This window comes from Nocardia sp. NPDC004568 (genome assembly GCF_040609955.1).
Classification (GTDB): Bacteria; Actinomycetota; Actinomycetes; order Mycobacteriales; family Mycobacteriaceae; genus Nocardia.
The window spans coordinates 1-54,168 of the sequence record NZ_JBEXLL010000030.1 but is presented as its reverse complement, the minus strand read 5'-3'; the positions used below and the strand labels follow the sequence as shown (position 1 = coordinate 54,168).

Annotated in this window: 60 protein-coding genes and 1 other RNA gene; 26 read left to right on the top strand and 35 right to left on the bottom strand. The window is 68.9% G+C overall.

The features are described 5' to 3' along the window. Window position 1: 1 nt before the first annotated feature. The 4 genes from ABZV91_RS16055 to sigJ all read right to left on the bottom strand — a co-directional run bounded on the left by ABZV91_RS16055 (window position 2) and on the right by sigJ (window position 2,564). Window positions 2-619, bottom strand: coding sequence for a TetR/AcrR family transcriptional regulator (locus tag ABZV91_RS16055; RefSeq protein ID WP_355241529.1), 618 nt, complete (start codon window positions 617-619; stop codon window positions 2-4). Window positions 620-683: 64 nt separating this feature from the next. Next, complete coding sequence (locus ABZV91_RS16050; protein ID WP_039823523.1) at window positions 684-869, bottom strand: hypothetical protein; 186 nt, start codon at window positions 867-869, stop codon at window positions 684-686. Between the two features lie 174 nt (window positions 870-1,043). Beyond that, window positions 1,044-1,559 carry a gamma carbonic anhydrase family protein gene (locus ABZV91_RS16045; RefSeq protein WP_355241525.1) on the bottom strand — a complete coding sequence of 172 codons (516 nt, stop codon included), beginning with the start codon at window positions 1,557-1,559 and terminating at the stop codon, window positions 1,044-1,046. A 72-nt stretch (window positions 1,560-1,631) separates the two neighbouring features. Continuing rightward, a complete protein-coding gene (sigJ, locus tag ABZV91_RS16040; protein ID WP_355241523.1) occupies window positions 1,632-2,564 on the bottom strand; it encodes an RNA polymerase sigma factor SigJ in 933 nt (310 codons plus the stop codon). Window positions 2,565-2,794: 230 nt separating this feature from the next. Between sigJ and ABZV91_RS16035 the strand changes: the two genes are divergently transcribed. Continuing rightward, on the top strand, window positions 2,795-3,760 hold the full coding sequence (locus ABZV91_RS16035) for a cobalamin biosynthesis protein (RefSeq protein ID WP_355241520.1): 966 nt from the start codon (window positions 2,795-2,797) through the stop codon (window positions 3,758-3,760). A 314-nt stretch (window positions 3,761-4,074) separates the two neighbouring features. Here ABZV91_RS16035 and ABZV91_RS16030 read toward each other — a convergent pair whose 3' ends face one another. Together ABZV91_RS16030 and ABZV91_RS16025 are read right to left on the bottom strand one after the other, a co-directional pair. Further along, window positions 4,075-4,941, bottom strand: coding sequence for an SURF1 family protein (locus ABZV91_RS16030; RefSeq protein ID WP_355241517.1), 867 nt, complete (start codon window positions 4,939-4,941; stop codon window positions 4,075-4,077). Next, window positions 4,941-5,447: a low molecular weight protein-tyrosine-phosphatase gene (locus ABZV91_RS16025; protein WP_355241568.1), complete on the bottom strand. Its 507-nt coding sequence runs from the start codon at window positions 5,445-5,447 to the stop codon at window positions 4,941-4,943. Before ABZV91_RS16025 ends, ABZV91_RS16030 begins: the two co-directional genes overlap by 1 nt. Before the next feature lie 43 nt (window positions 5,448-5,490). Between ABZV91_RS16025 and cobC the strand changes: the two genes are divergently transcribed. From cobC to ABZV91_RS16005, 4 genes are all read left to right on the top strand, one after another. After that, window positions 5,491-6,534: an Rv2231c family pyridoxal phosphate-dependent protein CobC gene (gene cobC, locus ABZV91_RS16020; RefSeq protein ID WP_355241515.1), complete on the top strand. Its 1,044-nt coding sequence runs from the start codon at window positions 5,491-5,493 to the stop codon at window positions 6,532-6,534. Window positions 6,535-6,625: 91 nt separating this feature from the next. Further along, window positions 6,626-7,747: a Nif3-like dinuclear metal center hexameric protein gene (locus ABZV91_RS16015; protein ID WP_355241511.1), complete on the top strand. Its 1,122-nt coding sequence runs from the start codon at window positions 6,626-6,628 to the stop codon at window positions 7,745-7,747. A gap of 115 nt (window positions 7,748-7,862) precedes the next feature. Beyond that, complete coding sequence (locus ABZV91_RS16010; protein ID WP_355241508.1) at window positions 7,863-8,600, top strand: C4-type zinc ribbon domain-containing protein; 738 nt, start codon at window positions 7,863-7,865, stop codon at window positions 8,598-8,600. Window positions 8,601-8,647: 47 nt separating this feature from the next. Further along, entirely contained in the window at window positions 8,648-9,799 is a 1,152-nt protein-coding gene (locus ABZV91_RS16005; RefSeq protein WP_355241505.1) for a bifunctional RNase H/acid phosphatase, read from the top strand. On the opposite strand, the gene ABZV91_RS16000 is transcribed toward ABZV91_RS16005, so the two are convergent. Continuing rightward, window positions 9,790-10,659: a helix-turn-helix transcriptional regulator gene (locus tag ABZV91_RS16000; protein ID WP_355241502.1), complete on the bottom strand. Its 870-nt coding sequence runs from the start codon at window positions 10,657-10,659 to the stop codon at window positions 9,790-9,792. The two genes, ABZV91_RS16005 and ABZV91_RS16000, sit on opposite strands and share 10 nt — an antisense overlap. A gap of 122 nt (window positions 10,660-10,781) precedes the next feature. On the opposite strand from ABZV91_RS16000, the gene ABZV91_RS15995 reads away from it, so the two are divergent. Next, window positions 10,782-11,192 (top strand): hypothetical protein, encoded by a 411-nt coding sequence (locus ABZV91_RS15995; protein ID WP_355241499.1) that lies wholly within the window; start codon window positions 10,782-10,784, stop codon window positions 11,190-11,192. 7 nt (window positions 11,193-11,199) lie between these two features. On the opposite strand, the gene ABZV91_RS15990 is transcribed toward ABZV91_RS15995, so the two are convergent. The 5 genes from ABZV91_RS15990 to ABZV91_RS15970 are packed head-to-tail and all read right to left on the bottom strand — an operon-like array spanning window position 11,200 to window position 14,820. Continuing rightward, window positions 11,200-12,249, bottom strand: a complete 1,050-nt coding sequence (locus tag ABZV91_RS15990; RefSeq protein WP_355241496.1) for an ABC transporter ATP-binding protein — start codon at window positions 12,247-12,249, stop codon at window positions 11,200-11,202. Then, entirely contained in the window at window positions 12,246-13,049 is an 804-nt protein-coding gene (gene modB, locus ABZV91_RS15985) for a molybdate ABC transporter permease subunit (RefSeq protein WP_355241565.1), read from the bottom strand. The genes ABZV91_RS15990 and modB overlap by 4 nt, the downstream gene beginning before the upstream one ends. Before the next feature lie 32 nt (window positions 13,050-13,081). Then, on the bottom strand, window positions 13,082-13,879 hold the full coding sequence (gene modA, locus ABZV91_RS15980) for a molybdate ABC transporter substrate-binding protein (RefSeq protein WP_355241493.1): 798 nt from the start codon (window positions 13,877-13,879) through the stop codon (window positions 13,082-13,084). A gap of 3 nt (window positions 13,880-13,882) precedes the next feature. Then, window positions 13,883-14,281, bottom strand: a complete 399-nt coding sequence (locus ABZV91_RS15975) for a helix-turn-helix transcriptional regulator (RefSeq protein WP_355241490.1) — start codon at window positions 14,279-14,281, stop codon at window positions 13,883-13,885. 56 nt (window positions 14,282-14,337) lie between these two features. Beyond that, window positions 14,338-14,820, bottom strand: coding sequence for a GNAT family N-acetyltransferase (locus tag ABZV91_RS15970; RefSeq protein WP_355241487.1), 483 nt, complete (start codon window positions 14,818-14,820; stop codon window positions 14,338-14,340). A gap of 80 nt (window positions 14,821-14,900) precedes the next feature. Between ABZV91_RS15970 and ABZV91_RS15965 the strand changes: the two genes are divergently transcribed. From ABZV91_RS15965 to ABZV91_RS15940, 6 genes are all read left to right on the top strand, one after another. After that, window positions 14,901-15,512, top strand: a complete 612-nt coding sequence (locus ABZV91_RS15965; RefSeq protein WP_355241484.1) for a M20/M25/M40 family metallo-hydrolase — start codon at window positions 14,901-14,903, stop codon at window positions 15,510-15,512. Between the two features lie 357 nt (window positions 15,513-15,869). Continuing rightward, complete coding sequence (locus ABZV91_RS15960) at window positions 15,870-16,295, top strand: hypothetical protein (protein ID WP_355241482.1); 426 nt, start codon at window positions 15,870-15,872, stop codon at window positions 16,293-16,295. Window positions 16,296-16,560: 265 nt separating this feature from the next. Next, window positions 16,561-17,829, top strand: coding sequence for a TIR domain-containing protein (locus ABZV91_RS15955; RefSeq protein WP_355241480.1), 1,269 nt, complete (start codon window positions 16,561-16,563; stop codon window positions 17,827-17,829). Further along, complete coding sequence (locus tag ABZV91_RS15950; RefSeq protein WP_355241477.1) at window positions 17,805-18,731, top strand: PfkB family carbohydrate kinase; 927 nt, start codon at window positions 17,805-17,807, stop codon at window positions 18,729-18,731. The genes ABZV91_RS15955 and ABZV91_RS15950 overlap by 25 nt, the downstream gene beginning before the upstream one ends. 3 nt (window positions 18,732-18,734) lie before the next feature. Beyond that, window positions 18,735-19,217, top strand: coding sequence for a hypothetical protein (locus ABZV91_RS15945; protein ID WP_355241474.1), 483 nt, complete (start codon window positions 18,735-18,737; stop codon window positions 19,215-19,217). Window positions 19,218-19,315: 98 nt separating this feature from the next. Next, a complete protein-coding gene (locus ABZV91_RS15940; protein WP_355241471.1) occupies window positions 19,316-20,194 on the top strand; it encodes a DUF4231 domain-containing protein in 879 nt (292 codons plus the stop codon). A 152-nt stretch (window positions 20,195-20,346) separates the two neighbouring features. On the opposite strand, the gene ABZV91_RS15935 is transcribed toward ABZV91_RS15940, so the two are convergent. Then, window positions 20,347-21,099, bottom strand: a complete 753-nt coding sequence (locus ABZV91_RS15935; RefSeq protein ID WP_355241468.1) for an SDR family oxidoreductase — start codon at window positions 21,097-21,099, stop codon at window positions 20,347-20,349. Window positions 21,100-21,397: 298 nt separating this feature from the next. On the opposite strand from ABZV91_RS15935, the gene ABZV91_RS15930 reads away from it, so the two are divergent. Further along, window positions 21,398-21,847 (top strand): DUF4870 domain-containing protein, encoded by a 450-nt coding sequence (locus ABZV91_RS15930; RefSeq protein ID WP_355241465.1) that lies wholly within the window; start codon window positions 21,398-21,400, stop codon window positions 21,845-21,847. A gap of 87 nt (window positions 21,848-21,934) precedes the next feature. On the opposite strand, the gene ABZV91_RS15925 is transcribed toward ABZV91_RS15930, so the two are convergent. Next, window positions 21,935-22,822, bottom strand: coding sequence for an alpha/beta fold hydrolase (locus ABZV91_RS15925; protein ID WP_355241462.1), 888 nt, complete (start codon window positions 22,820-22,822; stop codon window positions 21,935-21,937). Window positions 22,823-22,934: 112 nt separating this feature from the next. On the opposite strand from ABZV91_RS15925, the gene rnpB reads away from it, so the two are divergent. The 3 genes from rnpB (at window position 22,935) to ABZV91_RS15910 (ending at window position 24,962) form a co-directional block, all read left to right on the top strand. Continuing rightward, an RNA gene (gene rnpB / locus ABZV91_RS15920) (RNase P RNA component class A) lies at window positions 22,935-23,349 on the top strand. A gap of 187 nt (window positions 23,350-23,536) precedes the next feature. After that, the gene (locus ABZV91_RS15915; protein ID WP_355241459.1) at window positions 23,537-24,073 is read left to right on the top strand and encodes a hypothetical protein; all 537 of its coding nucleotides are present in this window, start codon (window positions 23,537-23,539) and stop codon (window positions 24,071-24,073) included. 58 nt (window positions 24,074-24,131) lie between these two features. Beyond that, a complete protein-coding gene (locus tag ABZV91_RS15910) occupies window positions 24,132-24,962 on the top strand; it encodes an NAD(P)H-binding protein (protein WP_355241456.1) in 831 nt (276 codons plus the stop codon). A 114-nt stretch (window positions 24,963-25,076) separates the two neighbouring features. Here the strand turns inward: ABZV91_RS15910 and ABZV91_RS15905 are convergent, their stop codons facing one another. Continuing rightward, window positions 25,077-25,466 (bottom strand): hypothetical protein, encoded by a 390-nt coding sequence (locus tag ABZV91_RS15905; protein ID WP_355241454.1) that lies wholly within the window; start codon window positions 25,464-25,466, stop codon window positions 25,077-25,079. A gap of 422 nt (window positions 25,467-25,888) precedes the next feature. Here ABZV91_RS15905 and ABZV91_RS15900 point away from each other — a divergent pair, with 422 nt between their 5' ends. After that, a complete protein-coding gene (locus ABZV91_RS15900; protein ID WP_245564098.1) occupies window positions 25,889-26,185 on the top strand; it encodes a hypothetical protein in 297 nt (98 codons plus the stop codon). Window positions 26,186-26,317: 132 nt separating this feature from the next. Here ABZV91_RS15900 and ABZV91_RS15895 read toward each other — a convergent pair whose 3' ends face one another. From ABZV91_RS15895 to panB, 4 genes are all read right to left on the bottom strand, one after another. Continuing rightward, window positions 26,318-27,199, bottom strand: a complete 882-nt coding sequence (locus ABZV91_RS15895; RefSeq protein WP_355241450.1) for a CHAD domain-containing protein — start codon at window positions 27,197-27,199, stop codon at window positions 26,318-26,320. Further along, window positions 27,189-28,163: a prolyl aminopeptidase gene (gene pip / locus ABZV91_RS15890; protein ID WP_355241447.1), complete on the bottom strand. Its 975-nt coding sequence runs from the start codon at window positions 28,161-28,163 to the stop codon at window positions 27,189-27,191. Before pip ends, ABZV91_RS15895 begins: the two co-directional genes overlap by 11 nt. After that, window positions 28,163-28,612, bottom strand: a complete 450-nt coding sequence (locus ABZV91_RS15885) for a hypothetical protein (protein ID WP_355241444.1) — start codon at window positions 28,610-28,612, stop codon at window positions 28,163-28,165. The genes pip and ABZV91_RS15885 overlap by 1 nt, the downstream gene beginning before the upstream one ends. Before the next feature lie 87 nt (window positions 28,613-28,699). Beyond that, on the bottom strand, window positions 28,700-29,572 hold the full coding sequence (panB, locus tag ABZV91_RS15880) for a 3-methyl-2-oxobutanoate hydroxymethyltransferase (protein ID WP_355241562.1): 873 nt from the start codon (window positions 29,570-29,572) through the stop codon (window positions 28,700-28,702). 213 nt (window positions 29,573-29,785) lie between these two features. On the opposite strand from panB, the gene ABZV91_RS15875 reads away from it, so the two are divergent. From ABZV91_RS15875 to ABZV91_RS15860, 4 genes are all read left to right on the top strand, one after another. Beyond that, complete coding sequence (locus ABZV91_RS15875) at window positions 29,786-31,270, top strand: alpha/beta hydrolase (protein ID WP_355241559.1); 1,485 nt, start codon at window positions 29,786-29,788, stop codon at window positions 31,268-31,270. A gap of 64 nt (window positions 31,271-31,334) precedes the next feature. Then, complete coding sequence (gene glnA, locus ABZV91_RS15870) at window positions 31,335-32,672, top strand: type I glutamate--ammonia ligase (protein ID WP_355241441.1); 1,338 nt, start codon at window positions 31,335-31,337, stop codon at window positions 32,670-32,672. 248 nt (window positions 32,673-32,920) lie between these two features. Further along, window positions 32,921-35,932, top strand: a complete 3,012-nt coding sequence (locus ABZV91_RS15865; RefSeq protein WP_355241438.1) for a bifunctional [glutamine synthetase] adenylyltransferase/[glutamine synthetase]-adenylyl-L-tyrosine phosphorylase — start codon at window positions 32,921-32,923, stop codon at window positions 35,930-35,932. Between the two features lie 250 nt (window positions 35,933-36,182). Continuing rightward, the gene (locus ABZV91_RS15860) at window positions 36,183-36,386 is read left to right on the top strand and encodes a cold-shock protein (RefSeq protein WP_039825274.1); all 204 of its coding nucleotides are present in this window, start codon (window positions 36,183-36,185) and stop codon (window positions 36,384-36,386) included. Here ABZV91_RS15860 and ABZV91_RS15855 read toward each other — a convergent pair. Continuing rightward, window positions 36,383-36,838, bottom strand: a complete 456-nt coding sequence (locus tag ABZV91_RS15855; protein WP_355241434.1) for a hypothetical protein — start codon at window positions 36,836-36,838, stop codon at window positions 36,383-36,385. The two genes, ABZV91_RS15860 and ABZV91_RS15855, sit on opposite strands and share 4 nt — an antisense overlap. A 217-nt stretch (window positions 36,839-37,055) precedes the next feature. On the opposite strand from ABZV91_RS15855, the gene ABZV91_RS15850 reads away from it, so the two are divergent. Then, window positions 37,056-38,495 (top strand): metallopeptidase, encoded by a 1,440-nt coding sequence (locus tag ABZV91_RS15850; protein WP_355241431.1) that lies wholly within the window; start codon window positions 37,056-37,058, stop codon window positions 38,493-38,495. Window positions 38,496-38,646: 151 nt separating this feature from the next. On the opposite strand, the gene ABZV91_RS15845 is transcribed toward ABZV91_RS15850, so the two are convergent. Next, on the bottom strand, window positions 38,647-39,504 hold the full coding sequence (locus tag ABZV91_RS15845; RefSeq protein ID WP_355241428.1) for a lysophospholipase: 858 nt from the start codon (window positions 39,502-39,504) through the stop codon (window positions 38,647-38,649). 159 nt (window positions 39,505-39,663) lie between these two features. Beyond that, complete coding sequence (locus ABZV91_RS15840; protein WP_355241425.1) at window positions 39,664-41,067, bottom strand: M20/M25/M40 family metallo-hydrolase; 1,404 nt, start codon at window positions 41,065-41,067, stop codon at window positions 39,664-39,666. Window positions 41,068-41,191: 124 nt separating this feature from the next. Here ABZV91_RS15840 and ABZV91_RS15835 point away from each other — a divergent pair, with 124 nt between their 5' ends. Continuing rightward, entirely contained in the window at window positions 41,192-41,929 is a 738-nt protein-coding gene (locus ABZV91_RS15835) for a DUF4191 domain-containing protein (protein WP_063036825.1), read from the top strand. Window positions 41,930-41,938: 9 nt separating this feature from the next. Here ABZV91_RS15835 and ABZV91_RS15830 read toward each other — a convergent pair whose 3' ends face one another. Together ABZV91_RS15830 and ABZV91_RS15825 are read right to left on the bottom strand one after the other, a co-directional pair. Then, complete coding sequence (locus ABZV91_RS15830; protein ID WP_355241421.1) at window positions 41,939-42,307, bottom strand: YrdB family protein; 369 nt, start codon at window positions 42,305-42,307, stop codon at window positions 41,939-41,941. Window positions 42,308-42,344: 37 nt separating this feature from the next. Next, entirely contained in the window at window positions 42,345-42,797 is a 453-nt protein-coding gene (locus ABZV91_RS15825) for an RDD family protein (RefSeq protein ID WP_355241418.1), read from the bottom strand. A gap of 475 nt (window positions 42,798-43,272) precedes the next feature. On the opposite strand from ABZV91_RS15825, the gene glnA (ABZV91_RS15820) reads away from it, so the two are divergent. Then, window positions 43,273-44,709, top strand: a complete 1,437-nt coding sequence (gene glnA / locus ABZV91_RS15820) for a type I glutamate--ammonia ligase (RefSeq protein ID WP_355241415.1) — start codon at window positions 43,273-43,275, stop codon at window positions 44,707-44,709. A 33-nt stretch (window positions 44,710-44,742) separates the two neighbouring features. On the opposite strand, the gene ABZV91_RS15815 is transcribed toward glnA (ABZV91_RS15820), so the two are convergent. From ABZV91_RS15815 to ABZV91_RS15765, 11 genes are read right to left on the bottom strand one after another with little or no spacing between them, the layout of a single operon-like run. Further along, the gene (locus ABZV91_RS15815) at window positions 44,743-45,939 is read right to left on the bottom strand and encodes a site-specific integrase (protein ID WP_355241412.1); all 1,197 of its coding nucleotides are present in this window, start codon (window positions 45,937-45,939) and stop codon (window positions 44,743-44,745) included. Beyond that, entirely contained in the window at window positions 45,939-46,145 is a 207-nt protein-coding gene (locus tag ABZV91_RS15810) for a DNA-binding protein (RefSeq protein ID WP_355241410.1), read from the bottom strand. Before ABZV91_RS15810 ends, ABZV91_RS15815 begins: the two co-directional genes overlap by 1 nt. Before the next feature lie 12 nt (window positions 46,146-46,157). Further along, window positions 46,158-47,861, bottom strand: coding sequence for a replication initiator (locus ABZV91_RS15805; RefSeq protein ID WP_355241407.1), 1,704 nt, complete (start codon window positions 47,859-47,861; stop codon window positions 46,158-46,160). Then, window positions 47,861-48,535: a hypothetical protein gene (locus ABZV91_RS15800; protein ID WP_355241404.1), complete on the bottom strand. Its 675-nt coding sequence runs from the start codon at window positions 48,533-48,535 to the stop codon at window positions 47,861-47,863. The genes ABZV91_RS15805 and ABZV91_RS15800 overlap by 1 nt, the downstream gene beginning before the upstream one ends. After that, on the bottom strand, window positions 48,532-48,687 hold the full coding sequence (locus tag ABZV91_RS15795) for a hypothetical protein (protein ID WP_355241401.1): 156 nt from the start codon (window positions 48,685-48,687) through the stop codon (window positions 48,532-48,534). The genes ABZV91_RS15800 and ABZV91_RS15795 overlap by 4 nt, the downstream gene beginning before the upstream one ends. Next, window positions 48,684-49,355, bottom strand: coding sequence for a DNA methylase (locus ABZV91_RS15790; RefSeq protein ID WP_355241398.1), 672 nt, complete (start codon window positions 49,353-49,355; stop codon window positions 48,684-48,686). The genes ABZV91_RS15795 and ABZV91_RS15790 overlap by 4 nt, the downstream gene beginning before the upstream one ends. Continuing rightward, window positions 49,352-49,543 carry a hypothetical protein gene (locus ABZV91_RS15785; protein WP_355241395.1) on the bottom strand — a complete coding sequence of 64 codons (192 nt, stop codon included), beginning with the start codon at window positions 49,541-49,543 and terminating at the stop codon, window positions 49,352-49,354. The genes ABZV91_RS15790 and ABZV91_RS15785 overlap by 4 nt, the downstream gene beginning before the upstream one ends. Window positions 49,544-49,587: 44 nt before the next feature. Further along, on the bottom strand, window positions 49,588-50,883 hold the full coding sequence (locus ABZV91_RS15780; RefSeq protein WP_355241392.1) for an FtsK/SpoIIIE domain-containing protein: 1,296 nt from the start codon (window positions 50,881-50,883) through the stop codon (window positions 49,588-49,590). After that, window positions 50,883-51,542, bottom strand: a complete 660-nt coding sequence (locus tag ABZV91_RS15775) for a DUF2637 domain-containing protein (RefSeq protein ID WP_355241389.1) — start codon at window positions 51,540-51,542, stop codon at window positions 50,883-50,885. Before ABZV91_RS15775 ends, ABZV91_RS15780 begins: the two co-directional genes overlap by 1 nt. Then, window positions 51,542-51,787 carry a hypothetical protein gene (locus tag ABZV91_RS15770; RefSeq protein WP_355241386.1) on the bottom strand — a complete coding sequence of 82 codons (246 nt, stop codon included), beginning with the start codon at window positions 51,785-51,787 and terminating at the stop codon, window positions 51,542-51,544. The genes ABZV91_RS15775 and ABZV91_RS15770 overlap by 1 nt, the downstream gene beginning before the upstream one ends. A gap of 2 nt (window positions 51,788-51,789) precedes the next feature. Next, a complete protein-coding gene (locus tag ABZV91_RS15765; RefSeq protein WP_355241383.1) occupies window positions 51,790-52,248 on the bottom strand; it encodes a hypothetical protein in 459 nt (152 codons plus the stop codon). A 175-nt stretch (window positions 52,249-52,423) separates the two neighbouring features. On the opposite strand from ABZV91_RS15765, the gene ABZV91_RS15760 reads away from it, so the two are divergent. Together ABZV91_RS15760 and ABZV91_RS15755 are read left to right on the top strand one after the other, a co-directional pair. Continuing rightward, the gene (locus tag ABZV91_RS15760) at window positions 52,424-53,260 is read left to right on the top strand and encodes a sigma factor-like helix-turn-helix DNA-binding protein (protein ID WP_355241380.1); all 837 of its coding nucleotides are present in this window, start codon (window positions 52,424-52,426) and stop codon (window positions 53,258-53,260) included. Further along, window positions 53,257-54,081, top strand: a complete 825-nt coding sequence (locus tag ABZV91_RS15755) for a hypothetical protein (protein ID WP_355241377.1) — start codon at window positions 53,257-53,259, stop codon at window positions 54,079-54,081. The genes ABZV91_RS15760 and ABZV91_RS15755 overlap by 4 nt, the downstream gene beginning before the upstream one ends. Window positions 54,082-54,168: the final 87 nt, after the last annotated feature.

The window sequence follows — 54,168 nt, the reverse complement described above, 5'->3', positions numbered from 1 at the left end:
GTCAGCTCGGGCTGTGCCAGGCGACCATGGGCAGCAGGGTTCGGCGGGCGAATTCGCGGCCAGCGGCCTCGTCCTGGATGGGGATCAGGCCGTCGGGGGTCAGGGCCAGCGACAGCGCCAGGCGAGCCATGATCTCGGCGACCAGGTCCGGATCGAAATCGTTGCCGCTGTCGTGCAGTTCCCGCAGTTTCGCGGCCAGGTAGGTGCGGCCGACGGCCAGGATCGGGCCCGCTTCGGTGGTGAGCCTGGGCAGCACGAGATCGGGTTCGGTGCGCAGCAGCCGGATCAGCAGCGGATTGCCGGCGATGGCGGAGATGAAGGCGACGAAGATCTCCACGAGCTGATCCTCGGAGCCGGCCACCGTGCGCACCTGGTTGTCGATCTTGGTGACGAAACGCTGCGCCTCTCGGACGGTGACGGCTTCGACCAGGTCGTTCTTGGATTCGAAGCGGCGGTAGAGGGTCGCGGGGCTGATACCGGCGCGGCGGGCGATCTCGCCCATGCTGGTGCGTTTGATCCCGAAATCCAGAAACGCCGAGAGTGCGCTGTCGAGTACTTTCCCGCTGTCGGCGGGTGGCTCGGCCAGGATGCGTTGCAGAATCGGCGGTACGGGCGACATGGTCCTCACACTTTATCCGACACCGGATGCGCCGGTGACCTGCGCGTTGGTTTCGTGCCGGGTATCACTCCCGCGGCAGATCGAGTTCGGCCATCTCGTGCTCGATCGCGTTGGCCGCGAAATCGACTCCCCGGGAGCGCAGTTCGTGGACTCTGCGCCGCAGCGCCTCGATACCTCCCGGTTGCGCGGCGATATCGGCCACGCTCACCCGCCCGGTCGACCGGCGCGTTTCGGACTGCTCGCACGCCACCCGTCATACCTCCTGCCGGGCACGTCGCCGTGCCCACCTGTACGGGTCGCCCGAAACGCCGACGCCTTGCAGGACAGCGGATTTCGGGTCAACCCGTCTCCCCGGATACGTTTTTCCATGGTATCAGCCACCTACTGGACGCTTGTCCAATAACGTGTCCGGATGGTGGCGGCCTCAGATCTCCTTCGCCGACCGGTGCTCGGACATATGGTGCAGATAGACCATGGCATTGAGTTCCACTCCGCGCTGCTGCTCCGCGGTGAGCTCGCGGCGGACCTTGCCCGGCACACCGGCCACCAGCGAACCCGGCGGAATCTGCGCGCCCTCGGGGATCAGCGCGTTGGCCGCGATGAGGCTGCCCCGGCCGATCACCGCGCCGTTCAACACGGTCGCCCCCATTCCGATCAAGCAGTCGTCCTCGATGGTGCATCCGTGCAGGATCGCGTTGTGCCCTACCGAGACCCCGGCGCCCACGGTGGCCGGGAAACCCGGGTCGGCGTGCAGTACACAGCCGTCCTGGATATTGCTGCGCTCCCCGACGGTGATCAGCTCGGTGTCACCGCGCAGGACGGCATTGTACCAGATACTGACCTGGGCACCGAGCTGCACCCGGCCGATCACGTTCGCAGTCGGGGCGATCCACGCGGTCTCGTCTATCTCGGGCCGGTGGCCACTGACTTCGATCCTCATATACGCAACCTAACCCGCCCGTTCCGGCGACCGGCGAGGCGGTGGAGACCGGGCGGCTCCGGCGGGGCGGCCTCAACGCTCGCCGGAGTCACGCAGGATCCATTCGGGCCGGGCGTCGGCGGGCAGGTCACGCAGCTTGTCCGGATTGCGGACGACGTGGATGGCGGTGATCCGGCCGTCGTCGACGGTGAAGGAGAACACCCCGTGGTGCTGACCGTCGAACACCAGCAGCCCGGGCAGGCCGTTGACCTCGATGGTCCGGCCCCAGCCGCCCGTCGCGGCGGGGATGCTGTACCAGCCGAGCAGCATCTTGGCGATGATCTCCGCGCCCGTGACCGGTTTGCGGATGGCGGGCACCTTGCCGCCACCGTCGGCGGTGAGGGTCACCCGGTCGTCCAGGACGCCGAGCAGCGCGCTCATATCGCCGGACCGCCAGGCCACCGCGAAGGCCGAGACGACCTTCTCCTGTTCGTCCGGGGACGCCGGGAAGCGCGGGGTGCCGTCCTCGACCCGTTTGCGGGCGCGCGAGGCGAGCCGGCGGACCGCGGCGGGGGTGCGGCCCACCACCTCGGCGACCTCCGGGCCCGACATTCCGAACACGTCCTGCAGGACGAACGCGGTGCGTTCGGCCGGTGACAGCGATTCCAGGACGACCAGCAGCGCCATGGTGACCCGTTCGTCCTGGGAGATCCGGTCCGCGGGATCCTCCCAGTCCGTCACCGCGGGTTCGGGCAGCCATTCACCCACGTACTGTTCGCGCCGCACGCGCGCCGAACCGAGCTGATCGAGGGCGAGGCGGCCGGTGACGGTGGTCAGCCACGCCTGCAGATTGTCGATCGGCGCGGCGCCCGATTCCTGCTGCCGCTGTAGCCGCACCCACGCCTCCTGCACCACATCGTCGGCGTCGGCGAGACTGCCGAGGGTGCTGTAGGCGAGCCGGCGCAGGTACGGGCGCAGTTCTTCGAAACGCCGGGCCAGCTCGGCGGAATCTTCTCGGTCGGTCACTGCTGTTCCTCGTTCGGTCGATGCCCGGCGGGCGGGCAATGGTCTCGCCGAGTCGACGACGGGGGCGCCCCAGGTGTGACATCGGTGCGCTCCGGACGCCGGTGACGGTGTGGTGACGACCGTATCCGGCCGCGGCGGTCGCACCCGGGCGGCGCGGACACCGGCCGTGGGAAACCCGGCCCGGCCGTCCCCGGCAGGGACAGCCGGGCGGTGCTGGATACGCTCACCCGGTGCACAAGGGTGTTTCGACCGCGGCGGGCCTGCTGATCGGGTTCGCCATCGATCGGGCGGTCGGGGACCCGCGGCGTGGGCATCCGGTGGCGGGGTTCGGCATGGTGGCCGCGTCGGTGGAGACGGTGACCTACGCCGACCATCGCCGGGCGGGGGTGGTACACGAACTGCTGCTGGTGGGATCGGTGGTCGGTCTGGGCGCGGCACTGCGCCGGGGCGGGGTGATACCGGTGGCCGCGGCGACCTGGACGGTGCTCGGGGGCCGCAGTCTGGCGCGGACCGGGGAGCTGATGGCCGACCGGCTCGGCACCGGGGATCTCGCCGCCGCTCGTGAACTGCTGCCCGCCCTGTGCGGCCGTGACCCGGCGGCCCTGGACGCGGACGGTCTGGCCCGGGCGGCCCTGGAATCCATTGCCGAGAACACGTCCGACGCGGCGGTCGCGCCACTGCTGTGGGGCGCGCTGGCCGGTGTGCCCGGGCTGCTGGGGTATCGGGCGGTGAACACCCTCGACGCCATGATCGGTTACCGCAACCCGCGCTACCGGCGCTTCGGGTGGGCGGCCGCCCGCGTGGACGATCTGGCGAATCTCCTGCCCGCCCGGGCGACCGGGCTGCTCACCGCGTTGGTGTCGCCACTGGTCGGTGGCAGGCCCGGCGCGGTATTGCGGACCTGGCACCGGGATGCCGGAAAGCACCCGAGCCCGAATGCCGGGGTGGTGGAGGCGGCGGCGGCCGGAGCGCTCGGGGTGCGCCTCGGCGGGCGCACCGAGTACCGGCACGGGGTCGAGCAGCGACCCGAGTTGGGTGCGGGACCGGCACCTACGGTCGGTGATCTGCGGCGGGCGGTGCGACTGTCCGAACTGGTGCAGTACGCCGCGGTGGTCTCGGCGGCGGCGCTCGCGGTGTCGGGCGCGGCGCTGCGGGAGCGGATGCGCGCCCGTCGCGCCCGCGCTCGGACCGGGTAGCTCGCGAGTTCCGACAGCCAGGACGAGGTACCACGAGCGGGTGGAGGGCGTTGTCGCGGCCCCGGCTGTTACGGCTCCACGGCCGCGCGTCTGCGTCACACACCTGCGACCGGTGGAGCGGATCAGTAGGAGCGGCTCAGGTTCTGCTCGCGTAGTGCGGCAGTCGGCCGGGGCCCGAGTCGGCCTCTTCTCGCACCGATATGCGGCGCTCGGGATATCCGGCCCGGGGCGGCGCCCAGGACAGCGCCGACCCGGTACGGCCTCGGCGAGTCGTCGTGCGTCCGGCTGCGACCGCGGCGCGCAGGCGGCGACGGTCAGGGGCGAGTGCGGCCGTATCGGTCGGCCAGGCGGGCCTCGGCGGTGACGGGTTCGGGGTCGGCCGGACGCGGCTCGTCGTCGGGATCGGGCGCGGTCTTCGCGGGGCGTTGCTTACGACGTTCGCGGATCTCGGCCCAGGCGAAATAGCCCAGCCCCAGCGGCGCCATGATGCCGAACGCCAGCCATTGCAGCCCGTACGAGAGGTACGGCCCGGCGTCGAGCTGGGGAAGCGGTACCGGGGTGAACGCGCCCGGCTGGTCCTGCGACAGCTGTAGGTAGGCGCCACGCTCACCGACCGGGAGCGGGGTGAGGGGTAGCCCCAGGACAGTGGTCTCCTGCGGGACGTCGATGGAATAGACGTGCGGCACGCCGTCCTGGACCGTGGGTGCGCGCTGCGGGTCGACGTTCTCGGAGACCCGGACACGGCCTTCGATCCGCTGCACGCCGGCGGGTGCGGGGTCGATCGGCGGCGGCTGCGAGCCGTCGACCGCGGCCACCAGGCCGCGGTCCACGAGCAGGGTCCGGCCGTCGGTGAGCGTGAACGCGGACAGCACACCGAAACCGGGTGCGCCGTCGAGATGCCGCAATCGGACCAGCACGGTCGAGTCGGGTACGTAGGCGCCCTCGGCGAACACCTTCCGCCATTCCGTGGCCGCGCCCGCCGCCGCGCCGTCGAGAACCTCGGTGACGGCCACCGGATCGGCGTGCACCGAATCGGCGATCAGCTGGTTGCGTTCGGAGGTGGATTCGTTCTTGCCGAGCTGCCACGGGGCCAGCACGGTGAAACACAGGTACGCGAACGCGACCACCACCGCGGCCAGGATCAGCCAGCCGGGGCGCAGCAGGAAGGTCAGGCGGCGCATCAGGCCGCACCGCCGGTGACGGGCGCTCTGGCGGCGAGTGCGGCGTGGACCCAGGCGAGCAGGCCCGGGATCGCGGCCTCGATCTGCTCGCGGACGAGTTCGAACCCGGCGGTGCCGCCGTAGTACGGATCGGGGACGTCGGCGCCGTCGGCATGCGGGTCGAAACTGCGCAGCAGGCGGCGGCGTTCGAAGGGGATACCGCGGACGGCCAGGGCGCGGTCGTGCTCGGTGGTCATCGCGACCACGAGGTCGGCGTCGGCGTGGTCGGCGCCGAAACCGGCGGCCCGGTGCCCGGTGGGGTAGCCGTGGCGGCGCAGGGTCTCGGTGGTGCGCGGGTCGGCGTCGGATCCGGTGTGCCAGTCGTGGGTGCCCGCACTGCTGACCCGGACCCGGTCGTCGAGCCCGGCCCGGGACAGATGCGCCAGCGCGATCTTCTCCGCCATCGGCGATCGGCAGATGTTGCCGGTACAGACGAACGATATGTGCAGCTCACCCACGACAGCCATTCTGGCGGGTCGGTCCACCCGCGCGCCACGTAGGGTGCGTCTCATGCTCACCGAACATGTCGATTTCGCCGGGCTGCGTCATCACGGTGATGTGGAAGCCCAGCCGGGTCTGCTCGATTTCGCGGTGAACGTCCAGGGCACCGCGCCCCCACGCTGGCTACGCGACCGGCTGGTCGCCGCCCTGGACTCGCTGGGCCGGTACCCGGCCGCCGCCGATGAGCGGCATGCCCGGGAAGTCGTGGCGGCCCGGCACGGGCTCGCGGCCGACCAGGTCCTGCCCCTGGCCGGCGGGGCCGAGGGGTTCGCGCTGCTGCCGCGCTTGTCGCCCCGGCTGGCGGCGGTGGTGCATCCGTCGTTCACCGAGCCGGAGCTGGCACTGCGCGAGGCCGGGGTCCCGGTGCACCGGGTGCTGCTGGAACCGCCCTACGCCCTGGACCCCGCCCTGGTCCCGGAAGAGGCCGACCTGGTGGTGCTCGGCAACCCCACCAACCCGACCTCCGTCCTGCATCCGGCCGAGGTCGTGCGCGCGCTGCTGCGGCCCGGGCGCGTCGTGGTGGTGGACGAGGCCTTCATGGACGCGGTGCCCGGGGAGACGGAGTCGCTGGCCGGCGAGGCGGGGGAGGGGCTGCTGGTCTTGCGCAGCCTCACCAAGACCTGGGCGCTGGCCGGGTTGCGGTGCGGCTACCTGCTCGGCGGGCCCGAGGTGCTCCGGCAACTGGTCCGGGGCCGGGCGCATTGGCCGGTGGGCACGCTGCAACTCGCCGCGATCGCCGCCACCGCGGCGCCGCGTGCTCTCGCGGAGAGCGCGGCGCGGGCGCTGGAAATCGGTGGTGACCGCGCGGCGATGATCGAGCGGCTGCTCGGCGCCGGGGTCGTGGTGCGGACACCGGCGGACGCACCGTTCCTGCTGCTCGAGGTGGAGCACGGGGAGATCCTGCGCGAATACCTGCGCCGGCACGGGATCGCGGTGCGGCGCGGCGATACCTTCCCGGGCCTGGGGCCCGAGCATGTGCGGGTGGCGGTGCGGCCGCCGGCCGATGTCGATCGCCTGGTGACCGCGCTGGGTAACGCCGGGCGACTGGTCTAGCGCCCGGCGGCGGGCCCACCGCGCCGAATCCGCGTGCGCGCGACATGATTGTCGCCGACCCACCCGAGAACTCCCGAGAGAAAGGTGTGCCGTGGCCACCCTTGCCCAACTCGTCGCGACGCTGGAGACGGCCTACCCGCCGCGGCTGGCCGAACCGTGGGATTCGGTGGGTCTGGTCTGCGGTGATCCCGCGGAGGGGGTGGAGCGGGTGCTGTTCGCCGTCGATGTCACCGCCGCGGTGGTGGACGAGGCGGTGCGGTGGGGCGCCCAGGCCGTGGTGGCCCACCATCCGCTGCTGCTGCGCGGTGTGGACAGTGTCTCGGCCGACCGGCCCAAGGGCGCGCTGGTACATCGGCTGATCCGCGCGGGTTGCGCCCTGTTCACCGCGCATACGAACGCCGATTCGGCCGACCCCGGCGTCTCCGACGCCCTCGCCGCGGCCCTCGGCCTGACGGTCACGGGTCCGCTGGACCCGAAACCGTTGGCAGCGGTGGACAAATGGACGGTCCAGGTGCCGCCGGAGCACGCCGACGCGGTGCTGGCGGCACTGTTCGCCGCGGGCGCGGGGGGTTCCGGTGACTATCGGGAGGCCGCCTGGCGGGCCACCGGGGCCGGTCAGTTCCGGCCGCTGGACGGTGCGAACCCGGCGATCGGGGCGGTCGGCGAACTGGCCCGGGTGACCGAGGACCGGCTCGAGGTGGTCGCCCCCGCCGGAACCCGAGCCGCCGTGCTGGCGGCATTACGGGCGGCGCATCCCTACGAGGAACCCGCCTTCCACGTGACCGAACGCGCCGCGCTCACCGGGCACCAGGGCCTGGGCCGGATCGGCACGCTCGCCGAACCGCTGACCCTGCGCGAGTTCACCGCCCGCGCGGCCGCCGCCCTCCCGGCCACGACCTGGGGGGTGCGGGCCGCCGGCGATCCCGACCGGATACTGCGCACCGTGGCCGTCTGCGGGGGTGCGGGTGACTCGCTGCTCGAGACCGCCGCCCGCTGCGGCGTCGACGCGTACCTCACCGCCGACCTGCGTCACCACCCCGCCGACGAGTATCTGCGCCGTCCGGGTCCCGCGTTGATCGACGCGGCCCACTGGGCGACCGAGTTCCCCTGGTGCGCCCAGGCCGCCGCGGTGGTCCGGAACGGACTGCCGGACCTGGAGACGCGGGTTTCCACGGTGCGCACCGATCCGTGGACGGTCGGTTGCGGCGGCTGACGGCGGCACCCGGGCACCCGGCAGCGGGTTCGGACCCGTCGGCGACACCGCCGCCGCCGCGCGGAGTACGGTGGACCTTCTTATCCGTCCACAGCGTGCAGGGAGTTCGTTCGCGTTGAATGTCGAACCATCGATTCAGGCCCGACTGCTGCGTCTCGCCGAGGTCGACACCGAACTGACCCGGATCGGGCACCGGCGCAGCGTCCTCCCCGAACAGCAGGAGGTCGACCGATTCGAGGCCGAACGCAACGCGCACAAGGACGCGGCGGTGGCCGTGGAGATCGTGCTCGACGATCTCGACCGCGATATCCGCAAACTCGAGGGTGAGATCGAGGCGGTCCGCACACGCGAGGACCGCGACCGCGGCGTCCTGGAAGCGGGGTCGGTCGGGGCGAAACAGCTGTCCGAACTGCAGCACGAGCTGACCAGCCTGGAACGCCGCCGATCGGTCCTCGAGGACGATCTGCTCGAGGTGATGGAACGCCGTGAGGCTTCCGCCGCCGACCATGAGCACGCCGGTGCCCGGCTGGACCGCACCGAGACCGAACTCGCCGCCGCGCGCGGCCGCCGCGACGAGGCAGTCGCCGACCTCGACGTCGCCCAGCAGCGTTGCGAAACCGATCGCGCGAAACTGGTCGGCGCGTTCCCGGACGAGCTGCTGGCGATCTACGACCGGCAGCGCGCCGCGCACGGTATCGGCGCGGCGCTGCTGCAGGCCCGGCGCTGCGGAGCCTGCCGGATCGAACTGGACCGCGGCGAGATCGCCCGGATCGCGAAGACCGCGCCCGAACAGGTGGTGCGCTGTCCGGAATGCGGTGCGGTGCTGGTGCGAACCAAAGAATCCGGATTGTGAGACCGCACCGGACAGCGGGGTCCGCGTAGCGGGAGCGGGAGGCCGAAATGAGCGTGCGCGAGGTCATCGTCGAGGCCGACGGGGGCTCCCGGGGCAACCCGGGGCCGGCCGGCTACGGGGCGGTGGTGTTCGACGCGGATCGGGTGGGCGTGCTCGCCGAACGTCGGGAGGCCTTGGGCGTCACGACCAACAATGTCGCGGAATACCGCGGGCTGATCGCCGGACTGGAGGCGGCCGCCGAGCTCGGTGCCCGGGTGGTGACGGTGCGGATGGACTCCAAACTCGTCGTCGAGCAGATGTCGGGTCGCTGGAAGATCAAGCACGCGGCGTTGATTCCGCTCGCCGATCGCGCGCGCCGATTGGCGGCGGACTTCGACCAGGTGACTTACCGCTGGATTCCGCGCGCGGAGAACTCCCATGCCGACCGGCTGGCCAACGAGGCCATGGACGACGGCAAGCTGGTCGAGGAGGTGCACGCGGCCGACCCGGCTACCACGCCGCCCGCCGAGGCCGCCGATCCGGCCGTGGATTCCCAGAGTGCGTCGGCCCGACTGTCCGGACCCGGGCCCGGCTGGACCGGTGCGGCCGGTCGCCCCACCAGGCTGCTGCTCGTGCGGCACGGCCAGACCGAGTTGTCGGTGCAGCGGCGCTATTCCGGGCGCGGCAACCCGCCGCTGACCGCCGTGGGCCGGGAACAGGCGGCCCGGGCGGCGAAAATGCTGGCCGCCAAGGGCGATATCGCCGCGATCGTGACCTCCCCGCTGGGCCGGGCCCGGGAAACCGCCGAGGCGGCGGGCGTGGCGCTCGGTATCGAGGTCCGAGTCGTCGACGGTCTCACCGAAACCGACTTCGGTGAGTGGGAAGGGCTGACCTTCCGGGAAGCCGCCGAACGCGATCCGGAGCTGCATGCCCGCTGGCTCGGCGACCCGTCGCTGCCGGCCCCCGGCGGCGAGAGCTTCGACGCGGTCCGGGAGCGGGTGGAGGCGGTGCGCCGCGATCTCGTCGCGCGGTATCCCGGAGCGAATGTCGTCGTGGTCAGCCATGTGACGCCGATCAAAACGCTGCTCCAGCTGGCGCTGGGAGTCGGTCCCTCGCTGCTCTACCGACTGCACCTGGATCTGGCGTCGCTCTCGCTCGCGGAGTTCTATCCGGACGGCGGTTCGTCGGTGCGGCTGGTCAACGATACGAGCTACCTGTGAGCCGCTCGCGGGTCGGCCCGGGTACCGGCCGATAACACAGTGGCTCGTGCGCGCACCGGAGCCCGGTCCCGGAGGAACCGGGCCGTGAACTCGTCGAGCGGATAGAAGAATTCGACCGCCAGCTCCGACAGCGTCACGTCCGCCGGGGCACCGAAGGTGGCCATGGTGCCGAACAGCGAGAGCTCACCGTGCGGCGTGCGCACCCGGAGCGGGACCTGGAACGGACCGGAATCGGTACCGTCGGTCTCCTCGAGGTCGGAGTAGACCGGCGGATATCCGCTGACCTCGTCGTAGAGATCGCGCAACCGGGGGTCGCCGGTGGTACCGGACTGCCGGGCCAGCCGTTCCAGTAACTGTTCGCGCACCTGGCGCGGGTTGGCGAGCCGGGCGGCAAGGCCTTCGGGATGCAGCACCAGCCGGTAGACATTCGGCCGGTCGGCCAGCAGGTGCAGGGGCACGCCGTCGGTGAGTACCAGCAAGGCCGAATTGGCGGTGACCACGTCCCACCAGCGGTCCACCGCCACCGCCGGATAGGGCTCGTGGGCGGCGAGCATATGCTCCAGGGCCGCCCGCGCCGAAGCGAGGTGGGCGTCGTCGAGGCTGCTCTCCTGGTAGGCGGGCGCGTACCCGGCGGCGACCAGCAGCGTATTACGTTCCCGCAGGGGGACTTCCAACGTCTGCGACAGGCGCAGCACCATCTCCCGGCTCGGCGCCGAGCGCCCGGTCTCCACACACGACAGATGCCGGGCCGAGGTACCCGCCGCCAGCGCCAGATCCAGCTGGCTCAGCCGCCGCCGTTGCCGCCATTCCCGCACCAGGGCACCGACCCGCGACGGCTTCCCGTCCGCACGTACCTCCATACCGTGAGCGTATCGGGGGCAGGTGCGCGGTGACCATGACCTCGGAGGTCATTGAACCGCTGACCGCGCGGCGGCACAGTCGGGAACGGAACCGCCCGTGCCGATCCGAGAGGCAGACGATCATGACCACCGCCACCCTGTCCGCACCCACGACGTCCGACGACCTGATGCGCCGCACCCTGCGCCTGGACGGCTGGGGCACCGGTGTCTTCGGTGTCCTGATGCTCGCCGGTGCCGTACCGCTGCGAGACCCCCTGGGTTTCCCGACCTCGTGGTCGATCCCCTTCGGCGTCGCGATGCTCGGTGGTGGTCTGGCCCTGCTGCTGATCGCCGGATACCCGGTCATCTCGCCGCGGCACGCGACGGGGGTGGTCGCGTTCAACTCGGTCTGTGTGCTGGGGTTGCTCGCCCTGCCGTTCTCCGGTCTACTCGAGCTCACCGGTGCCGGGGTGGCCTTCGTCTTGGTCGGCGCGCTCGTCGTCGCGGTGTTCGCGGCGCTGGAATACACCGGTCTGCGGCGGATCACCGGGTGACCGGATATCAGGCCGGGTAGCAGTGGATCTCGGTGGCCTTCAGCGCCGCCCACAACTCCGATCCCGGCCGGATACGCAGATCCGCCACGGTGGCCGGGGTGATATCGGCCAGCGCCGGCACCACCCCGTCGAGCCGGACCCGTACCGTATGGGCGTGCTGTTCGAGACCGGCCACCGTCACCGGCCAGGTGTTGCGCGGGCTGCCGTCGGGTCGCCGCGGGTGCAGGCCGACCGCGGACGGCGCGAAGGTGAGATGTACCGGGCCGGTGGCCGGTTCGGCGACGGTGAGCTCACCGCCGCCGTCGAGCCGGACCAGTGTGCCCGCCGCGATCCCCCGGAAGAGGTTGAGTCCCACGAGTTCCGCCACATAGTCGGAGCGGGGTCGCCGGGCCACATCGCCGGGCGGTCCCTGCTGGACCATCACCCCACCCTCGACGATGACGAGCCGGTCGGCGAGCACCATGGCGTCGAGTGGGTCGTGGGTGACCAGCAGGGCATGGCCGGGGTAGTCGCCGAGATGGTGGGCGAGTTCGGAGCGCACCCGGACCCGGGTCGCCACGTCCAGCGCCGCCAGCGGTTCGTCGAGCAGCAGCAGTTCCGGCTCGACCGCCAGCGCCCGGGCCAGCGCGACCCGCTGCGCCTGACCACCGGACAGGGTCCGCGGCCGGGCGCGTGTGTGCTCGGCCAGCCCCACCCGGTCCAGCCAGTGCGCGGCTCGTTCGCGGGCGGCCGCCCGCCGCGCGCCGCGCGCCCGCAGACCGAAGGCCACGTTCTCCAGTGCGTCGAGGTGGGCGAAGAGCAGATAGTCCTGGAACACCACGCCCACCGAACGGCGCTCGGGCGGCACGAAGGCTCCGGGCGGCGCATCCCATATCCGGTCGTCGAGCCGAATCGATCCCGCCGTGAGCGGGGTGAGTCCGGCCAGGGCGCGCAGGGCGGTGGTCTTTCCGGCGCCGTTGGGGCCGAGCAGGGCGACGACCTCGCCCGGAGCGAGTCGCAGGTCCAGATCGAGGGCGAAATCGCCGCGGGTCACCCGCAGCTCGGCCGTCAGCGTCACAGCACTCCCCGCAGCCAGCGTTCCCGGAGGGCGGCCAGTACCACCACCGAGACCAGCAGCAGCACCAGGCTGAGCACGATCGCCGCGGCCGGGTCGGTTTCCAGCGCCAGGTACACCGCCAGCGGCATGGTGGTGGTCTTGCCCGGAAAGTTACCGGCGAAGGTGATGGTGGCGCCGAATTCGCCCAGCGCCCGCGCCCAGCAGAGCACCGTCCCGGCCACCACACCGGGCAGGATCGAGGGCAGTGTCACCCGGCGGAAGGTCAGCCAGCGGGAAGCGCCCAGCGTGGCCGCCGCCTCCTCATAGCGCGGATCGGCGCCGCGCAGCGCACCCTCCACCGAGATCACCAGGAAGGGCATCGCCACGAACGCCTCCGCCACCACCACGGCCCCGGTGGTGAAGGGCAGCGCGACCCCGAACCAGTCGTACAGATACCGGCCCACCAGCCCACGGCGGCCGAGTACCAGCAGCAGCGCCACTCCGCCGACCACCGGCGGCAGCACCAAGGGGACGGTGACCAGCGCCCGCACCAGGCCGCGGCCGGGCAGATCACCGCGGGCCAGCAGCCAGGCCAGTGGTATCCCCAGTACCAGGCACACCACGGTGGCCAGGCTCGCGCACACCAGCGAGAGACGCAGCGCCTGGCCCACTTCCGCGGAGACCAGCCGCTCGGGCAGATCCCGCCACGGTGCCCGGACCAGCAGTCCGGACAGTGGAACGATCAGGAACACCAGCCCCAGCAGTGCGGGCGCGACCAGCACGATCGGCCGCCGCCCCCGGATCGCGCGACGCCGGCGCAGTGCCGCCGCCCGGCGCCGTACCGGGCCGACACTCACGGCGTATCGAAACCGGCCGTGGTGAAGACCCTGCGCGCCTGCGGTGACAGGACGAAATCGACGAACGCCGCGGCCGCCGCCGGGTTGGGCGCCTGCGCCACCGGCGCGATCGGATAGTCGTTGATCGCCTTCTCCGATTCCGGGAACTCGATCCCGGTGACCTCGTCGCCCGCGGCCCGGACGTCGGTCCGGTACACCAGCGCGGCGTCGACCTCGCCGAGCGTCACCTTGGTCAGGACGGCTTTCACGTCGGGTTCGCGGGTATCGGGTCGCGGGGTGACCCCGGCCGCGGCGAAGACCGTGTCGGCGGCCGCACCGCAGGGCACCTGCTCGGCACACAGCGCGATCCGCGGTTCGGGCCGGCCGAAATCGGCGAGCCCACTGATACTGCCCGGATTACCGACGGGCACCGCGATCTCGAGCCGGTTGCCGACGAAGGTGATCGGTCCGGCGGTGATATCGCCCGATTCGATCACCTGCTCCATATTGCGTGGCGCGGCGGAGGCGAACACATCGGCCGGCGCGCCCTGCTCGATCTGCTCGGCCAGCGCCGAACTGCCGCCGAAGCTGAACACCACATCGACCCCGGGATGGGCCTGCTCGAACTGCTCGCCGAGGGTGGTGAAGGTTTCGGTGAGCGAGGCCGCGGCGAAAACGGTCACCGTGCCGCTGATCCCGTCGCCCGACTCGCCGGAGCCGTCGCCGGAGTCCTGGCCGGCGCAACCCGCCAGCACGCTCATCAGCACGGCCACCGGAGCCAGCCGGCGCACGGCGCGCCCTACAGTCGTCGTCATTCGTCAACTCTCCGGGATCTCGACTACCACATGCGTCGACTTGACCGACGCGACCGTCACACTGCCCACCTCGATACCGAGTTCGTCCACCGATTCCCGGCTCAGCAGGGAGACCAGCCGGAACGGCCCGGCCTGCATCTCCACCTGCGCCATCACGGTGTCGGTGACCACCCGGGTCACGATCCCGCGCATCCGATTGCGGGCCGAGGCCGCCACGGTCACCCCGGGGTCGGGTGCCTCGGCGTGCTGCCGCGCGAATTCGGCCAGATCGCGGCCCCGCACACCCTTGCGCCCGTTCTCCAGCCGGACCGAGGGGAGCCGCCCCTGATCTATCCAGCGTCGCACGGTGTCATCGCTGACTCCGAGCAGCCCGGCGGCTTCCTTGATCCGCAGATACGTCACGATGTGGAGTATATAGCCGGATATGCGGAACTCGGGCGGGAGAAGCGGCGAACCTCTCAACCGGTCGGCAGCGCCAGGATCATCTCGTTCTCCGGCCGGGGATCGTCCTCGGCACACGGTGTGCTCGCCCCGGTGGGAGTGAACCCGTTGCGCAGGTACAGCTGCTCGGCCGGCCGGTTGCCCGCCAGGACCCACAACCGCAAGTTCGGGTGACCGGCCTGTGTCGCCCATTCGATCACGGCGCGCACCAGCCCGTCCGACACTCCGGTGCGGCGTGCCCGGGGCGCGGTCCACATAGACACCAGTTCGGGACCGTCCGGGGTGACGATCGCCCCCGCCGACCCCGCCGGCCCCGTGTCGGTTCCGGCCACGTAGAACGGATCGCGCCGGGCGGTCCACTCGCGCCATCGCGATTCGTCCCAGGTGAGCGCCTCCGCATGGCTGGTGGAGAAGGTGCCGGGCGCCGATCCGGCCAGCGCGTCCAACCGGACCAGGCGTGCGACGCGCCAGTCCTCCGGTCCGATCCGTCGTATCCACATGCTCCGATGGTGCGGAGAGTACCGCTGTACGGCAACGGATATATGGCACGGGGGTAGGGCTCGGCAGCGCCGCGGAGAGAATGCGTACAACGCGCCGGATACGGTTCGGGCCGTCCCCGTGTCACAGCCGGGCGGCCCATGCCGGACTGGAGCCGGAGCTCGGGGTGAACGCGGGTGTCGAGCTGGCACATCAGATCCTCGCGATCGCCGGCCTGGCCTCCGGGGACACCTCGGTGGTGCCGGCGGTCCTCGCCGGCGGTACCACGGTGAACACCGTCCCGGAATCCGCGGAGTGCTCGGTGGACGCGCGATCGTGGTCGGTATCGGATCTGGAACAGGTGGACCGGGCCATGTTCGCGCTCGCCCCGCGCCTGCCGGGAGCGACGGTGACGGTCAGCGGAGGTATCGCCAGGCTGCCGTTCGAGCAGTCCAGCAGCCGCGGGCTGTACCGCGAGGCCGCGGCGGCGGCGCGGGAACTCGGGATGGCCACGCTGGGTGCCGTGCGGTCCGGCGGCGCCTCGGACGGCAACTTCACGGCCGCGATCGGTGTCCCCACACTGGACGGTCTCGGTGCGCTGGGCGGTCACCCACATGCCCGCGACGAATATGTCGACGTGAGGGCAATGCCGGGACGTGTCGCGCTGCTCGCCGCCCTCCTGGAGCGGTTGCGGCACCGTTCACCGGGCGCATGACCGGTGAAAGTGGGCGAGCCGGCGAACAGGATCAATCCAACCGTGTGACGGATCCCGCCGGAAGCGGCCACGCGACGCATCCGGGGCAAGTGCCTTCGTACGGCTGGTGAAGAAGGTGCCCGAGGGAGAACCAGCATTCGCGTGCACGCGGACCGCAGGTGCTATCGCCAGTTGTCCGGTTTCCACGGGCCGGAGCTTCCCTCCAACGGGCAGTGCTGATTGCGTGATCGGATCTGTTGCGTCAGAGTCGGAGGCTGGTCGGGCCGGAGGGGTGCGGGCGGGAGTGATGGTCGAGCACCTCGAGGCGTAATCATCTCGAGGAGGGTTTGTTTCGTGACAGGTACACAATTCGTCGCAATGGGCGTTGCTGTCGCCGGAGCCGTCGCGGTTGTCGCGGTAGCGGGTTCTGCGTCCGCTGAGACCCGGACGCAGTACGTGGGCAACAACTGCTGGAGTATCAGCCCGAATCTCGTCGACATACCGCACAACGGCAGCGTGACCGTCAGTACCGATACCGCGCGTCCTGGATGGTTCACCCTCAGCGGCGACAGTAAGAGCGTCTTCGGTTACACCACCGATCTGCACGTCGAATGGCGCAACCTGGACAACGGCCGCACGGGATCCGCGGATGTCACCTACCGCAATTCGCTGGCCGATTCGAACGGCTTCTGGATCCGCGATCTCGACAGTGGTCCGGGCCGGGTGCAGATCACCACTTCGGGCGTCACGCGTGGTCTGCTCACCATTCCGGTGCCGGCGTGCACGGGTGAGGTGGTGATCTGACCACCCGGTGATTCCGGCGGTGCTCGCCGGAGTACCACGGGTCGTCCCGGAATCCGCGGAGTGCTGTGTGGACCTGCGATCGTGGTCGGCGCGCCTGAGCAGCGCAGCTGCCCTCCCGTGCCGGAGACCCATTGTGCGCACGCCGGTAGGCGTTGGAAGTGGGTAAACTACAGGGCCGGGCGACTATTGATGCCGTCGGTGCCGAACGTCGCGGTGAGTCGGCCGGGCTGCGTTCATGGTTCATGCCACCAGCAGGGGAAGGTCGATGGCCGTTTTCATCAGCTACCACAGTAGTAAGCGGACGGTCGTCGAGCATATTGCCCGATACTTTCTGCGCCGGGGGGTCTCCACCTGGTGGGCGCCGCGGGATATCCCGCCCGGTTCGCAGTGGGACGAGGCGATCTCCGCGGCCATCAGAGAAGCCTCGGCGCTGGTCCTTCTCTTCTGTGCCTCAGCGGATTCCAGCGTGCATGTCAAACGCGAGGTCGCGCTCGCGGATCGGGCCGGAATCCCGATCTACTGGGTCCGATTGGAGCAGGTCGAGCCGGAAAGGCTCGGCTACTATCTTTCACCCACCCAGTGGGTGGATTGGTTGGATCGCCGGGACAGCACGCTGGAAAACCTGGTTCACGATCTGAAGAACCCCGCGGTCGGAGGCAGTGGGCCGGCTCCGGCCGCGGACCGCCCCGGCACCGAGCCCGCGCCGGTCTCCGGCTGGCCCGCCGGTGTCGTCGCATTCGAGAACGAGGAACTGGCCGCTGAGGCCGCGGCGCATATGTACTTCCGTATCGCCAACGATGTCCCGCACCGTAGCGTCGTGTTGCCGACCGGGCGTGCCGCGACGCAGCTCTTCAACGCCATGCTGCGCATTGCGAATGCCTATGCGCCAAGGCCGTTCGGGACGGCACCGATCCTGTCCGACACCGAAACGTTCGGTGTCTACAACCGCCATCATTCGTCGCGAACCCGGCATGTGCTCGAGGCATTGATCGAACCGCTGACGGAAAGGGAACTGGGACCGCAGCCGCGCCAGCTGCGTCTGCTGTCGGGGCAGATCAGCGAAGACACCGATCCGGTGCAGACGACCCAGCGGGTACTGCGGCTGTACCCACCTGCCGTCCACGGTATTTCGATCTCACCGGAAGGCGAGGTTCTGGGCTATGAGATCGGTACCTATTCCGATCCCGACGATATCGCCTCCGACGGTTGCCGGATCGTCGAGTTGAGCGAACACGGACGACGTTATATCGACCCCAATCAGCCCTCCCGATCCGTAGTGACCATCGGACTGGCCGCGGCGATCGAATGCGCCGGCCTGATGGTGCTCGGATTCGACCCCAGCAAAGCCCGCATCATTCATCAGATGGCCAGTTTTCCGGAGACGGCAGGGGTGCCGGCAACGCTGCTCCGCCGGAACACCAGAGCGGTCGTCGTCACCACACGGCGTATCGCCGAGGAAGCCGATCTCGACAATGTCCACTACCCGATCTCCGCTGAGGCAGGAAGCGAATGGATAGTCAGCAGGTTCTTCTGAAACCGTCCCCGTCGGTGGCAGTCGTGGGTATGGCAACGATCGACTACCTCTATGTAGTGGACAGCCATCCGGCCGAGGACAGTGAGAATCCGGCCCGCCGGCACGCGGTGGTTGTCGGTGGCCCGGCCGGACGGGGCGCCATTGCCGCCGCTCGACTCGGGAACGGGGGAGTGACCCTGTACGCGATGTGTGGTAGCGGTGTGCACGCTCAGGTCCTGCGGCAGGAACTGAGCACGGAGCCGATGACCGTGAACCTGTTCGAACGTGGCCAGGTGAGCCAGCATTCGGCAGTGATCGTTACCGCGGACCGGGGGACCCGTTCCACGATATGGCTGCCGCAGCCGGGCGCCGATGCCGAGTTCTTGGCGGCCGTGCCGTCGGCGTTCGATGCCGCCGATGCCGCGCTGCTCGACTGCACCGATCCGGTACTCGGTAGGGCCGCGGTCGCGTTGTGCCGCGACCGGGAGGTGCCGATCATCATGGATACCGGCGGATACAAGGAGTCCAGCGAGGAGTTTCTGTACGGGATCGACTATCTCGTCGCACCCCAGAAATTCTTCGCCGGACGAAACCCGGGCCAATCGCTGGAGCAGAGTATGTTGCGGGCATTCGAAGATTTCCGGCCGCGGGCCCTGGTCGCGACCCAGGCCGCGCGCGGCGGAATCTACCTCGACCACACCGGATGGCATCGCTACCGTGGCTTCCCGGTGGAAACCAAGGACTCCTGCGGGGCAGGCGATACCTTCCACGGTGCTTTTGCCTGGTGTGTCGCCGCGGGCGCGGATACAGGGAACGCGCTGGATATCGCCTCCTGGGCCGCGGCACAGAAATGCGCGGTGTTCGGCAACGACGGTATCCCGGACAGTATTCAGCTGAAACGGTTCCTGGCCGAATCGGCATAGCTGATGACTCGAATCGGCATCACCGGGCATATCCATCTCGCCCCGGGTACAGCCGATCTCGTCCGCGACGAGATCACCACCCGGCTGCGGGCGTATCGGGGTGACCTGGTGGGGGTCAGTTGTCTTGCGCCCGGCGCGGATACCCTGTTCGCCGCCGCCGTGGTGGCGGTGGGCCGGCGGCTCGAGGTCATTCTCCCGGCCCGCCGGTACCGGGACGACGCGGTCCCCGCCGAGATGCTCGGCACTTTCGACAAGCTGCTCGCCCGGGCCGCGGCGGTCCGGGTGATGGCATTCGAGGAACCGGGCGAGGCCGCGTATAGGGCCGCGAACAACGCTCTGCTGTCCGAGATCGATCGACTACTCGCGGTGTGGGATGGGGGTACCGGAGACATCGGCAGCACAGCGGAGGCAGTGCATTCCGCTCGGTGTAGACACATACCGGTGGATATCGTATGGCCGCCCGGATCCGGACGATCAGCCAAATGAGTTTCTCTACAACGTAATTCGGGCCGCAAATCGGCGCACGCCTGTAGGCCGCCCTGCTACGGTATGCCTCATGATCGCCGTCGAATCCGGCCGATGCCATGCTCCGGACTGAAGACCTGCCCGGTCTTTTCCGAGCTGCCGACGAAGCGGCGATAGCGTCTCAGCGTTCCTATTTGCGTAGCTATGGTCTCCGGCTGCTGTTCGCGGTCTTGGCCGCCGTATGTGCCGCCTTCAGCGTGCGGGTGGGTTCGCAGCGCACCGATCTGGCGGCTCTCGGCACCGCGCTCGCTTTTGTCTGCATCCTCACCCTGGACGTCCGTATCCTGGGTTCGCGCCCCAACCGGAACTGGCATGCCGGTCGAATACTGGCCGAAGCGACGAAAACCCTCGCCTGGAAATACGCGGTCGGCGGCGCGCCGTTCGATCACACGCTCACGAGAACCGAGGCCGATGCGCAGCTCGTCGACCGGACCTGGCAACTGCAGCGCAGCTTCCTCGAGATCCAGCTCGAGCCCACCACCGGCACCACTATCACCGACCGGATGCGTGAGTTGCGCGACGGCATGTTCGCCGATCGTCGGCAGTGCTACCTCGAACACCGTCTCCAAGAGCAGCAACGCTGGTACGCGGCGAAATCGAAACACCATCGCCGTCGCGGTGGGCGGTTGCGGACGCTGGCCCTGCTCCTCGAGATCGCGGGGATCTCTGCTGCGCTGGCGAAAGCGTTCAATGCCATCGGCTTCGATCTGGCGGGTATCGTCGCGGCATCCATCGCCGGAATCGCCGCCTGGTCGTCCGCCCGCCAGGACGATCGGGTGTCCGCGGCCTATGCCGCCACTTCGAACGAACTCGCACTGATCACCGAATCCGTACGCAATGCCGGCGAAACCGATTGGGCTGCCGCGGTGGACGATGCCGAAGAGGTGATCAATCGCGAGCACGCGTTGTGGCGTGCCTTTTGCGTGGACGAACTCTGACCGGCGCAGGTTCGAAGCGCTGGACACCCTGAATGGAAGGCGGCTCGTAGCGCGCTCCGCAGTCGCAGCGCCGCGCTCGCGCACCCAGTAGTGGTCGCCACGCAGCTGCGGGACAGCCGGATCACTTCGGGGCTGCCCCGCGGACGCGGCGCTCAGTCTTTCGGCCCGCCGGCTACATAGATGACCTGCCCGGAAACGAAACCCGCGCCCTCGCTCACCAGGAACGACGCCGTATGCGCGATATCCTCCGGGTAGCCGACCCGGTTCACCGGGATCTGCGCGGCGGCGCCCTTCTGGAAATCCTCGAAATCCACCCCGACCCGGGCCGCGGTGGCGGCGGTCATATCGGTGACGATGAAGCCCGGGGCGATCGCGTTGGCGGTGACGCCGTACTTGCCGAGTTCGAAGGCGAGGGTTTTGGTGAAGCCCTGCAAACCGGCCTTCGCGGCGGAGTAGTTCACCTGGCCGCGATTGCCCAGCGCCGAGGTGCTGGACATATTGACGATGCGGCCCCATTTCTGTTCGACCATGTACTTCTGCGTGGCCCGGGTCAGCAGGAAGGCGCCGCGCAGATGGACGCCGAGTACGGTGTCCCAGTCGTCGACGCTCATCTTGAACAGCAGGTTGTCGCGCAGTACGCCGGCATTGTTGACCACGACGGTGGGCGCGCCGAGTTCGCCGGCCAGCCGCTCCACCGCGGCGTTCACCGAGTCCTCCTTGCTGACATCGGCGCCCAGCGCGATCGCCGTCCCGCCGGCGTTCTCGATCGCCGACACGGTCTCGGCGCAGGCGGCTTCGTCGAGGTCCAGGACCCCGACCTGCAGTCCGTCGGAGGCCAGCCGTGTGGCGATGGCCGCCCCGATCCCGCGGGCGGCGCCGGATACTACTGCGATCCTCTCGGCCATCAGTTCGAAGTCCTCTCGTGTGGGCGATAGTTCTTACGCCATCTAACAACGTGCGGCGTCGCGGATCGAGGGGACGGCCGGACAAGATCTTCGTGGCGGTGCTGTGCACGGCGGACAGTCCGGGTCGCCAGTGCGCCGCCGGACCGTTCTTCCGGGTTTCGGATTCGCCGGTACACATGCTGTCCGCCGGGGCGGCCTGTCCGTTTATTCACCTAGGTGTGGGTTTCCTGCACTCCCCAAATGGGTAGCGGGCCATCTATTCTCGAAACACCCCACTCACCAGTCAGTTTGGAATGTGATGACCACTCCTCAGCCCCCGTACGATCCGACGACGGGTAAGCCCTATCCCACCCAGCCCCCGGCCGGTGCCCAGCCCGCCTACGGCCCCGGCCCGCAGGCCTACGGGGCGCCGAATCAGGCGCCGGTCTCACCGGCGGATGCCGAACTCTGGGCCGCGCTGGCCCATTTCGGCGGTATCGTGCTCGGGTTCGTCGCCCCGCTCATCGTCTGGGTGATGTACAAGGACCGTGACGAGTTCGTGCGCCGGCACGCGGTGGACGCGTTGAACTTCCAGATCGTGCTGGCGATCGCCTATGTGGTGTCCGCGGTGCTGATGATCGTGCTGATCGGCTTGCTACTGTTCCCGATCGTCTGGATCGCGGGCATCGTGTTCTCGGTGCTGGCCGGTATCGCGGCCAACAACGGCCGTGAGTACAAGTACCCGTTCAATCTCGCACTGGTGAAGTAGCGGGTGTGCCCGGGCCGGCGGTCGTGGCGCCGGCCCGGGCACCCGCGCGCGGTACCGGATGGGCGCAGTTCTATCCGGTACCGGCGATCAGGGACGCAGTACCGAGGTCAGGAACTCGGTCTGGTCGTGGATGGTCTGTTCGAAGAGCTCGTCGAAGTACAGATCGAAATGCCCTGCCGGATACCGTTTCACCACCGCGTGCTTGGTCTTCCCGGCGGCCCGCAGCGCGGGTTTCACCGGGGTGATCGAATCGTTGTCGCACAGCGCGTACAGCACCGGCATCTTCAATTCCTTCACATGCCGGGCGGGGCGGGCGAACAGGATCGAGAACGCCGCGCGGGCCGCGATCGTGGGCCGGTAGTTCGGGCTCTCCTCGGCCAGCCGGCCGAATCCGGCGGGTACGTCCGAGCCGGTCATCATCGCCGTGGCGCGTTTACGTCCGGCCAGCCGGATCTGCACGGGTTTGCGCAAGACCGTGCCGAACACCAGGTCCGACGCCGCCAGGACGCCCACCTTCACGAAGCTGACCAGTCCTTTCGCCAGCGCGGAGGAGAATCCGCTGACGAACGGGACCTGCGCCACCACCGCCGCGATATAGGCGTCGTCCGGGGCCACCGCCAGGGCATGCCCGCCGCCCAGCGAGGTGCCCCACAGCGCGATACGGGTGGCGTCGAAACCGCGCAGCGTCCGGGCATAGGCCACCGCGGCGATCCAATCCTCACGCTGCCGGGCCAGATTCACCACCTGCCGCGGGTCGCCGTCGCTCCCTCCGAAATGCCGGTAGTCGAAGACCAGCACCCCCATTCCCGCCGCGGCGAACCGCCGCGCGAACCGATCCAGTCCCATTTCCCGGTTGGCCCCCAACCCGTGCCCCATCACGACGATGGGGCGCGGCTTGGGCGGGCCGGCCGGTAGGTACAACCAGCCGGCACATTTCTGACCTCCCGACGGGAAGCCGACCTCGACACGCTCCATGATCATCGACCGTACCGAGTCATCGGCCCGGAGGAGTCACCCAGCCTTGGCAGGACTGCGCCCGGACTGGGGGTGGGAAGCCGATCGCCGGCGAGTATCCTGGTGCGGCGGATGAGTCGGCCGGGCGGTCGCGGCGCCGGGAACGGGCACCCCAGTGGTGTCGCGCTCGGCGCCGAGGAAAGTCCGGACTCCACAGAGCAGGGCGGTTGCTAACGGCAACCCGGGGTGACCCGCGGGACAGTGCCACAGAAAACAGACCGCCCACGGCCCGCGAGGGCCGTGCGGTAAGGGTGAAACGGTGCGGTAAGAGCGCACCAGCGCCCCGGGTGACCGGGGCGGCTCGGTAAACCCCGCCCGGAGCAAGGTCGAAGATCGCACCTCACGGTGCGGTTGCGCAGGTGTTCGAGGGCTGCTCGCCCGAGCCTGCGGGTGGACCGCTCGAGGTACCCGGCGACGGTGTGCCCAGATGGATGGCCGCCCCCCGGCGCAAACCGGGGACAGGATCCGGCTTATGGCCGGCTCGTCCGCACCGCATTCGCTTCGTCCCGGCTGTTCGGGGTTCCGGCCGGGCTCCCCGCAGCGCGCCGGGACCGGGCCGCCGCGGCCGTTCCCCGACTGTGGTGGCCGAGAACTGGACGACGGGGGGACCGGGCGTACGATCTTTGTTTCACAGCGGGGGTCGCCGAGTGCCCCGTGCCGTCACCAGGGAAACACATGAGAGCCAGCAAATTCGCCGCCGTCGCGGTCGGGGCCGCCGTGTGCGCGCTGTCGGCCTGCGCCACCGATGACGCACCCACCACCGAGGTCCAGCCCATGACCGTTGTCGCCAGCGAGGAGACCTCTGCGGCGAGTGTGCCCCCCGCGACGAAGACGCGCGGGCAGTACGACCCGGCCGAAACCGCGGTCGGTCAGTCCGGTCTGGCGGCGTTCATCGTGTCGGTGGAGGAGGTGAACTCGCAGGAGGGGCCGGTGACCGTGTTCACCCTGCAGATCGAGAACATCACCGACGATGTGTGGAACGGTAAGAACTGGACGACGCCGACCGTGGTGTACGGCAACGCGGGCACCCCGGCCCCCCACGTCAAGTCGCCGTCGGAGGGGTTCGGCGACGGTGTGCAGGGCTTGGTCCCGCCCGGCAGCCGCCAGACGGTGAAACACGCGTACAAAGTGACCAAGGCACAGCTGAATCCGGCGGTGTTGACCGCAGGCAGTGTGCTGTGGCAGGGCGACTTCTCGAATTTCCACCGGTGAGCCCGTCTCGGCCCCCACTGGGTCGGGGCCTGCCGCGTGCCGCGGGGAGGAGATGAGTATGGCGATTCTGGTCACCGGTGCCACCGGGAACATCGGCCGGAAGGTCGTCGATCAGCTGGTGCTACGGGGTGCGACCGATATCCGGGCGCTCACCGTCGACCCGGCGAAGGCCGCGCTTCCGGCCGGTGTCGACGCGGTTCGCGGATATCTGCGCAGACCCGGCACACTGCCGGCCGCGTTCGAGGGGGTGGACCGGATGTACCTGGCGTCGATCCACGACGGGGTGGACGAGGTGGTCGACGTCGCCCGCGCCGCGGGGGTGCGCCATATCGTCGACCTGTCCGGGGAGCCGGACAGCTGGTGGGGTGCGATCGCGGCAGCGGTCGAGGGCAGCGGGATCGCCTGGACTCATCTGTGGCCGGGGGATTTCATGGAGAACACGGGGATGTGGGCGCAACAGATCCGGGCGACCGGCGCGGTGCGCGAACCCGACCCCGAGGCCGGTAGTACGCCGATCGCGATGGACGATATCGCGGCGGTCGCCGCGGTCGCGCTGACCGAGGACGGTCATCGTGGGCGGGCGTACGAGCTGACCGGTCCGGAGAAGCTGAGCCGGGCCGGGCTGGTGCGGGAGATCGCCGCCGCACTGGGCCGCACGATCGATTTCGTGCGCGTCACTCCCGAGGAGACCGTGCGCGCGCTGCGCCCGGCGATGGGGGACAACGCGCAATGGTATGTCGACAATGTCCTCATCGGGCTGGACGAGCACACGCTGCCGCCGAACCGGGTGGTCGAAGAAATAGTCGGACGCCCGGCGACGACCTTCGCGCAATGGGCCGCACGATATGCGACCGAATTCTTCGGTGAGACCGGTTCCCGCGAGCGTTGATCGGAAAACCCCTCGTTTCGCCCGACCCGGTCGGTTCGTGCCGCTTGTCTTTTTCCGGTGAATTCCACGGCGTGTCGCGCTACGAAATTCACCGGGGAGCGGATCGGCGTGTGGCTACCGACCCGAGCACATGACGGCGACCATCTGATACACGGCCTGTGTTTCGGCGTCGGTCGCTTCGGCACCGCCGGCCGCGAGCCGGTCGGACAGCGCGGCGAGCACCTCGTCCTCCGGGTCGCCGGCCCTGATCTCGGCGCAGGTTTCGGTGAAGATCGCGGTGATCGCCGCGTCGTCGCGGCCCGCGGCCAGACCGGGGAAGGCGCCGCGGAAGCCGATCACGAAAGAACCGGCCTTGACCTGGTCTATTTGTGCGGTATCGGGAGTCGCGGCGACGGACGTCGGAGTGGCCGTGGGGGTCGGTTCGGCGGTGTCGCTTCCGCAGGCGGCGACGGCGGGCAGGACCGCGACGAGGACGGCGGTGAGTAAGGACAGAGGTCTGTGCACGTGCCGGATGGTAACTCCGCGAGATGGACACCGTCCCCCGCCCGGCGGGGGACGACGTTCATCCAGCGGCCACTCAGGCCGAGGGACCGATCACGAACATCTGCGCGAGGGACGCAGCCTGCTGCGGACCGACGAGGGGGAGCAGATAGTCATAGATGAGAGTGGACATACGTGAGGAAACTCCAGCTCGGATGTAGTCGGACGCTTACGGTTCGCCACAGTATCAGTTGCCGGGTGTGAACGATCTTTTCCGGCGGGATTCGTGCAGAACTGGCATAAATGGTGATTGCCGTCATAAAGTATGCGGGGTCGGCAGGCTCGCCCGGTGCCCTGGAGTTCGCGGAACGAGCCGATTCATACCTATCGGAAGACAGGTCACAACACATATGCGGGTAGCACGTACCTTGGCAACCGGAGCTTTGATGGCCGGGGCCGCATCTGTTCTCGCTACCGTGGGCGCCGGCTCGGCCGGCGCCGTTGCGGTGACACCGCTGCCCGGTGGAGTGCGGGTGGACCTCAGCCCGGCGGACACCCGCTGGGTGGATCAGAACAATATCGGGCAGATGGTTGCGGGCATTCCGCATCCGTCGGCGCCGTCGTTCGGTCAGGCGCTGGACGCGGCCGCGGCCGTTTCCGCCGCTCAGCCCAACGGCCGGGTGGTTTTCACGGTGTTCGGTCCGCTGCACGAACTGAGCGGCTCGATGCTGGCATTGCAGTAGTTCGTACGGATTTCCGTACCGTCGGGCCGGTACCGGGGCAACCCGGTACCGGCCCGGTTCGTTATCGGCCCGGGTCGATGGCCGCTGACTCACCGAAACCTCTGTGCCGCTGTGCTTTCGGGGGCCGGCGTCTCAGGCCGTATCGATGGCGGCGGCCGCCGCGGGATACTGCGCCAGGCAGCGACCGGCGGCGGTGTCCTCGGCATCGGCGAGTGCCTCGAACAGGGTGGTGTCCTCGCCCGCGGCATGGGCTACGGCGGCGCGGGCGCGCAGCGCGTCGTGCGATTCGACGGCGTCCCGGTGATCGCCCAGCACGGTCTGCAGATGTTTGGCGCGTTTGCCGAGGTCCGCGGCGGTATCGCCCAGGACCGCGGTGGCGGCCTCGCAGGAATACCGTAAACGTTTGGCGCTCTTGCGGATATCGTGCAGCAGTTCGACCCGGTCGGCGGGTGCCACGGTCGGCTCGGCCCGCACCAGGCCCCGGACCCGTTTCCGGTCCTTGCGCAGTACCGTCTCGAACATCTCGCCGGCCGGTGTCGCGGCCACCGATTCGCGCAACGGCGGCGCTGTGCGCCATTGCTTCAACTCCCGCCGCATGGCGCGGTACCGGTCGCTGTCCAGGGCCGTCAGGATTTCGCCGTGCGCGGCGGCGTACCGGTCGCGTTCGGCGCGGACCAGACGGTCGTAAGTCGACTCCAGGCCGGCCGATCCGGGATCGGCGTAGCGGTCGAGCAGCGCGGCGAAACGTTCGGCGCGGACCTCCGCGTCGCGTGCCACGCCCAATAGTCCGGCCAGCCACGCGAGTTCGGTGCGCATCCGGTTGTCGGCGTCCGGGTCGAGCAGCTTCTGGTAGGAACGCAGCACACTGCGCAAACGGCGGGTCGCGACCCGCATCTGATGGACCGAGTCGTCGGCATCGGCCCGCACATCCGGTTCGGCGGTGAGGAGGCGTTCGATATCGGCCCCCAGTGCGTCGGTGAGGGCGTCGGCCGCCGCGATCGATTCATCGGCCATGGTGTGCCGCCGTCGCGAAGGTGTCGGTCGCCTCGACCAGATGATGGGTGATCCCGGGCTCGGCGGCGGAATGCGCCGCGTCGTCGACGATGTGCAGGCGCGACCCCGGCCAGGCGCGATGCAGGTCCCACGCGCTCACCGCCGGGCAGACGATATCGTGGCGGCCCTGCACGATCACGGCGGGAATATGGGTGATCGCGCCGATATCGCGCAGCAGTTGGGCCTCGTCCAGGAAGCCGCCGTGCCGGAAATAGTGGTTCTCGATCCGGGCGAAGGCGAGGGCGAACCGGGTATCGGCGGTTTCGGCCATCCGCTCGGGGTCCGGGCGCAGCGTACTGGTGGCGCTTTCCCAAGCGGTCCACGCGCGGGCCGCCGCGGTGACGATCTCCGGATCCGCGGAATCGAACAGGCGGTGGTAGGCCTCCACCAGATCGCCGCCGCGTTCGGCCTCCGGAACCGGGGCGAGGAATTTCTCCCACTCGTCCGGGTAGACGTAACCGGCGCTGCCGTTGTAGTACCAGTCGATCTCCTTGCGGCGCAGCAGGAATATCCCCCGCAGTACCAGTTCGGTGACGCGCTGTGGATACCGCTGCGCGTAGGCGAGTGCGAGGGTCGAACCCCACGAACCGCCGAACACCAGCCACTGCTCGATACCGAGCGCGGTACGCAGCGCTTCGATATCGGCGATCAGATGCGCGGTGGTGTTGACCGAGAGATCGGCGCCGTCGGCGATATGCGGGGTCGAGCGGCCGCAGCCGCGCTGATCCAGCAGCACGATCCGGTAGCGGTCCGGGTCGAAGAACCGGCGGTTGAGCGGCGTGGTGCCGCCGCCCGGGCCGCCGTGCAGGAACACCGCCGGTTTCCCGTCCGGGTTCCCGCTGGTCTCCCAGTACACCGCTTGGCCGTCGCCGACCTCGAGCATGCCCTGGGCATAGGGTTCGACCGGCGGGTACAGCGGACGCATCAGAAGGCCAGACCGGAGGCCAGGTCGGGAAGTTCGAGCGCCCGGACGGCCTCGTCGTGCACATCGGAGCAGGCCTGCACGGTCACCCGGTCCACCACGGCCTTGTCGGCCAGGACCTGGGCATTGATACCGCCGTTGGTGAGCGCCCATTCGTGGACCATGGCGTTGAGACCGATCCGGCCCAGTGTCGGACCCTGGACCCGCCAGTTGGACAGCTCGGGGCGCATCATGTCGCACAGGTTCTGGGCGGCCTTGTCGGAGACCTCCAGCGGAGTGGCGGGTGCGGCGCTGCCCGTGGTCTTCGGGGTCGCGGTGGCGGAAGCGGTGGACGCGGCCGGAGAGGTGTCCTCCGAACCCGTCTGCACACCACCGCACGCGGTGAGCAGCACCGCCCCGCACACTCCCGCCACCGTGAGGGCACCCCGTGTTGTCCAAGCGCGTCGCCGCATCAGTACCTCAGAACTCGAGTCGGAACCGTCGACACCGAGTTTGCCATCCCGCGCCGGACTGGGGACCCGCTGCGAGCCCGGCCCGGGTCAGAAACTGTGTTCCGGACCCGGGAACGTGCCGCGGCGGACCTCCTCGGCGTAGGCGGCGGCCGCCCCGCGCAGTTCGTCGCCGACCGCGGCGAACCGTTTGACGAACTTGGCGGTCTTCCCGCTGGTGAAGCCCGCCATGTCCTGCCAGACGAGCACTTGGGCGTCGCAGTCGGCGCCGGCGCCGATGCCGACCGTGGGAATGGTGAGCTTGCGGGTGACCTGGCCCGCCACCTCGGCCGGGACCATCTCCATCACCACCGAGAACGCGCCCGCGGCCTGGACCGCGATCGCGTCGGCGAGCAACCCCTCGGCGCCCTCGCCCCGGCCCTGGACGCGGTAGCCACCCAGGGTGTTGACGCTCTGCGGGGTGAAGCCGATATGCGCCATCACCGGGATACCGGCGGCGGTGAGCAGCCTGATCTGGTCGGCGACGCGTTCACCGCCCTCCAGTTTCACCGCGTGCGCGCCGCCCTCCTTCATGAACCGGGTAGCCGTGGCGAGGGCCTGTTCGGGCGAGCCCTCGTAGGTGCCGAACGGCAGGTCGGCCACGACCAGGGCGTGTGGTGCGCCGCGCACCACGCCGCGCACCAGCGGGATCAGCTCGTCGGTGGTGATGGGCACAGTGGTCTCGTATCCGTACACCACATTGGCGGCCGAATCGCCGATGAGCAGGACGGGAATACCGGCCTCGTCGAAGAGCCGGGCGCTGGAGTAGTCGTAGGCGGTGAGCATCGCCCAGCGTTCACCGGTCGCCTTCATCTGTCGCAGATGCTGGACGCGGGTGGGTCGCCGGGCCGGTTTCGCCGCCGCGGCGGCACCGTAGGCAGGTGTTTCCGAGGTGGCATCGGGCGTGCCGGATGATACGGACATCATCGTCCCTTTCGTCTCCTCGAGGCCCTGATCGGGTCCCCGGGTCTGGTTGACGCCCTCCAGTGTGCACCCGTGGCCGAGCCCGGATTAAGCCCGCGACCAGGTGCGGTTCGTCACATCCCCGGGAGCGGGCGCGGTCCGGCTAGCATGGCGGCAGTGCGGAGCGGGTGTGGTGGGCCGGCGGGTGTGCTGGCGGTGCTGGCTGTGGCGACGGTGCTCGTCGCGGGGTGCGCGGACGAGGTCCGGGAGCAACCGGATCCGCCCGCGCCGATCCCCGCCGAGCTGAGTCGTTTCTACAACCAGACGCCGGCCTGGGAGTCGTGCGCCGGCTACACCGACCCCGGGGAAGCGTTGCCGCCGGCCGCGCAGTGCGCCCGCATCGAGGTTCCCGTCGACTACGCCGACCCCGCCGGCCCGACCGCGCAACTGGCGGTGTCCAGGATGCGCGCCACCGGGGACCGGATCGGTTCGGTACTGATCAACCCCGGCGGCCCGGGCATGTCCGGGCTGTCCACGGTGATGCTGGGGGGCGGGACCGAGCTGGCCGATCGGTTCGACCGGGTGGGGTTCGACCCCCGCGGAGTCGGCGCCTCCACGCCCGCGGTCGACTGCCTGACCCCACCGGAAGCCGATGCCGAGCGGGCCGAACTCCCGGTGCCCAACACGCCGGAGGGCATCGCGGAGGCCGAGACCGAGAACCGCGAGTACGCCGACCGCTGCGTGGCCCGCACCGGGACGGAATTCCTCGCCCATGTCGGCACCCGCGAGGTGGTCCAGGACATGGACATCATGCGGGCCGCGCTGGGTGATCGGCAGCTGACCTATCTCGGCTACTCCTACGGCACCCGCCTGGGGACCGCGTACGCGGAGAAGTTCCCGGGCAATGTCCGCGCCATGGTCCTGGACGGCGCCATCGATCCCTCGCAGGACCCCGTCGCGGAGTCACTCCGCCAGGCAGCGGGTTTCCAGAAGGCCTTCGACGCGTACGCCGCGGACTGCGTCCGGTCACCGGACTGCCCACTCGGGACCGACCCCGCGCAGGCGGTGCCGCGGTTCCGTGCCCTGGTGAATCCGCTGTGGGACGCCCCCGCCGCCACCACCGATCCCCGCGGCCTCAGCTACGACGACGCGATCACCGGTGTGCAGCAGACCCTGTACGGCGCCGATTTCTGGCCGGTGCTCACCATCGGGCTCACCGAGCTCTCCCAGGGCCGCGGCGATACGCTGCTGCAACTCGCCGATATGTACAACGGCCGCCGGGACGACGGTACCTACAGCAATCTCACCGACGCCTTCGACGCGATCCGCTGTGTGGACGATCCGCGGGTCACCGATCGCGCGGTGGCCGGCCGGCAGGACACCGAATACCGCCGGGCCGCGCCGTTCCTGGACGACGGCCGCGGCACCGGGGCGGCGCCACTGGAACTGTGCGCGCAGTGGCCGGTGCCCAACACCAGCCGACCGCACGATATCTCCGTCGAGGGGCTGCCCGAGCTGGTGGTGGTGTCCACGACCGGCGATCCGGCCACTCCGTACCAGGCCGGTGTCGATCTCGCCCAGCAACTCGGTGCGGCACTGATCACCCACGAGGGCGACAGCCACACCGTGGTCTTCAACGGCGGGGCCACCTGCGTGGACGACGCGGTCGTGCGCTACCTGGTGGACCTCGAGCCCCCCGCCGAGGGTCTACGCTGTTGAGCCGACACACAGCGCAGCGCGTCATGTAACACGGATTTAACGCCGGGTGCCTACTCTCGCGGTCATGGATCGCCAGAAGGAATTCGTGCTGCGGACGCTCGAAGAGCGGGATATCCGCTTCGTACGTCTCTGGTTCACCGACGTACTGGGCTATCTCAAGTCCGTCGCCATCGCGCCCGCCGAGCTCGAGGGGGCTTTCGAAGAGGGCATCGGATTCGACGGATCGGCGATCGAAGGGTTCGCCCGGATCTCCGAGGCCGATATGGTGGCCCGGCCCGACCCCTCGACCTTCCAGGTGCTGCCGTGGTCCTCCAGCAAAGGCCACCAGCATTCCGCCCGGATGTTCTGCGATATCACCATGCCCGACGGATCGCCGTCGTGGGCCGATCCGCGCCATGTGCTGCGGCGTCAGCTCAACAAGGCCGGCGACGTCGGTTTCAGCTGCTACGTGCATCCGGAGATCGAGTTCTTCCTGCTGAAGAACCAGCCCGACGGCGTCGACCCGGTCCCCGCCGACAACGGCGGCTTCTTCGACCAGGCGGTCCACGATTCCGCGCCGAACTTCCGGCGGCACGCCATCGACGCGCTCGAATCCATGGGTATCTCGGTGGAGTTCAGCCACCACGAGGGCGCGCCCGGCCAGCAGGAGATCGACCTGCGCTACGCCGACGCCCTGTCGATGGCCGACAATGTGATGACCTTCCGCTACCTGATCAAGGAAGTGGCCATCGACGAGGGTGTGCGCGCCACGTTCATGCCCAAACCGTTCGCCCAGTACCCGGGCTCGGCCATGCACACACATATGAGCCTGTTCGAGGGCGAGGCGAACGCGTTCTCCGATCCGGACGACCCGGACAACCTGTCGACCACCGCGCGCGCCTTCATCGCGGGCATCCTCGAACACGCGCACGAGATCAGCGCCGTCACCAACCAGTGGGTGAACTCCTACAAGCGCCTCATCCACGGCGGCGAGGCGCCGACCGCGGCCTCGTGGGGCCGGTCCAACCGCTCGGCGCTGGTCCGGGTGCCCATGTACACCCCGAACAAGGCGTCGTCGCGGCGCGTCGAGATCCGCAGCCCCGATTCCGCCTGCAACCCGTACCTGACCTTCGCGGTTCTGCTGGCGGCCGGTCTGCGCGGTGTCGAGAAGGGCTACACGCTGCCGCCGGAGGCCGAGGACGACGTCTGGTCGCTCACCGCCGCCGAACGGCGTGCCATGGGCTTCAAGGAGCTGCCCGGCACCCTGGACGAGGCACTGCACGCCATGGAGCGCTCCGAGCTCGTCGCCGAAACGCTGGGCGAGCACGTCTTCGACTTCTTCCTCCGCAACAAGCGCCGGGAGTGGTCGGATTACCGCGCCCAGGTGACGCCGTTCGAGCTGCGCGAATACCTCGGTCTTTGACCTGTCGTCTCGTCCGCTCGGCACCCTGTGGTCGCCGGGCGGGCGGGATCCGCGGGTCGCGAGGGCGACGAGCACGCCCGGCGACACCGCGATTCGGTCGGTGACCCACGCCTCGTTTCCCGGTCCGTGGCCGGCCGATCCGGCACCCGGACCGGCCGGTTCCGTGACATCGCACGGGTGCGGGCGGCGACCGCACCCGACCGAGGGGTCCGGCACATCTCGACCCCGGAAGTCGGTACCTTGAGCTCATGGTCCGCCCACCGTCCGCCCGGTCCGCCGTCCCCGGCGTCGGCCGTCTGGGATTGCTCGAACCGTCGGCCGCCGATTCGCTGAAATCGCTCGGCTGGGACAATATCGAGAGCATTCCGGTGCTGTGGTCGCTGTCGCGGGCGCCGGACGCCGATCTCGCGCTCAACACGCTGATCAGATTGGCCGAGGCGCTCGGGAACGACTGGGCCGAACTGGATTCGGCGATCCGGGCCGAAACGATGCTGCGTGGCCGGCTGTTCGCGCTGCTGGGTTCCTCGACAGCGCTCGGTGATCATCTGGTGGCCGACCCGTGGGCCTGGGTGCTGCTGCGCCGGGAGGAACTGCCCGACCGCGACGAGCTGATCGCCGATCTGCTCGCGGTCGTCGGCGGCGAACCGGAGTCCGGGCCCAATGCCGCGCCGATGCTGTACCGGGCCACCGAAGCCGGGCCGGAAGTGGTCGCGGCACTGCGCAAACGGTACCGCGATCAACTCATGCTGCTGGCCGCCGTCGATCTGGCCGCCACTGTCGAGGACGAGCCGGTGGTCCCGTACGAGTCGGTGGGTCGCCAGCTCACCGCACTTGCCGATGCCGCGCTCACCGCCGCGCTGGCGGTGGCGGTGGCCCGGGTATGCCGTGACGAACCGTGCCCGGTGCGGCTGGCCGTGATCGCCATGGGCAAGAGCGGGGCGTGCGAACTCAACTACGTCAGCGATGTCGATATCGTCTTCGTCGCCGAACCCGCCGACGCCGTCGCCACCCGGCTGGCCGCCGAACTGATGACCGTGGGCTCCTCGGCCTTCTTCGAGGTCGACGCCGCGCTGCGGCCCGAGGGGAAGGCCGGCGCGCTGGTGCGCACGCTGGAGTCCCATCTGGCCTACTACCAGCGCTGGGCGCGGACCTGGGAGTTCCAGGCGCTGCTCAAGGCCCGGCCGATGACCGGCGATCTGGACCTCGGCGAACAGTATCGTTCGGCCACCGACGCATTGGTGTGGACGGCCTCCGAACGACCGGATTTCGTGCCGGATGTGCAGGCGATGCGCCGCCGGGTGGAGAATCTGGTGCCCGCCGACCTGCGCGAACGGGAGCTCAAACTCGGTAGCGGCAGCCTGCGCGATGTGGAGTTCGCGGTGCAGCTGCTGCAACTCGTGCACGGCCGGGTGGATCCGAAACTGCATGTCCAGGGCACCGTGGAGGCTCTCGCGGCACTCGCCGCGCGCGGATACGTGGGCCGCGAGGACGCCGCCAACCTCACCGCGTCCTACGAATTCCTGCGCCTGCTCGAACACCGGTTGCAGTTGCAGCGGCTCAAACGCACCCATACGCTGCCCGCCGCCGACGACGAGGAAGGGATGCGCTGGCTGGCCCGCGCCGCGCATATCCGCCCGGACGGTAGACGCGATGCCGCGGGAGTGTTGCAGGCCGAGCTGCGCCGGCAGACCGGCCGGATCCGCCGGCTGCACACCAAACTCTTCTACCGGCCGCTGCTGGAGTCGGTGGCCCGCCTGGACTCCGACGCGCTGCGCCTGAGCCCCGACGCCGCCGTCCGGCAACTCGCCGCCCTCGGATACGCCGCGCCCGAGCACGCGCTCAGCCATCTGCGCGCGTTGACCAGCGGTGTCTCCCGTAAGGGCCGGATCCAGGCAGTGCTGCTGCCGACCCTGCTGGAGTGGCTCGGCGAGACTCCCGACCCCGACGCCGGGCTGCTCGCCTACCGGCGGGTGTCGGAAGGACTGGTGGACCAGGACTGGTATCTGCGGGTGCTGCGCGACGAGGGTGCGGTCGGGCAGCGGCTGATGATGGTGCTGGGCTCCTCGGCGTATCTGCCGGATCTGCTGATCAACGCCCCCGAAACCATCCGTATGTACGCCGACGGCCCGCACGGACCGCTGCTGCTGCGCACCCAGCCGGTCGAGGTGGCGGGCGGCATCCTCACCGCCGCCGACCGCTACACCGACCCCAAACGGGCCGTGGCCACCGCCCGTTCCCTGCGCCGGCACGAACTCGCTCGGGTGGCCTCGGCGGATCTGCTGGGTCTGCTGGACGTGCCGCAGGTCTGTGCCGCCCTGTCCGCGGTGTGGGTGGCAGTGCTCGAGGCGTCGTTGCGGGCGGTGATCCGGGCCAGCGTCGCCGAACGCGGCGCGCCCGCGCCCGCCGATTTCGCGGTGATCGGCATGGGCCGGCTCGGCGGCCGGGAACTCGGCTACGGCTCCGATGCCGATGTGCTGTTCGTCTGCGATCCGCGGCCCGGCGAGGACGAGCACGTCGCCGTGAAATGGGCCAACGGCATCGCCGAGCAGGTGCAGAAACTGCTCGGCGCCCCCAGTACCGACCCGCCGCTGCAGGTCGACGCGGGCCTGCGGCCGGAGGGCCGCAGCGGCACGCTCGTACGCACCCTGGCCGCCTACGACTCGTACTACCGCCAGTGGGCGCAGCCGTGGGAGGTGCAGGCGCTGTTACGCGCCCATCAAGTGGCCGGTGACGGAGACCTGGGCCTGCGATTCCTGCACACGATCGACGGGGTGCGCTATCCGGCCGGCGGTGTCTCCGCCGAGGCGGTCCGCGAGATCCGCCGCATCAAGGCCCGGGTCGATTCCGAACGGCTGCCCCGCGGTGCCGACCCGGCCACCCACACCAAGTTGGGTCGCGGCGGTCTCGCCGATATCGAATGGACTGTGCAGCTGCTGCAATTGCGGCACGCACACGAGATCCCGGCACTGCACAACACGTCGACGCTGGAATCGCTCGATGTGATCGAACAGGCGGAGCTGCTGAGCCCGAGGGATACCGACCTGCTACGCCAGTCCTGGCTCACCGCCACCGCGGCCCGCAATGCGCTGGTCCTGGTACGCGGTAAACCGTCCGACCAGCTGCCCGGTCCGGGCACCGCGCTGTCGGCAGTGGCCCGGGTGGCGGGCTGGCCCACCGACGACGGCGGCGAGTTCCTCGACCACTACCTGCGCGTCACCCGCCGGGCCAGAGCGGTGGTGGAACGGGTCTTCGGCGTCTGACGTACCTGCCGCGCGGCCGTGCCCGCATTCGAGGAACCGAATCCGTGACCGGGCCTCGGGCTGCCCCGGATGGCCACCAGTTGTCGTTCGGAGCCCGGCTGCCCCCGGAGAACCGGCCGTCTTCGGACCACCGGCCGAGTGTGCACCACCTCACCATGCGGGCAGCGGTGGCCGTTCTGTGGCATGCTTGGTGGCGAGTACGAGTTGTTGAAGTGATCGCTCGGCTCGCAACAGGAAGTAAAATAACAGTATGTCGCAAGGCAGTGTGAAGTGGTTCAACGGCGAAAAGGGCTTCGGGTTCATCGCGCAAGACGGTGGCGGCCCGGATGTTTTCGTCCACTACTCCGCGATTTCCGGCTCCGGCTTCAAGTCCCTTGACGAGGGACAGCGTGTCGAGTTCGAGATCGAGCAGGGTCAGAAGGGCCCGCAGGCTCAGAGCGTCCGCGCTATCTAGGAGCCGACCAACATGGAACCCGCGCCACGGCGCGGGTTTCTTGCTTTTCCGGGCACGGTACCGGCCCGCGGCCGCCGAGCCCACGCGCGATCGGATGTGGTGGTGTCGTGGGTGGCCGGACGGCCGGGTGACGCGCGCATCCGGAGCGAATGCGGGGGTACGCCTAGGATGGCTGCCGGGGACGTCAGTGTCCGGAATCGGGTGACCAGATCCTCCAGCGCGCGCCGGTCCTCCAGATCGGCCGGCCGGTAGCCGTCTGCCGCGGTGACCGTCACCGGGGTGCCTCGCACGATGCCGAGTTCCGGCCAGCACCAGGGCAGCACCGGTAGATTCACCGCGCGGTCGTTGGCGGCGACGGTGATCCGCGATGTACAGCCGGGGAGGGAACCGGCCAGTTCCTCGGCGGCCGCGGCGGTCAGCGGGCCGGGGGAGCGGAATTCCTCGATGTACACCGGACCTCCTCAGAGAATGTGGAGTTCAGTGTAGGACCGGCCGGGGGCTGACGGCCGTCCCGCCGACCGCCGTGCCGCAGAGTGGACGAGCCGTCCGCACGTCGGCTCTGTACGTCGTTGCCCCCCTTGTGTTTCGATATTCCTCGGCGCGGTCGCGGTGGTATCGCGGGCGCGCGGCGCCGGGCCCGCGGGCCCGGTCGGGAACGGGGAGGCGGAAATGATCAGAACACGGTGGTCACGGTGGGGCGTCACGGCAGCAGCGGTGGCTCTGACGGTATCGGCGCTGTCGGCGTGCTCGCCGGCCAATTCGACACAGCGGGATGCCGAGAACCCGTGGCAGATCACGGGAGCCACGACCAGCACCGGGCCCAGCGGGTCCCGGGACGGAGTACCCGACACCGACCGGCAGGCCGCGAACGGTGACGGCGGTGAGATGGACCGGCTCGCGCTCAACGCGGTCGCCGATATCGAGGAGTTCTGGACGGAGAACTATGCGGCGACCTTCCCGGGCGAGTTCCGGCCGGTCTCGCGACTCATCTCCTGGGACGCCGATGCCCGCGAACGCGATTCGGTCGAGTTCTGCACGATCAGCACCCACGAACTCGTGAACGCCGCCTACTGCGGAACCGACGACACCATCGGCTGGGACCGCGGAGTACTGCTGCCGGAGCTGGTCGAGCAGTTCGGCGACATGGCGGTGGTGATGGTGCTCGCCCACGAATACGGGCACGCCCTGCAGATACCCGCCGGGATCGCGACCGAGGACTCCCCGGGGCTGGTCACCGAACAGCAGGCCGACTGCCTGGCCGGTGTGTTCCTGCGGCATGTGGCCGAGGGCGATTCCCGGCATTTCACGCTCAACACCACCGAGGGGCTCAACGGCGTCCTGGGCGCCACCGTCGCGGTCCGTGACCGTGACCCCGACGACCCGGACAATGTGCACGGCAGCGCCTTCGAACGCGTCACGGCCGTGCAGATGGGTTACACGAACGGCGCCCGGGCGTGTGCGCAGATCGACGAACAGGAGATCGAGGCCCGCCGGGCCGGTCTCCCGGTGACCTTCGAGGAACCCGGTGAGGAGTACCTGCAGCTGGAGGTGACCGAGGATTCGCTCGCGGACATGGCCGGCGCGCTCGCCGATATCCTGCCGGTCACCGGTGCGCCCGAATACGACTACGACGGCGTGCCGGCCCGTTGCTCCGAGGCGACCCCCACCGCGCCCGTCGCCTACTGCCCGGTCACCGATGTGATCGGCACGGATGTCGACGCGCTGGCAGAGCGGGCGGGTGGGACGGGCGGTGAGGACGAACCGCTGTCGGCCATCGTCGCCGGCGACTACAACGCCTTCGTGGTGTTCGTCTCCCGCTACACCCTCGCCTACCAGAACGACCGACAGCTCGGCCTGGTCGGCGCCGAGACGGCGGGATTGCGCACCGCCTGCCTGTCGGGTGTGGTGACCACCGCGCTGAGCAGGGCGAACAGTAATCCGCGCCTGTCCGCCGGGGACTTGGACGAGGCAGTGTCGGGCCTGCTCGCCGACGGACTGGCGGCCAGTGACGTCAACGGCGACGTGGTCGGCGAGGGCTATCTGCGGCTGGACGCGTTCCGGCTGGGCGTGCTCGAGGGCGAAAGCGCCTGCCTCGCGGAGTACGAGTAGAGCGCGCGCCGGCGCCCGCACGCGGGTGCGGTTCGGCCGGGCTCGGAGCGGATCCGGGCCGCCACCGAACGGCTCCGCCCGGGACCGCCGACCGATTCGGCGGCGGCGCCCCCGAGGACTCGCGCCGCCCGGTTCCGCTTCGCCGCCGGCGCTACTCGCCGGTGACCCGCGCCTCCAGCCACGTCACCACATCGGCGAGTACCTGATCGCGTTCGGGTTCGTTGAAGATCTCGTGGTAGAGCCCGTCGTAGCGGCGGACGGTGAGATCGGTGGTGCCCGCGCGCTGTTCGATCCGGTCGGTACTCGCCGGTGCGGCGATGGCGTCGCGGGTTCCGTGCAGCGCAAGCGTCGGGACCCGTAACTCCGGCAAGCGGCCGAGCACGGCGCCGGCCGCCGTGAGGATCTCCGTCGCCGTGCGGGCGGGCAGCTTTCCGCGGAACACCAGCGCGTCGTTGTCGTAGGCCGCGACGACCGCCGGGTCCCGGCTGATCTGCGACGAGTCGAGTTTCAGCACACCCAGGTTCGGGGCCAGCCGGGTGAGCACCGGGGCGAGGAGCCGCTGCGCCGGATTTCCGGCGTCTATGATCAGCGGCGGCGCCGACACCACCACTCCGGCCACGTCCAGCGGCGCCCTGGTCGCCAGGTAGAGGGTGATCAGGGCGCCCATGGAATGGCCGACCACGAACGCCGGCGCGCCGGGATGTTCCGTGCGCGCCGCGGCGAGCAGGGCCGCCACATTGTCGGCGGCATTGTCGATGGAGCCGATATTGGCGCGCGTGCCCGCGTCGGCGGATTCCCCGTGCCCCACATGGTCGAACGCGTACACCGCGAAACCGGCGGCCGCCAGGGTCCGCGCGACGTACTCGTAGCGACCCGAGTGCTCGGCCACTCCGTGTACGAGGACGATGACCCCGCGCGCCGTCGCGGGCACCCAGGAACGCCGGCTCAGCCGGTGTCCGGCATGCTCGAACTCCCCGCGCTCCACTCGTATGTCCTGGTCGCTGCTCACCGGATCCTCCCTCGAAGCTGTACACGTGGTCCGCGGCGGGCAGGCACACCACCTCTTCGGAAACCCTTCGAAGCAGATGCGCCCGCGGTCGGCGGAGGTTTCGCCGCGTCGGAGTTCCTGCCCGGCCGGTCCGCACGGTCCCGCTGCGGAGGTATCGCTTCAGCCGGCCCGTTCCGGCTCGGCGAGTGCGGTGAGCAGGCGCCGGTTGAAGTCGATGAGGCGAGCGTAGTTCACCCGCGACAGCCGCTCGTCGTTTCCGTGTATCCGTTCCAGATCCGCGGCTGTGAGCCGGATCGGGGCGAAATTGCAGCGGGTGGCGGCCAGATCGTCGTAGTGGCGCGAGTCGGTGGCGCCGGGAACGAGACCGGTCGTCACCGCGGCGCCGGGCACCACCTCCGTGGTGAGGCGTGCGATGAGGTCGAACCGCGGCCCCGGACCGGTCGCCGGGGTGGGTTCCGAAGTCATGCCCACCAGTTCGATCCGGACCTGTGCGTCACGAACGGCCCGGCGGCAGTGCGAGAGCACCGATTCGACCGTATCGCCCGGCAGGATCCGGAAGTTGATCAGCGCCTCGGCCTGCTGCGGCAGGACATTCGCCTTCACCCCGCCGCGGATCACCGTGGGTGCCGTGGTGGTCCGCACCAGCGCCTCGGTCTGCGGTGTCGCGGCCATGATCCGGCCGATCACCGGCGCCGCCAGCCCCGCGAATCCGAGCAACCGGCGTTTGGTCGCGGGCAGGTGCGGGCGCAGGCGAGTGAGCATATCGGTGACCACGGGTGTGACCCGTAGCGGCATCGGGTCGTCCTGGATCCGGCTCACGGCACGAGCCAGCCGGCCGACCGCGGTCCGTCGCCCCGGCATGGACGAGTGCCCGCCCTTCTCCGACACCGACAACCGGACCGTGGCATACCCCTTCTCACCGAGCATGATGGTGGCCACCGGGACGGTCACCTCGTCCACGATCCCCTCGGTGATCACCCCGCCCTCGTCCAGCAGCAGGTCGGCGTGGACCCCTTGCTCCCGCAGCCGCGCGGCCATCCGGACCGCGCCGCGGTCGCCGAACACCTCTTCGTCGTGGCCGAACGCCAGGTGAACGGTGTGGCGGGGCCGCACGCCGTCGGTGAGAGCGGATTCGACGGCCTCCAAGACGGCCAGCACCCGGCTCTTGTCATCGATGGCGCCGCGACCCCAGATGAACTCCGCGTCCACCACGCCCGCGAACGGTGGATGGGTCCACCGGGCCGGATCGTCCGCGGGCACCACGTCCTGGTGCGCGAGCAGGATCGCGGCTGTTCGCGTGGGGTCCACGCCCCGCCAGGTGTAGAGCCGGCTGTGGCCGAAGCGTTCGAGCTCCAGTTCGGCGTGCACCCGCGGGAACGACCGCTCGAGGTGCGCGCCGAGCCGCTCGAACTCGGCGTCGGCCGCCGCGCCGGAGCCGTCGCGGCCCGGTTCGGGCTCCTCCCGGGACACCGTCGCGCACCGCAACGCCGCGGCCAGCCGCTCCGCCGTCGCGTTGTCGACCGGTGCGCTGGTCGCCGGATCGGCCTCGAGGTGGGTGGACATCACTGCATTCTCCTCGCCCGCGCAACCCCCGGCACGGACTGTCCGGCGGGACGGCAGCGCTCGGAGACCGGCGGAGTACGTCCCGTGGCCCGAGCGGTGCGGGCCGGGCATTATTCTGGGAGCCATGGCAGCAGGCAAGCCCGACAAAGAGGCGAAGGCCGCGGCGAAAGCCGCGCGCAAAGCACAGTCGAAGGAACGTCGTCAGCAGATCTGGCAGGCGTTCCAGATGCAGCGCAAAGAGGACAAGCTGCTGCTGCCGCTGATGATCGGCGCGGTGGTGGTCACCGCGCTCGTGCTGTTCGGGATCGGCTTCCTCTTCGGCGCGCAGTGGTTCCTGCTGCCGCTGGGTTTGCTGCTCGGCCTGCTGTTCGCCTTCATCATCTTCGGCCGTCGCGTGCAGAAATCCGTCTACGGGAAAGCCGAGGGTCAGGCCGGTGCCGCCGCGTGGGTGCTGGACAACCTGCAGGGCAAATGGCGGGTCAGCAACGGTATCGCCGCGACCACCCAGCTCGACGCCGTGCACCGGGTGATCGGCCTACCCGGGGTGATCTTCGTGGCGGAGGGCTCGCCGCAACGGCTGCGTTCGCTGCTGGCCCAGGAGAAGAAGCGCACGGCCCGGCTCATCGGCGACACCCCGATCTACGACGTGGTGGTCGGCAACGAGGAGGGCCAGGTCCCGCTGAAGGAACTCCAGCGTTACCTCACCAAACTCCCGCGCAATATCGACACCAAGCGCATGGATCAGATCGAGGGCAGGCTCAGCGCGCTCAGTTCGCGCAGCGGCGGTCCGGCCATGCCCAAGGGTCCGATGCCGACCAATGCCAAGATGCGGGGTATGCAGCGCACCATCCGCCGCCGCTGACCCGGTGGCTCAACGCCGCAACAGCCACAGCACCCGGTCATAGGCGAGCACGTGGTAGGCGAGCAGGATCGCGCCGGACACCAGGGCGAGCCGCGGTAGCCCGGCGAGCCACAGCGCGGCCGCGCCGCCGAACAGCACGGTGAATTCGACCAGCAGTCGTATCGCGCCGGGTACCGCGACCGGAGCCTCTCCGGAGCGGCTCGGATCTCCCGGTACCGCGAAAACGCCCCAGGCCGTCGCCGCGATCACGGGGAGCAGCACCACCAGCAGCCACCGTCCCGGCCCGTCCGTCAGCCGCCAGCCGAGCACCCCGGCCGAAGCCAGGGCGGTGAGTTCGAGCAGGAAACGAAGGCCGAGCAGTACCGGATTCAGTGACACCGCGCGAGCGTAACCGGCCGCCACCCGTGGGAGGTGGTCAGCGAGAGCGCACCACCGCGGTGCCGGTCGCGCGATCGTGCATCCCGCGGCCGTCCGCGTCGGTGAACAGCGCGGGGATCACGAATACCAGCAGCACCTGGCGGCCGAGCGCCCGCAGGAACCCCACCGGCGCGTCGGCATCGACCCGGGCCACCCGGATCCGCAGGAAATACTGCCCGGGGGTGAACCCGAACAGCGTCACCGCCGCCACCCCGATCACGAACCAGAGTCCCAGGTTCACCGACGCGGCCGGTATACCCTGCGCGATCAGCGCCGAGATACCGACCGCGATGAGCCAGTCCACCAGCATCGCGACCACGCGGCGGAACATCCCAGGCAGTGACCCGGCGCCCTCCCGGGGCAGACCCAGGCCGGACCCGGCGTAGTCGTCGCCGCCGGTACCGGGGGCGACGGGAGGTCCGGAGAGCCAGGAACCGGTGATACGTGCCATGCACCCCAGAATAGGCGTACCTCCGCGTACGCTCCGGCCTCGCTCCATACGTCCGGCCTGCGCTCCCCGCGCACCTCGACCTGCGCCTCCGGCCGTGTGCTCGCGAGCACTTCCGCGTTCACGTCGGTCGTGCGCTGTTCGTATATCTGTGCATCCACTCGCCGGGCGCGGATTGTGGATAGGCTTTCGCCTCGACCGCACCTTCGGCAATGGTGCGGTGTCCGGGTGACGGGCGGCCTCCGTTACGCGAGGTCACCGCTGGATTCCGGGCACAAAGGGCAGTTCCGGACCGGGCCGGGCCGAGGACCGAGGACCGAACCCGCAGTTCGTGGCGTGGCCGAGGACACGCTGTCGACCCGACGTGTAACACTGGCGAAACACACTCTTGACTGGCGGGAAACACCCTGTCCATAGCGTCGGGTCGCGACGCCCCGCACTCGATACTGGCTGGGAATCTATCCGTAAGGAGAACCACGTGACGTTCAGCACGGCCGACGAGGTCATCAAGTACATCGCGGACTCGGAGGTCGAATATGTCGACATCCGTTTCAGCGATCTGCCCGGTGTGCAGCAGCACTTCTCCATCCCGGCGAAGGCCTTCACCGCCGACCTCGCCGAGGAAGGCCTCGCCTTCGACGGTTCTTCGGTACGCGGTTTCCAGTCCATCGACGAGTCCGACATGCTGCTGCTGCCCGACTACAGCACCGCGCAGCTCGACCCGTTCCGGTCGGCGAAGACGCTCAATATGAACTTCTTCGTGCACGACCCCTTCACCCGTGAGGCATACTCGCGCGACCCGCGCAATATCGCCCGCAAGGCGGAGGAGTACCTGCGCTCGACCGGTATCGCCGATACCGCGTACTTCGGCGCCGAGGCCGAGTTCTACATCTTCGACTCGGTGCGCTACGACTCGCAGATGAACGGCGCCTTCTACCAGGTCGAGTCCATCTCCGGCTCCTGGAACACCGGCGCGGCCACCAACCCCGACGGCAGCCCCAACCGCGGCTACAAGGTCCGTAACAAGGGCGGGTACTTCCCGGTCGCCCCCTACGACCACTACGTCGACCTGCGCGACAAGATCTCCACCAACCTGCAGAACGCCGGTTTCGAGCTGGAGCGCGGCCACCACGAGGTCGGCACCGCCGGCCAGGCCGAGATCAACTACAAGTTCAACACCCTGCTGGGCGCGGCCGACGATCTGCAGCTGTTCAAGTACATCGTCAAGAACACCGCCTGGGCCGAGGGCAAGACCGTCACCTTCATGCCGAAGCCGCTCTTCGGCGACAACGGCTCGGGCATGCACGCCCACCAGTCGCTGTGGAAGGACGGCAAGCCGCTGTTCCACGACGAGGCCGGCTACGGCGGCCTGTCCGACCTGGCCCGCCACTACATCGGCGGCATCCTGCACCACGCGCCGTCGCTGCTGGCGTTCACCAACCCGACCGTGAACTCCTACCACCGCCTGGTCCCGGGCTTCGAAGCCCCGATCAACCTGGTGTACTCGCAGCGCAACCGCTCCGCCGCGGTCCGCATCCCGGTCACCGGCAACAACCCGAAGGCCAAGCGCATCGAGTTCCGCGCGCCGGACTCCTCGGGTAACCCGTACCTCGCCTTCGCCGCCATGCTGATGGCCGGCCTGGACGGCATCAAGAAGAAGATCGAGCCGCTGGCCCCGGTCGACAAGGATCTCTACGAGCTCCCGCCGGAGGAGGCCAAGAACATCCCGCAGGCCCCCACCAGCCTCGCCTCGGTCATCGACCGCCTCGAGGCCGATCACGAGTACCTCACCGAGGGCAATGTCTTCACCGAGGACCTGATCGAGACCTGGATCAGCATCAAGCGTGACCAGGAGATCGCCCCGGTGAACCTGCGGCCGCACCCCTACGAGTTCGAGCTCTACTTCGACGTGTAAGCCGCTATAGCGGCCTGACCTGCAGCGGAACATTCACGAACCGCCTTCCGTCCGCAATACGTCCGCAACAGCTGTTGACGAGTCCACCCACTCCGCGATCACTCCACCGATTGCGGTCCGGGTGGACTCGTCTGCGTCCGGCCACAGATGCCCATAGGTATCCAAGGTCGTCTTGGCGCTGGCATGACGCAGCCGGGCCTGCACCGTCTTGATATCGGCGCCCTTCGCGATCAGCAGCGACGCGAAGTAGTGCCGCAGATCGTGGAAGGTGAATGCTTCGGGTAACCCCGGCACGGTGCCCGCGGTCCGGAGCTCCCGGATTCGCCGTTCGATCTGCCATGGGGGAGCGGGCTTGCCTTCCCCGTTGGTGACCATGTACTCGCTCGGCCATTTCTGGACCGCCGCTGACAGCAGCAACGTGAGCTCACGCGGGATCGGGATCGATGTCTCGCTGCACTCGGTCTTCAACGGTTCGGCCGGCCACTGACGTTTCGGGTGGACCACACCCCGCGTGAAGTCGATATCGGCCACTCGCAGCGCGGACACCTCGGCGACGCGAAGGCCCGCGAACAGTCCCAGCAGAATCGCCGGACGCAGATGTCCCGGCATGGCATCGTGCAACGCCCAGACCTGCTGCGTCGTGGCGACGTAGGGCTTCTGCTTCCCGGTCGGGGGAGCTGTCTTGCGCGAGCACGGATTCCGCGTCAATACACCCTCATGGACCGCATCGTTCATGATCTGCGACAGCCGGGAGTGCAGCGCGTAGACGTAGCTCGCCTGGTGACCCGCCCTCTTGAGCTTTGCCACCCAAGCCTTCACCGACGACGGCCGGACAGCCGAAAGTTGCGTATTGCCGAACTCCGAAACGATCTGCGCGATATGCACCTTGGCCTGCCGGACCGTTCCATCCCGGTTCACGCCGTAGCCGACAATCCACACATCGCACCACTCCTGCACGGTCATCTGAGCATCACGCGGCGCAATATGGGTGCCCTGGACCAAGGCCGATGTCTGCTGGTCCAGCCACTTCTGAGCATCTACCTTCCGGTCGAAGCCCTTCGCGTGCTCGTTGCCGAAGTCGTCGACGTAGCGAGCACGCCACTTCTTACCCTTGCCGTAGTTGGCCGATCGAACCTGTTCCCGCTTGGTCGTGCCGTCCGGAGCAGTGACAGTGACCGTCTTGTACCAGCGAGGCTCGATCCCCGACCGGCGATGCCGACGCACAGCCATCAGGCGGCCTCACCGGTTCCGGTCAGCTTCTCCTGCTCCGCGATCCAGGCCAGGACCACGGTCTTACGCCACACCCGCCGACGAGGGCCGAGCTTGAAACTGGCCGGTCCCTGCCCGACGTGCGCCCACCACCGCCAGGTAGCCGCCGGAATCCCGGTCAGCGCCTCGCAGTCCTTGGCCCGAAGGTAGGTTTCCTCTTCGATCATCGCTTCGCCTCTCTACGCTGCCTGCGGGGTTTTCGAAATGTGCTGCTGTGCTGGCGGACCGGCCGCGAGCAGTGCGCGGGTGTACTCGGCGCGCCAGATCTTGCGCTGGGCGATGGACGCCATGATCAGGTGATCGCGGGGTGGGGCCGAGCGGTCGCCGGGCCGCACGATCGAGAGCTTGAGGTGTGAGGTGTCGGGCTTGACGATCCCCACCGAGGCGAGCAGTTGCCGGACGAACTCGACACGGTCGGCCTTGTGATCGGGCAGGGTCTTGTTCGACCACTGCCGCGAGACCAGGACCCGGCGGCCGGGCAGGCCGAGGGTGTCCCGCCGGTGTGCCTTGCCTTTGCAGCGGCCCGGGATGGTCTTCTCGGTGGCGCCTTCGGGGACGATGCCGTAGCGCAGCCAGACCGGGCACCGCTTCGAGCACGGCGTGTGCTGCAACTCGGCATGCAACCGGTTGTAGTGCCGGCGAGTGCGGTCCGAATCGGTCTCCAGCACTTCAGCGATGGACTTCGTGAGGTACTTCGTGACGTAGCCGACAGCGCGATCGGCTTTGCGGCCGGGGACGTAGCCGCGGATATCGGAGCGGTCCATCTGCGCCCCGAACCGGACCACGTGCGCCGGCTGGAGGTCGTCGACGTCGTCGAGGAGGTCTTGCACGTCGTCGAAGGCCAGCAGCGGCGAACCGGTGGCGGGGTCGACGAAAGTCAGCCGGGTCGGGTCCCAGACCGGGACGATATCGCCGGGGTAGACCTCGCTGGCCCGGTCATGCGGAGGCCACCACACCTGATGGTAGGTCGCGGCCGTCACTTGCCGGATGATGTCGCGGGACACGGTGCCCCGGATCAGGATGTGCAGATGCGGGGCGCCGCGCTTCTGGGGTTCGACGGTGGCGAAGTACTGGATGTTCCAGCCCACCGCCCGGCGCAGGTTCTGGATCCAGCGGTCGAACAACGCGGAGAAGTGCACGATGTCACGGGCGGCGCGTTCGTAGTCGTAGGACTCCGGGTCGCGGGGTGAACCGTCGCCGACCACTTCGCCTTTGTCGTTTATCGCGCCGTCGCGGTTGATGGCCCCGTAGGACGGCATGGTCAGGGTGATGAACATCGAGGGTCGGTGACCGCCGGTGTACTCCCGGCCGACCGTCGTCTTCTCCACCTTCAGGCGAGGCAGGTTCGGCGCGTCCTGGCGCCGGCGAGTGGAGCGAGCACGCCGCGGCTTGGGTTCCCGGTCCAGAGCGGGCAGCCGGCCACGGAATCCGGACTCTTTCATCTCCGCGTCGAGGTCGGCGACGACTTCCCGGATACCGGACATCATGTCCGCGTCACCTTCGGCCTTGGCCTGCTGGAAGGTGTCGAACAGATCCGAGCGGGCCGCCAGCAGCGCGGTTTGGTGCTCGGTCGGCGGGGTCTTCTCGTTCTCGGGCTCCCGGTCGATGTGCCAGCCTTCGCGGGACTGGGTGATCCGCAGGAACCGGGCCTTGTCCGCACACGCCGGGCAGACCGAGGCGATCGTCGACTTGCACGGGGCGCCGATGTATTCCTCGGTGAGGGTCTTGGAGTTGTAGGCCAGCATCGGTATCGGGCGGGCGCAGATGTGTTCCTGCTGGGCCAGTTCGTGGGCGACGTCCCGGAAGTCCGGCAGGCTACGACGCTGGGCCGCGGTCTGCCGGATCGGGACGACCCCGGTATCGGTCGAGGCCGTGGTGTTCATCAGGCGGGGTGTCCTTCCTGCTTGGTCCAGTGATCCACCCGAGGCAGCACCACCGTCTCGGCGAGAGCGTCACCGAAGCGGAACCTCAGCTCGACGGTGGCGGGGCCGACGATGCTGGCACGGCACTGCTCGGCTTTGAAGGCGTGGGCGAGGGTCTCGGCGCGCATCTCGTAGTCGGCCGGCGACTGGCCTTCCAGCATCCGCAGCTGCACCCGATCAGTCCCATGACCGATGCCGACCGCAAGCAGTTTCGGTGTAGCGGTGCGAGTTTCGGTGGCCATAGTGAGACGGCACGCCTTCATCAGCCGGCCCCAGTTGCGGCGGTAGCGCCACCAGGTCAGGAACCGGGTCCGGGCACGGTCGGTGATCCAGCGGTCGAACATGTCCGGGCGGGCCTTGCGCCACAGCAGGATCAGCGCGGTGAATGCGACCCCGACCGCGATCCCGGAGGGCCAGCCGGCCAGCACACCCACGGTGACCGCCACGCCGATCGGGACGGAGATCGGTGGGAACAGGATTGCCCAGTGAATCGCGACCCCAGCACCGACTACGGCGTACCAGGCGGTGTTCAGGACCGCCAGGCCAAGTAAGTCGAACGGGTCACGCCGACGCTGGGGGCCGGTGGTGACGGTGGCGGTGGTGCTGCCGGTGGTGAGGCTGGTCGTGATGCTCATGACGGGTTCTCCGGATCGAAGAGTGAGAGTTGGTCGGGGCAGGGTTCGTGCAGGTTCTTGTTGACCCGGCGGGGTCGTTTGCTGCTGCGGCGGACCTGGTCGGCTGCCTGGACGACGATCCGGTTCGGCTCCCGTTTGGGCTGCTCGGTCATGCCGCACCCGCTTCCGAAGTGGTGAGGTAGTCCAGGAGGTGACGGCCGAGGTGTTCGGTGTAGGCCGGCGGGATCGCTTGGGCGAGTTCTTTGCCGGTCATCCAGTCGATGCCCATGCAGGCCGGCCCGGTCCAGGCGGAGACGTCGCCGGTGATGGAGATGTTCATGCCTGCGGCGAAGTCTCGGCGGGTCTTTTTCGTGCTGGTGCGGACCCGGTGGACCGGGTGCCACGGAGCCGGAGGCAGCCACGGGATACGGGGATCGATGGCGAACTTGCGGTGCCGGTAGGTGCGCAGACCGAACATGGATCCACACAGAACGACATCGGCCCGCATCCGGGCACCCATCACGTTTTCCACCACCCACGGAGCAGGTTGGCCCGCGAGCGCTTCCAGGGTGGCGCCCAGCAGCCAACCCGTCCCCTGCACGCTGGAACGAGACGACAGAGTCGAATGGTCATGGCACGGCGGAGAAGCAGCGATAGCGTCGAACTCGTGCCCGTGGACGGCCAGGTATTCCAAGGCGTCGGCGCGATGGAATTCGAACGGGTAGTTCGGCTGGTCCTCGATATCGATACCGACGACTTCGAAGCCGGCGAGGTGGTAGCCCTTCGATGCGCCACCGGCCTTGCAGTACAGGTCCAACAAGCGCGGCCGTCCGGGGTTCATGCTGCCCACCCCGAACCGTCGTCGCCGTTGTCGTGGTAGGTGGTGGTGAAGTCCCAGCCTGGGATTTCTCCGGTTTCGGCGAACATGCCCACCGCGACAGTGATCGGGTCGTGTCCGGCGCGTTCGAGGGCGCAGCGGCGACGGGCGGACAGGTCGATCACGTCGGCGGGGATGGTGTTGCGTGCCATGGTCATTTCTCCGTTCAGGGTGGGGATGGCTCTGGATGAACCGGTCAGGCCGCGATCGGGGCCGACGCGTCGCCGAGGTCGTCGGGGTCGAAACCCGAGTAGTCGGCCTGCGGAGACAGATCCGGCGCGGCCGGTGAGTAGATGTCGACGATGCGGTCGATGTCGTCGTCGGAGACCCAGAAGGCGCGGACCCGCACGAACGCGGTGGTGCCGTCTTCGCCGACGTAGCCGACACCGGGTGTGTGCTCGGAGATCTCGTCGCAGCGGGCACCGCGGTCGCGGGCGCCTTGGCCGTGGACCATGGTGTTCTGGCTCGGCTCATCCAGCCGCAGGCCGATGCGGATTGGGAACAGCTGCCGGTTGGGCATCGTCTCCTTGGACGGGTCCTGCAACGCCGCCACCACCGACACACCCGCAGCACGGCCCTTGGACAGCAGCAGCCCGGTCAGCCGCCGGAATTCGTTCTGTTCCTCCCGGGACGCATAGGCCGACAGGGAGGCGGCTTCGTCAATGATGATCAGGATCAGCGGCTCATCGGCCGAGGGGACGAGCTTTCGGACACCGGCCGCGCGCATCCGAGCGGAGCGTTCATCCATGACGTCGACAGCTTCGGCGAGCATGGCCAGGATGGATTTCGCGTCGACGGCGAAGCGGACGAATAGCTTTCCCTCACCGCGCCCGAACTCGACACCGCCCTTCGGGTCAGCCAGCCAGATATCCACCAACCCGGCTTTGACCGCGGGGCCGATGCCGTTGATCAGTGACCACAGCACCGAGCCTTTGCCCGATCCGGTGGCGCCGGCGAGGAGGATGTGTCCGTAGAGGACGCGCAGCCGCCAGGTGTCGTGGTCCTCGGTGGCACCGACCGGCACGGCTTCCAGGTCCACGCCGTAGGCCAGCAGATCAGTGACCGGGGCGGGGTCGGCGAGGGTGTCGGTGGTGCGCAGGTGCAGGTGCACGAATCCCGGACTCGGCGAGGACACCAGCACCTCGGGGACACCGAAGTAGGCGGCGAGCGCGGCCCGGGTCGCCTCGTCGTTCCAGGTCCGCAGCGACTGACCGCCCAGCATCTGGACCTCGACGAGCATCCCGGATTCGGTGAGCGTCGCGGCGGTGACGTTGGGGAACCCGGTCTCCCACGACCCGAGCTTGAGCGCGGGCCACATCAGGGCGAGCTGGGCGGAGTCGGTGACGATCGAGACCGCCGGTGCCAGATCCACCGGAACCAGCGCCGCGGGTGGATCGGGCTGTTTCACCCCGTCCAGGCGTCGCCAGCGCCACATGGTGAACGCGGTCGCGGCAGCCGAGCCACCGAAGATGAGCAGATCGGGCGAGATCATCAGGCACCCCCAACAGGGACAGCGATCGGCAGCATGGCTTGGACCGGTCGCGCGGGACGAGACGGTTTGGACGGCACAGCGGGTGCCGGGGACAACGCCGGGACAGGATCAGCCGCCGGCGCAGGAACGACGGTTGGAACGGGAGCAGGCTCGGGCTCCGGGGCGAGTTCGGCCGTGACGGGAGCCGGCGCAGACTCGGGCTCAGCCGTTGGCTCGGGCTCGGTGCGGGCTTCGGCGCGCTGACGGGCAGCCACACGGAACAACAAAGCGAGGCCGTGGGTATCGACCAGCAGCGATATCGGGGCGACCGCCGCCACCAACGCGGCAGCCCAGCCCGGAAGTGGCTGACCGGCCGCGACCGCGTGCACGGAATTGCCGGCGACCGAGACCAGCGAGCCGACCACCAAAACCCCGAGGAAGAACCGACGCTCTGATTTGTGGTGGGCGCAGACCAACAGCCCGAAGGTGGCCAGCAGGATCGTGCCGTCCACGATCAGCGGGAACAACCACGCATCATCGGCGGGCATCCGGGCCAGGCGGGCGAGGTCTTCCAGGGTGGAGAACGACAGCCGGAACGCTGCCGCCCCCACGCCCAGGATGATGAGTGCGGCGGACCAGCGCGCAAATCGCATCCCCGCCGACTGATCCGCCGCCCGCATCACGCCGCCTCAGTGCTTGAAGCGGATTCGCCCGCAGTAACGGCCGCATCGTGTTCGGCCAGCACGCCCGGCAGCGCTTCCAACAGCGACCGCGCATGCTCGATACTCAGGTGCAGGCACCCGCTGGCGAAGCCCAAGATGATGTTCACAGCCGGCGAGGTCTCGATACCCGACACAGTTCTGCCGGGCCAGTACTCGACCTCGATCGCGCCGTCGCCGTGAACAGTGGTGCTGAAGTGCGACATGATCACGCCGCCTTACCGGTAGCCCGAGCCGCATTCGCGTCGGCCGGGGCCTGCTTGGAACCGGAGTTGTCACCAGCGATACCGGTGGCGCGGATGTTCCAGCCGATGCTTTTGAACTCGCCCTGGCCGGCGATCTTCGGCTTGACCTGCAAGCCCTCCAACACGATCGGCCGCATACCCGGCGCCACCTCCGGAGCCGAAGGCACCGGCATGACATCGGCGACGAACACCAGATCGAAACTCGCCTGACGAGCGTTCGGGGCATCCGGGTCGGTGACCGTGGCCTTCCACAACCGCTTACCGGTGCCGTTGCCCTCCGCGTCCAGGTCCAGACGCTGCCGCTTCGGGGCGTTGCGGTCGGAGTTGAACTCTGTCATAGGCTCGACATCACCGAGCAGGAACAGGCCCTTCGGGAACGCCTCCGCGAACGCCGGGGTGAACCACAGATTCTTCATAGCCATTTCTGAAACTCCTTTGATCAGACGATGATCAGCCCAAGTCCAAGGTTTCTTTACCCCCCTAAAGTGACGGGCCGAACGTTGGGTGTTGTGGAGACTTTAGGGGGGTAAAGAAGACGATACGCCTGCCGGCGACCGAATGCAATACCCCCCTAAAGTCGCCGTCTACACTGGTCCTGTGGCTACTCCCGACGACTTTGACCAGGCACGGAACGATCCCGATCCGATCCGCCGTGGTCAGCGCGTAACGAAGCTGATGGCCTTCTATCAGCAGCGTGCGAATGAGCTAGCCCGTGCTCGGAAGGTCGCGATCGAGGAAGCCCACCGCGAACGAGGGATGAGCTACAAGGAAATCGCCGAGCTACTCGGGATCACGCAAGGCCGAGTCAGTCAGATTCGGTCGTCCGCGCCACGGGAAGAACGAGCGTTCTTCGGCGTGGGTCCAGTTGCGGTCGGGATTCCACGACGGTTCGGGCTTGAGGACGGCCGCGAACGGCCATTCATCGATGCCAACGACCAGGCGACTCAGAGCGCGCTTGAAGGCACGCTTGGCCGGTTGGTGCTGGCGGTTGAGAAATTCACGATCGATCCTGACCGTGAGGATTTGCCAGAGGGTGACTGCGTCATCGTCTGCGGGCCGAAGTCGGCCCCGGTCGCCCGGCGTCTCCTGGAGGGTGATTCGATACTCGGTTTCGAGCGCGACGACGATGGTTGGTGGATCACCGATTCGCGAACCGGACTACGGCATTCCTCACCGTATCGACGCGACAGCTCTATCCGGAACGATATCGGGTATTTCTCACGCCGCCAGGACGGAGGGCGCGTCATCGTGCACATCGCGGGCATCACCAGCGTGGGTTCGCTCGGCGTCGCACACTGGCTGGACCGCAACGTCAAGTCGGTGTTCGACCCGAAGGCCACCTTCGTAAACGGCGTCATCGAATGCGAGTTCGACGACAGCTTCGCCGTGACGGATAGCCGGATCATCGTCGGCCCGTACATGGAGAAGCCTTGAACGTCCACAGCGCCCAGCTTCAGGAAGGTTCCGCCGAGGACCGCCTATTCATGACCGACCGTGCGGTAGTTGTACTGGATGGCGCAACGTCGCACGACCCCGACTATCCCTCCGCGCATGAGTATGTCGATTCTCTTGGAGACGAGCTGTGCAGGCATCTGGCCAGTTCAAGCGGCCTATCCGACATTCTTGCGACTGCCATCGAATCGACCGCGGAGAGGCTTTGTCTCCACCCCGGAGCGCGGGCACCATCCAGCACGGTTGCGATCGTCCGCACCGACGCCGATGAGGTCGAGGCATTGGTTCTCGGCGATTCGTCCGTAGTCATGGGATGCAACGGCGGGACGCAGGACGTCATCTCAGACGAACGACTCGATGCACTCGACTTCCCTGAGTCCCAGTTCTACCGGGAGAATCTTAAGGCCGGCCACGGGTACGGCCCGGACCACTTCGCTGTGCTCCGATCGCTGCAACTCAAGCAGCGTCAGCGCCGAAACAAGCACCACGGTTACTGGATTGCCGAAGCGGACCCCGCAGCCGCTCAACACGCGATCATCCGCCGATATCCAGCGGATCGGGTCAACTGGGCGATACTCGCGACAGACGGGGCCGTGGACCCGCTCACGCCGCTGCGGATCTCATGGGAAGAAGTCGCCGGACTCGATGATCACGGCCTGAGGCAGTTGCTCGCGCGCACGCACCAGTGGGAAGCCGACAGCGATCCCGACGGTGTTCAGCTGCCGCGGTCGAAGCGCCACGACGACAAGACCATAGCCGTCGTTCGCCTCGCTAAAAGATCAGTTCAGAATGAGCTTTGGTGACAGCTTGCGCTGCCCCGCAGCGTGTTTGACAATCCCAGCGTGGGTGACGAGGTAGTGACCGATGCGTTGTGGGCAAGGCTGGAGTCG

What these genes read in the sequence shown, in the direction of transcription:
- ABZV91_RS15805 (WP_355241407.1), bottom strand. Translation starts at nt 47,861, where the DNA reads ATGAACACCACGGCCTCGACCGATACCGGGGTCGTCCCGATCCGGCAG.
- ABZV91_RS15960 (WP_355241482.1), top strand. Translation starts at nt 15,870, where the DNA reads ATGGGCGTTGCTGTCGCCGGAGCCGTCGCGGTTGTCGCGGTAGCGGGT.
- pip (WP_355241447.1), bottom strand. Translation starts at nt 28,163, where the DNA reads ATGCGTCCGCTGTACCCGCCGGTCGAACCCTATGCCCAGGGCATGCTC.
- ABZV91_RS16025 (WP_355241568.1), bottom strand. Translation starts at nt 5,447, where the DNA reads ATGGCTGTCGTGGGTGAGCTGCACATATCGTTCGTCTGTACCGGCAAC.
- ABZV91_RS16005 (WP_355241505.1), top strand. Translation starts at nt 8,648, where the DNA reads ATGAGCGTGCGCGAGGTCATCGTCGAGGCCGACGGGGGCTCCCGGGGC.
- ABZV91_RS16030 (WP_355241517.1), bottom strand. Translation starts at nt 4,941, where the DNA reads ATGCGCCGCCTGACCTTCCTGCTGCGCCCCGGCTGGCTGATCCTGGCC.
- ABZV91_RS15785 (WP_355241395.1), bottom strand. Translation starts at nt 49,543, where the DNA reads ATGGCACGCAACACCATCCCCGCCGACGTGATCGACCTGTCCGCCCGT.
- ABZV91_RS16045 (WP_355241525.1), bottom strand. Translation starts at nt 1,559, where the DNA reads ATGAGGATCGAAGTCAGTGGCCACCGGCCCGAGATAGACGAGACCGCG.
- modA (WP_355241493.1), bottom strand. Translation starts at nt 13,879, where the DNA reads ATGACGACGACTGTAGGGCGCGCCGTGCGCCGGCTGGCTCCGGTGGCC.
- ABZV91_RS15925 (WP_355241462.1), bottom strand. Translation starts at nt 22,822, where the DNA reads ATGGAGCGTGTCGAGGTCGGCTTCCCGTCGGGAGGTCAGAAATGTGCC.
- ABZV91_RS15780 (WP_355241392.1), bottom strand. Translation starts at nt 50,883, where the DNA reads ATGATCTCGCCCGATCTGCTCATCTTCGGTGGCTCGGCTGCCGCGACC.
- ABZV91_RS15800 (WP_355241404.1), bottom strand. Translation starts at nt 48,535, where the DNA reads ATGAGCATCACGACCAGCCTCACCACCGGCAGCACCACCGCCACCGTC.
- ABZV91_RS15935 (WP_355241468.1), bottom strand. Translation starts at nt 21,099, where the DNA reads ATGGCCGAGAGGATCGCAGTAGTATCCGGCGCCGCCCGCGGGATCGGG.
- cobC (WP_355241515.1), top strand. Translation starts at nt 5,491, where the DNA reads ATGCTCACCGAACATGTCGATTTCGCCGGGCTGCGTCATCACGGTGAT.
- ABZV91_RS15915 (WP_355241459.1), top strand. Translation starts at nt 23,537, where the DNA reads ATGAGAGCCAGCAAATTCGCCGCCGTCGCGGTCGGGGCCGCCGTGTGC.
- ABZV91_RS15900 (WP_245564098.1), top strand. Translation starts at nt 25,889, where the DNA reads ATGGCCGGGGCCGCATCTGTTCTCGCTACCGTGGGCGCCGGCTCGGCC.
- ABZV91_RS15775 (WP_355241389.1), bottom strand. Translation starts at nt 51,542, where the DNA reads ATGCGGGCGGCGGATCAGTCGGCGGGGATGCGATTTGCGCGCTGGTCC.
- ABZV91_RS15860 (WP_039825274.1), top strand. Translation starts at nt 36,183, where the DNA reads ATGTCGCAAGGCAGTGTGAAGTGGTTCAACGGCGAAAAGGGCTTCGGG.
- ABZV91_RS15865 (WP_355241438.1), top strand. Translation starts at nt 32,921, where the DNA reads ATGGTCCGCCCACCGTCCGCCCGGTCCGCCGTCCCCGGCGTCGGCCGT.
- ABZV91_RS15835 (WP_063036825.1), top strand. Translation starts at nt 41,192, where the DNA reads ATGGCAGCAGGCAAGCCCGACAAAGAGGCGAAGGCCGCGGCGAAAGCC.
- ABZV91_RS15970 (WP_355241487.1), bottom strand. Translation starts at nt 14,820, where the DNA reads ATGTGGATACGACGGATCGGACCGGAGGACTGGCGCGTCGCACGCCTG.
- ABZV91_RS15930 (WP_355241465.1), top strand. Translation starts at nt 21,398, where the DNA reads ATGACCACTCCTCAGCCCCCGTACGATCCGACGACGGGTAAGCCCTAT.
- ABZV91_RS15810 (WP_355241410.1), bottom strand. Translation starts at nt 46,145, where the DNA reads ATGATCGAAGAGGAAACCTACCTTCGGGCCAAGGACTGCGAGGCGCTG.
- panB (WP_355241562.1), bottom strand. Translation starts at nt 29,572, where the DNA reads ATGTCCGTATCATCCGGCACGCCCGATGCCACCTCGGAAACACCTGCC.
- ABZV91_RS15940 (WP_355241471.1), top strand. Translation starts at nt 19,316, where the DNA reads ATGCTCCGGACTGAAGACCTGCCCGGTCTTTTCCGAGCTGCCGACGAA.
- ABZV91_RS15955 (WP_355241480.1), top strand. Translation starts at nt 16,561, where the DNA reads ATGGCCGTTTTCATCAGCTACCACAGTAGTAAGCGGACGGTCGTCGAG.
- ABZV91_RS15825 (WP_355241418.1), bottom strand. Translation starts at nt 42,797, where the DNA reads ATGGCACGTATCACCGGTTCCTGGCTCTCCGGACCTCCCGTCGCCCCC.
- ABZV91_RS15910 (WP_355241456.1), top strand. Translation starts at nt 24,132, where the DNA reads ATGGCGATTCTGGTCACCGGTGCCACCGGGAACATCGGCCGGAAGGTC.
- ABZV91_RS16055 (WP_355241529.1), bottom strand. Translation starts at nt 619, where the DNA reads ATGTCGCCCGTACCGCCGATTCTGCAACGCATCCTGGCCGAGCCACCC.
- ABZV91_RS15895 (WP_355241450.1), bottom strand. Translation starts at nt 27,199, where the DNA reads ATGGCCGATGAATCGATCGCGGCGGCCGACGCCCTCACCGACGCACTG.
- ABZV91_RS15770 (WP_355241386.1), bottom strand. Translation starts at nt 51,787, where the DNA reads ATGTCGCACTTCAGCACCACTGTTCACGGCGACGGCGCGATCGAGGTC.
- ABZV91_RS15840 (WP_355241425.1), bottom strand. Translation starts at nt 41,067, where the DNA reads ATGTCCACCCACCTCGAGGCCGATCCGGCGACCAGCGCACCGGTCGAC.
- ABZV91_RS15795 (WP_355241401.1), bottom strand. Translation starts at nt 48,687, where the DNA reads ATGACCGAGCAGCCCAAACGGGAGCCGAACCGGATCGTCGTCCAGGCA.
- ABZV91_RS15815 (WP_355241412.1), bottom strand. Translation starts at nt 45,939, where the DNA reads ATGGCTGTGCGTCGGCATCGCCGGTCGGGGATCGAGCCTCGCTGGTAC.
- ABZV91_RS15950 (WP_355241477.1), top strand. Translation starts at nt 17,805, where the DNA reads ATGGATAGTCAGCAGGTTCTTCTGAAACCGTCCCCGTCGGTGGCAGTC.
- glnA (WP_355241441.1), top strand. Translation starts at nt 31,335, where the DNA reads ATGGATCGCCAGAAGGAATTCGTGCTGCGGACGCTCGAAGAGCGGGAT.
- ABZV91_RS15945 (WP_355241474.1), top strand. Translation starts at nt 18,735, where the DNA reads ATGACTCGAATCGGCATCACCGGGCATATCCATCTCGCCCCGGGTACA.
- ABZV91_RS15790 (WP_355241398.1), bottom strand. Translation starts at nt 49,355, where the DNA reads ATGAACCCCGGACGGCCGCGCTTGTTGGACCTGTACTGCAAGGCCGGT.
- ABZV91_RS15965 (WP_355241484.1), top strand. Translation starts at nt 14,901, where the DNA reads ATGCGTACAACGCGCCGGATACGGTTCGGGCCGTCCCCGTGTCACAGC.
- ABZV91_RS15850 (WP_355241431.1), top strand. Translation starts at nt 37,056, where the DNA reads ATGATCAGAACACGGTGGTCACGGTGGGGCGTCACGGCAGCAGCGGTG.
- ABZV91_RS15885 (WP_355241444.1), bottom strand. Translation starts at nt 28,612, where the DNA reads ATGCGGCGACGCGCTTGGACAACACGGGGTGCCCTCACGGTGGCGGGA.
- ABZV91_RS16000 (WP_355241502.1), bottom strand. Translation starts at nt 10,659, where the DNA reads ATGGAGGTACGTGCGGACGGGAAGCCGTCGCGGGTCGGTGCCCTGGTG.
- ABZV91_RS15995 (WP_355241499.1), top strand. Translation starts at nt 10,782, where the DNA reads ATGACCACCGCCACCCTGTCCGCACCCACGACGTCCGACGACCTGATG.
- ABZV91_RS15765 (WP_355241383.1), bottom strand. Translation starts at nt 52,248, where the DNA reads ATGGCTATGAAGAATCTGTGGTTCACCCCGGCGTTCGCGGAGGCGTTC.